The 57,671-nt window shown below is 71.3% G+C and carries 46 protein-coding genes and 2 pseudogenes (1 of these 48 running past the window's edge); 25 read left to right on the top strand and 23 right to left on the bottom strand.

Annotated elements, in window-relative coordinates:
* Together B082_RS0116265 and B082_RS38890 are read left to right on the top strand one after the other, a co-directional pair.
* Window positions 1-451: the 3' portion of a YrhB domain-containing protein gene (locus B082_RS0116265; protein WP_026249859.1), read on the top strand. It extends 131 nt beyond the left edge of the window; only the last 451 of its 582 coding nucleotides appear in the window; its start codon lies beyond the left edge, outside the window; it ends in the stop codon at window positions 449-451.
* A gap of 255 nt (window positions 452-706) precedes the next feature.
* Window positions 707-922 (top strand): VOC family protein, encoded by a 216-nt coding sequence (locus tag B082_RS38890; RefSeq protein ID WP_234018168.1) that lies wholly within the window; start codon window positions 707-709, stop codon window positions 920-922.
* 16 nt (window positions 923-938) lie between these two features.
* Here B082_RS38890 and B082_RS0116255 read toward each other — a convergent pair whose 3' ends face one another.
* On the bottom strand, window positions 939-1,691 hold the full coding sequence (locus B082_RS0116255) for a DUF3626 domain-containing protein (protein WP_018552871.1): 753 nt from the start codon (window positions 1,689-1,691) through the stop codon (window positions 939-941).
* A 222-nt stretch (window positions 1,692-1,913) separates the two neighbouring features.
* Between B082_RS0116255 and B082_RS0116250 the strand changes: the two genes are divergently transcribed.
* The 3 genes from B082_RS0116250 to B082_RS0116240 all read left to right on the top strand — a co-directional run bounded on the left by B082_RS0116250 (window position 1,914) and on the right by B082_RS0116240 (window position 3,465).
* Entirely contained in the window at window positions 1,914-2,474 is a 561-nt protein-coding gene (locus B082_RS0116250) for a hypothetical protein (RefSeq protein ID WP_018552870.1), read from the top strand.
* A gap of 173 nt (window positions 2,475-2,647) precedes the next feature.
* Complete coding sequence (locus B082_RS0116245) at window positions 2,648-2,992, top strand: hypothetical protein (RefSeq protein ID WP_018552869.1); 345 nt, start codon at window positions 2,648-2,650, stop codon at window positions 2,990-2,992.
* An 11-nt stretch (window positions 2,993-3,003) separates the two neighbouring features.
* Window positions 3,004-3,465: a glutaredoxin domain-containing protein gene (locus tag B082_RS0116240; protein ID WP_018552868.1), complete on the top strand. Its 462-nt coding sequence runs from the start codon at window positions 3,004-3,006 to the stop codon at window positions 3,463-3,465.
* A gap of 29 nt (window positions 3,466-3,494) precedes the next feature.
* Here B082_RS0116240 and B082_RS36200 read toward each other — a convergent pair whose 3' ends face one another.
* From B082_RS36200 to B082_RS0116215, 5 genes are all read right to left on the bottom strand, one after another.
* Window positions 3,495-4,430: an NAD-dependent protein deacetylase gene (locus tag B082_RS36200; protein ID WP_051094629.1), complete on the bottom strand. Its 936-nt coding sequence runs from the start codon at window positions 4,428-4,430 to the stop codon at window positions 3,495-3,497.
* 37 nt (window positions 4,431-4,467) lie between these two features.
* Window positions 4,468-7,074 (bottom strand): rifamycin-inactivating phosphotransferase, encoded by a 2,607-nt coding sequence (rph, locus tag B082_RS0116230; protein ID WP_018552866.1) that lies wholly within the window; start codon window positions 7,072-7,074, stop codon window positions 4,468-4,470.
* A 289-nt stretch (window positions 7,075-7,363) separates the two neighbouring features.
* A complete protein-coding gene (locus B082_RS0116225; protein WP_037710288.1) occupies window positions 7,364-8,392 on the bottom strand; it encodes an adenylate/guanylate cyclase domain-containing protein in 1,029 nt (342 codons plus the stop codon).
* Complete coding sequence (locus B082_RS0116220; protein WP_026249858.1) at window positions 8,389-8,838, bottom strand: universal stress protein; 450 nt, start codon at window positions 8,836-8,838, stop codon at window positions 8,389-8,391. Before B082_RS0116220 ends, B082_RS0116225 begins: the two co-directional genes overlap by 4 nt.
* Before the next feature lie 189 nt (window positions 8,839-9,027).
* Entirely contained in the window at window positions 9,028-9,708 is a 681-nt protein-coding gene (locus B082_RS0116215; RefSeq protein ID WP_234018167.1) for an ATP-binding protein, read from the bottom strand.
* Window positions 9,709-10,158: 450 nt separating this feature from the next.
* Here B082_RS0116215 and B082_RS0116205 point away from each other — a divergent pair, with 450 nt between their 5' ends.
* The gene (locus tag B082_RS0116205; RefSeq protein ID WP_018552861.1) at window positions 10,159-10,383 is read left to right on the top strand and encodes a hypothetical protein; all 225 of its coding nucleotides are present in this window, start codon (window positions 10,159-10,161) and stop codon (window positions 10,381-10,383) included.
* Window positions 10,384-10,550: 167 nt separating this feature from the next.
* On the opposite strand, the gene B082_RS39190 is transcribed toward B082_RS0116205, so the two are convergent.
* Window positions 10,551-11,285, bottom strand: coding sequence for a hypothetical protein (locus B082_RS39190; RefSeq protein ID WP_158688879.1), 735 nt, complete (start codon window positions 11,283-11,285; stop codon window positions 10,551-10,553).
* 281 nt (window positions 11,286-11,566) lie between these two features.
* Here B082_RS39190 and B082_RS0116195 point away from each other — a divergent pair, with 281 nt between their 5' ends.
* Both B082_RS0116195 and B082_RS0116190 read left to right on the top strand, forming a co-directional pair.
* Window positions 11,567-11,908, top strand: a complete 342-nt coding sequence (locus tag B082_RS0116195) for a DUF5713 family protein (protein ID WP_018552859.1) — start codon at window positions 11,567-11,569, stop codon at window positions 11,906-11,908.
* A gap of 175 nt (window positions 11,909-12,083) precedes the next feature.
* A complete protein-coding gene (locus B082_RS0116190) occupies window positions 12,084-13,169 on the top strand; it encodes a membrane protein (protein WP_018552858.1) in 1,086 nt (361 codons plus the stop codon).
* Window positions 13,170-13,194: 25 nt separating this feature from the next.
* Here B082_RS0116190 and B082_RS0116185 read toward each other — a convergent pair whose 3' ends face one another.
* The 5 genes from B082_RS0116185 to B082_RS36195 all read right to left on the bottom strand — a co-directional run bounded on the left by B082_RS0116185 (window position 13,195) and on the right by B082_RS36195 (window position 29,484).
* Entirely contained in the window at window positions 13,195-13,815 is a 621-nt protein-coding gene (locus B082_RS0116185) for a DUF7691 family protein (RefSeq protein WP_018552857.1), read from the bottom strand.
* Between the two features lie 66 nt (window positions 13,816-13,881).
* Window positions 13,882-20,538: a type I polyketide synthase gene (locus tag B082_RS0116180; RefSeq protein ID WP_018552856.1), complete on the bottom strand. Its 6,657-nt coding sequence runs from the start codon at window positions 20,536-20,538 to the stop codon at window positions 13,882-13,884.
* Window positions 20,539-20,598: 60 nt separating this feature from the next.
* Window positions 20,599-26,613, bottom strand: a complete 6,015-nt coding sequence (locus B082_RS0116175) for a type I polyketide synthase (protein WP_051094628.1) — start codon at window positions 26,611-26,613, stop codon at window positions 20,599-20,601.
* Between the two features lie 35 nt (window positions 26,614-26,648).
* Window positions 26,649-28,235 carry a PfaD family polyunsaturated fatty acid/polyketide biosynthesis protein gene (locus B082_RS0116170; RefSeq protein ID WP_018552854.1) on the bottom strand — a complete coding sequence of 529 codons (1,587 nt, stop codon included), beginning with the start codon at window positions 28,233-28,235 and terminating at the stop codon, window positions 26,649-26,651.
* Window positions 28,236-28,308: 73 nt separating this feature from the next.
* The gene (locus B082_RS36195; RefSeq protein WP_018552853.1) at window positions 28,309-29,484 is read right to left on the bottom strand and encodes an SDR family oxidoreductase; all 1,176 of its coding nucleotides are present in this window, start codon (window positions 29,482-29,484) and stop codon (window positions 28,309-28,311) included.
* Between the two features lie 741 nt (window positions 29,485-30,225).
* On the opposite strand from B082_RS36195, the gene B082_RS36190 reads away from it, so the two are divergent.
* The 8 genes from B082_RS36190 to B082_RS0116125 all read left to right on the top strand — a co-directional run bounded on the left by B082_RS36190 (window position 30,226) and on the right by B082_RS0116125 (window position 39,214).
* Window positions 30,226-31,644 carry a wax ester/triacylglycerol synthase domain-containing protein gene (locus B082_RS36190; protein WP_018552852.1) on the top strand — a complete coding sequence of 473 codons (1,419 nt, stop codon included), beginning with the start codon at window positions 30,226-30,228 and terminating at the stop codon, window positions 31,642-31,644.
* Between the two features lie 188 nt (window positions 31,645-31,832).
* A complete protein-coding gene (locus B082_RS0116155; protein ID WP_018552851.1) occupies window positions 31,833-32,447 on the top strand; it encodes an ABC transporter ATP-binding protein in 615 nt (204 codons plus the stop codon).
* The gene (locus B082_RS0116150) at window positions 32,444-33,301 is read left to right on the top strand and encodes a hypothetical protein (RefSeq protein WP_018552850.1); all 858 of its coding nucleotides are present in this window, start codon (window positions 32,444-32,446) and stop codon (window positions 33,299-33,301) included. Before B082_RS0116155 ends, B082_RS0116150 begins: the two co-directional genes overlap by 4 nt.
* A gap of 87 nt (window positions 33,302-33,388) precedes the next feature.
* On the top strand, window positions 33,389-33,910 hold the full coding sequence (locus B082_RS0116145) for a hypothetical protein (protein ID WP_018552849.1): 522 nt from the start codon (window positions 33,389-33,391) through the stop codon (window positions 33,908-33,910).
* A 290-nt stretch (window positions 33,911-34,200) separates the two neighbouring features.
* Complete coding sequence (gene lanL, locus B082_RS0116140) at window positions 34,201-36,873, top strand: class IV lanthionine synthetase LanL (RefSeq protein WP_026249856.1); 2,673 nt, start codon at window positions 34,201-34,203, stop codon at window positions 36,871-36,873.
* Between the two features lie 45 nt (window positions 36,874-36,918).
* Complete coding sequence (locus B082_RS39490) at window positions 36,919-37,074, top strand: VenA family class IV lanthipeptide (protein WP_018552847.1); 156 nt, start codon at window positions 36,919-36,921, stop codon at window positions 37,072-37,074.
* Window positions 37,075-37,250: 176 nt separating this feature from the next.
* A complete protein-coding gene (locus tag B082_RS0116130) occupies window positions 37,251-38,363 on the top strand; it encodes an ABC transporter ATP-binding protein (protein ID WP_018552846.1) in 1,113 nt (370 codons plus the stop codon).
* Window positions 38,360-39,214 carry an ABC transporter permease gene (locus tag B082_RS0116125; protein WP_018552845.1) on the top strand — a complete coding sequence of 285 codons (855 nt, stop codon included), beginning with the start codon at window positions 38,360-38,362 and terminating at the stop codon, window positions 39,212-39,214. Before B082_RS0116130 ends, B082_RS0116125 begins: the two co-directional genes overlap by 4 nt.
* A gap of 262 nt (window positions 39,215-39,476) precedes the next feature.
* Here B082_RS0116125 and B082_RS0116120 read toward each other — a convergent pair whose 3' ends face one another.
* On the bottom strand, window positions 39,477-40,052 hold the full coding sequence (locus B082_RS0116120; protein ID WP_018552844.1) for a TetR/AcrR family transcriptional regulator: 576 nt from the start codon (window positions 40,050-40,052) through the stop codon (window positions 39,477-39,479).
* A 102-nt stretch (window positions 40,053-40,154) separates the two neighbouring features.
* On the opposite strand from B082_RS0116120, the gene B082_RS0116115 reads away from it, so the two are divergent.
* From B082_RS0116115 to B082_RS0116105, 3 genes are all read left to right on the top strand, one after another.
* A complete protein-coding gene (locus B082_RS0116115; RefSeq protein WP_018552843.1) occupies window positions 40,155-41,066 on the top strand; it encodes an alpha/beta hydrolase family protein in 912 nt (303 codons plus the stop codon).
* 346 nt (window positions 41,067-41,412) lie between these two features.
* Window positions 41,413-41,874, top strand: coding sequence for a GNAT family N-acetyltransferase (locus tag B082_RS0116110; protein ID WP_018552842.1), 462 nt, complete (start codon window positions 41,413-41,415; stop codon window positions 41,872-41,874).
* Window positions 41,875-42,122: 248 nt separating this feature from the next.
* A complete protein-coding gene (locus tag B082_RS0116105; RefSeq protein ID WP_018552841.1) occupies window positions 42,123-43,184 on the top strand; it encodes an amidohydrolase family protein in 1,062 nt (353 codons plus the stop codon).
* Between the two features lie 121 nt (window positions 43,185-43,305).
* On the opposite strand, the gene B082_RS0116100 is transcribed toward B082_RS0116105, so the two are convergent.
* On the bottom strand, window positions 43,306-43,875 hold the full coding sequence (locus tag B082_RS0116100) for a GNAT family N-acetyltransferase (RefSeq protein ID WP_018552840.1): 570 nt from the start codon (window positions 43,873-43,875) through the stop codon (window positions 43,306-43,308).
* Between the two features lie 299 nt (window positions 43,876-44,174).
* Here B082_RS0116100 and B082_RS0116095 point away from each other — a divergent pair, with 299 nt between their 5' ends.
* Together B082_RS0116095 and B082_RS0116090 are read left to right on the top strand one after the other, a co-directional pair.
* Window positions 44,175-44,585 (top strand): RidA family protein, encoded by a 411-nt coding sequence (locus B082_RS0116095; RefSeq protein WP_018552839.1) that lies wholly within the window; start codon window positions 44,175-44,177, stop codon window positions 44,583-44,585.
* Between the two features lie 313 nt (window positions 44,586-44,898).
* On the top strand, window positions 44,899-45,297 hold the full coding sequence (locus B082_RS0116090; protein ID WP_234018166.1) for a hypothetical protein: 399 nt from the start codon (window positions 44,899-44,901) through the stop codon (window positions 45,295-45,297).
* Window positions 45,298-45,436: 139 nt separating this feature from the next.
* On the opposite strand, the gene B082_RS0116085 is transcribed toward B082_RS0116090, so the two are convergent.
* From B082_RS0116085 to B082_RS39880, 4 genes and pseudogenes are all read right to left on the bottom strand, one after another.
* Complete coding sequence (locus tag B082_RS0116085; protein WP_018552837.1) at window positions 45,437-46,570, bottom strand: pyridoxal-phosphate dependent enzyme; 1,134 nt, start codon at window positions 46,568-46,570, stop codon at window positions 45,437-45,439.
* 731 nt (window positions 46,571-47,301) lie between these two features.
* Window positions 47,302-47,808 carry a hypothetical protein gene (locus B082_RS0116080; protein ID WP_018552836.1) on the bottom strand — a complete coding sequence of 169 codons (507 nt, stop codon included), beginning with the start codon at window positions 47,806-47,808 and terminating at the stop codon, window positions 47,302-47,304.
* A 214-nt stretch (window positions 47,809-48,022) separates the two neighbouring features.
* On the bottom strand, window positions 48,023-48,664 hold the full coding sequence (locus B082_RS0116075) for a hypothetical protein (RefSeq protein ID WP_037710304.1): 642 nt from the start codon (window positions 48,662-48,664) through the stop codon (window positions 48,023-48,025).
* Between the two features lie 90 nt (window positions 48,665-48,754).
* Window positions 48,755-48,910, bottom strand: a pseudogene (locus B082_RS39880) (nucleotidyltransferase domain-containing protein); the annotation flags it as partial.
* A 309-nt stretch (window positions 48,911-49,219) separates the two neighbouring features.
* Between B082_RS39880 and B082_RS0116065 the strand changes: the two are divergent.
* Window positions 49,220-50,494 (top strand): DUF1266 domain-containing protein, encoded by a 1,275-nt coding sequence (locus B082_RS0116065; RefSeq protein WP_018552833.1) that lies wholly within the window; start codon window positions 49,220-49,222, stop codon window positions 50,492-50,494.
* Between the two features lie 354 nt (window positions 50,495-50,848).
* Here B082_RS0116065 and B082_RS36180 read toward each other — a convergent pair whose 3' ends face one another.
* Complete coding sequence (locus B082_RS36180) at window positions 50,849-51,424, bottom strand: antibiotic biosynthesis monooxygenase (protein WP_158688878.1); 576 nt, start codon at window positions 51,422-51,424, stop codon at window positions 50,849-50,851.
* Window positions 51,425-52,151: 727 nt separating this feature from the next.
* Between B082_RS36180 and B082_RS0116045 the strand changes: the two genes are divergently transcribed.
* Complete coding sequence (locus B082_RS0116045) at window positions 52,152-53,147, top strand: phosphotransferase family protein (RefSeq protein ID WP_018552829.1); 996 nt, start codon at window positions 52,152-52,154, stop codon at window positions 53,145-53,147.
* Between the two features lie 117 nt (window positions 53,148-53,264).
* Here the strand turns inward: B082_RS0116045 and B082_RS37470 are convergent, their stop codons facing one another.
* Genes B082_RS37470 through B082_RS37460 form a run of 3 tightly spaced genes read right to left on the bottom strand, consistent with a single transcriptional unit; the run spans window position 53,265 to window position 54,226 of the window.
* Window positions 53,265-53,486, bottom strand: a complete 222-nt coding sequence (locus tag B082_RS37470) for a hypothetical protein (protein ID WP_018552828.1) — start codon at window positions 53,484-53,486, stop codon at window positions 53,265-53,267.
* Between the two features lie 42 nt (window positions 53,487-53,528).
* Window positions 53,529-53,876 carry a transposase gene (locus B082_RS37465; RefSeq protein ID WP_026249852.1) on the bottom strand — a complete coding sequence of 116 codons (348 nt, stop codon included), beginning with the start codon at window positions 53,874-53,876 and terminating at the stop codon, window positions 53,529-53,531.
* Entirely contained in the window at window positions 53,873-54,226 is a 354-nt protein-coding gene (locus tag B082_RS37460; protein ID WP_158688877.1) for a transposase family protein, read from the bottom strand. Before B082_RS37460 ends, B082_RS37465 begins: the two co-directional genes overlap by 4 nt.
* A 490-nt stretch (window positions 54,227-54,716) precedes the next feature.
* Here B082_RS37460 and B082_RS0116025 point away from each other — a divergent pair, with 490 nt between their 5' ends.
* Both B082_RS0116025 and B082_RS37995 read left to right on the top strand, forming a co-directional pair.
* Window positions 54,717-55,094 (top strand): DUF5655 domain-containing protein, encoded by a 378-nt coding sequence (locus B082_RS0116025; RefSeq protein ID WP_037710280.1) that lies wholly within the window; start codon window positions 54,717-54,719, stop codon window positions 55,092-55,094.
* A 646-nt stretch (window positions 55,095-55,740) separates the two neighbouring features.
* Window positions 55,741-56,016, top strand: a pseudogene (locus B082_RS37995) (transposase); the annotation flags it as partial.
* A 136-nt stretch (window positions 56,017-56,152) separates the two neighbouring features.
* Here the strand turns inward: B082_RS37995 and B082_RS0116015 are convergent.
* Window positions 56,153-57,385, bottom strand: coding sequence for an IS256 family transposase (locus B082_RS0116015; RefSeq protein WP_018552825.1), 1,233 nt, complete (start codon window positions 57,383-57,385; stop codon window positions 56,153-56,155).
* Window positions 57,386-57,671: the final 286 nt, after the last annotated feature.

Below are 57,671 nucleotides of genomic sequence, written 5' to 3'. Positions count from 1 at the left end.
GATCGTCTCCTGGCAGTCCGAGGAATTCGTACGCACCCGGAACCCGCGGTCCATGCTCATCGGCAGCGGCCCGTACCTGGTCGACCGCGCCGACGGAGGTCTGCACCGCATCGGCGCCGTCTCCATGGCGACCGGCGCGTGGGAGGACGACTACCGGGCCCGGATACGCGGACTGCCCGTACGCACGGCCCTGGACGACCTGCACGACGAACTGCGCGCGGTCGCCGCGGCGCGCGGACGCCTGCACGCGGTGCGCACGCTGCGCGGGAAGGTCCCGGAACTGCTGCCCGCGGCGGCCCTCGCATACGTCAACGGCCTGGCGGACGGCGATGTGCCCGTGCACCTCGTGGCCATCGCCGCCGCCGGACTCGTGACGCCTCTCGATCCCGTGCTCGCCGTGGTCACCGTTCGCGCCGGAACCGCCGGCCACGAGCCGCGGGACAGCCCATAGGCCGTGTCCGCGAAGTTCCGTCGCACGTCAGAAGGGCGCGGCCCGCGGCGCACGGTGCGCGCACCCGGTGCAGTCGCCGGGGCAAGGTGGGGGACATGACGACGATCCTCGGAGCCGTAGTCCTCGGCACGCCCGACCCGCCCGCTCCGGCCGACTTCTAACGTGCCCTCCCGGGCTGGGAGGAGGTCGACCGGGAGCCGGAATGGGTCAGACTGAGGGCCCCGGAACAGGGAGCGCCCCGGCCTCAGCTTCCAGCTGGAGGCCGACCACACACCCCCGGTCTGGCCCCAGCTCCCGGGAACCCAGCAGATGCAGGCGCACCTGGACATCCAGGTCGACGACTTGGAGGCGGAGACCCGGCGGGCCCGCGCCCTGGGCGCGACGCCGGAGGAGCTCCAGCCCCAGAAGAACGTACGCGTCCTGCGCGACCCCCACGGCCACCCGTTCTGCCTCTTCCTCCCCGGCGCCTGAGTCGGACGGGCGGAGACTACGCGCACCACACCCGGCCGAACCGTGCCACGTAGTGCCACACCTTCTTGACCGCCCGAGCGTCGAAACGCCCCGTGCGGGCCGCCGCTCCGACGACGCGGGGGTCGAGCACACCATCGACGGCGATCGCCGTGCCCAGGTCGACGTACTCCTGACCGCGGTACCCCGGGTGACGGCGCAGTTCCCCGACCGTGAGCCGGAAACCCGGATGCCACTCCACGGGGCAGCCGAGGCGCAGCGCGGCGGCCTCGACGGCCGTGTCCCGGTAGCAGGGGTCCAGCACCAGCGCCTCCACATGGCAGTCCGGGCGGACCGGCCCGTGCACCTGCGCCTCGATGTAGTCGTCCAGGGCGTCCTGACGGCCGGCCAGGGCGAGGCCGACGAGCCCCATGCGGGAGACGACCCCGAAATCCACTGGCTCAAGGAAGCTGTCGGGGTAGCAGAACGTGGTGCGCTCCAGCGTCTCGACGCCCAGCCGGAAGTGCGCCGAACCGAACCGCGGCGCCCCACCGGCCGGCTGCCGGCGGAAGTTCAACGCTCCGTAGACAGGCCGCTCGTGGGCGGGTGCCGTGTCGTACGCCCCGGCGAATATCCGGCTCTCCCAGCGCCACCGGTCACCGCCCGGGTACGCGGTCAGGCCGCCGTTGCTGGTTCCGGTGACGAACTGCGAGCAGTAGGAGCCGGTTCGGGCCATCGACTCCAGGATCGGCACGCCACGCACCGGACGGTCCGGGTGGAAGTTGAGGGTCACCCTGAGCGCGGGGTCCGCCGGAGGGCCCGACGCCAGCGAGGGCGACGTGATCCAGGGCCCGCCGCTGCGGCGTCCGGATGGGGGAGGGGAGACTCATCGGCACAGTGTTCCCCGAACCGGTCGGCCGCTGCACAGAATTGTGCGCGGGCCCGCCCGCCCCGGGAAGACGACGCGGTGGAGAGAATGGCCTGTGTTCCGTGTTACCCGACGGGGAGGTCCCTTGTGAGTCCGGCCGAACAGATACTTCCGCTCGCGGGCGTCGCCCTGGGAGCCGTCATGTCGTTCCTGGTGAGCAGCACGACCGAGCGTACGAGGTGGCGCAGGCAGCAGGCCGTCCGCTGGGACGAGCGCCGCCTCGCCGCGTACGCCGAGTACGCCCATGCCGTCAAGGAGTTGGCGGCGCGCTATCAGATGATCGCCGCCGCCCGCGGCCTGACGTCGGGCCCCGTCCCGCTGGAGCCGACCCCTGAAGTGCTTTCCGAGGTAGGCCAGTTGGAGTCCCGGCGCTCCGCGCTGTCGGAGACGCTGGGACTGCTCGGCGACACCGAGGCGAATACCGCGTCCAAGTCGCTGGACCACTGCCTGTGGCGGCTGGAGTCCCTGGCCCGGGGCGTCGAGATGGAGGCCGGACAGGACTGGAACCAGGCCTATCTGGAATTCCGCAACGCGCGAGACCGCTACGTCGAGCGCGCACGGGCCAGCCTCGGCGTGACCGGGGCCGTCGCCCGTGACGTGGCCTGGCCCGCCGCCTGGCGTCCCGCCGGGTCGTCATCCGCACCGTGAAACCGCGCTCCTCACCCGGCGCGGCGGCGACCGCGGCTCCTTCCCGGGCTCAGGCGAGGAGCCGTACGACCAGTGCCAGGAGCACGAGGGGCAGACCACGACCCCCGTGAGCTGCCGGCTCGGCCCGCCCGCCGTGAGCCCTGCCACGCTCCTGCGCTACCTTCGTGAAGACCATGGACGACGAGGCCGAGGCACCTTTCATCGACCCGGATTCGGACTACCCGTGCTGCTGGTTCTGCCCGGCGCTGCGGTTTCCGCGCACCGGTTTCCTCGTCGCGGACCGGCCCAGCAGGGACTGGCCGTTCGACGCGGCGGACGGCTACCGGTACACCGTGGACACCCGGACCCCGGTCTGCGTACACCCCGGCCGGGTCGGCGTGGAACCGGAGCGCACAGCCCGGATCTACGTGGACCCTCCGCCGCCGGACCCCGGGCAGGCCGGTCCCGGGCAGTCCGCGCGGCGCCGCCGGTGGTGGCGGCTTCGACCCGGTCCGCGGAGCGCACCGGGTCAGGGGTAGCCTGCTTCCCCATGACGCGTGCCTGGTTGCTGTCACTGGTGTTCTTCGTCTGCGGCTGCGCCGTCGCGACCGGGTCGTTCCGCAGAGGACACATCGCCGAGGGCGCCACCATCGCGGCGGCCTTCACACTGCTCGCGTACCTGAACTCGCCCCTCATCTTCCCCAGGTCGCTCGCCGCGTCGGAGGCACAACGCCGCAGCGCGCTCGACGGCCGCCCGGTCGTCTTCTGGCGTCCGGGCTGCGCGTACTGCCTGCGCCTGCGCTTCAGGCTCGGCCACCGCGCCCGCCAACTGCACTGGGTCGACATCTGGCGCGACCCGGAGGGCGCGGCGGTGGTGAGGGCGGCCAACGACGGCAACGAAACGGTCCCGACCGTCGTCGTGGCCGGCACACCTCACACCAACCCGGACCCGGCATGGGTACGCGACCAACTGGCCCCCTCCGCACGACGGGACCGCGACATCGGAAGCTGAACGCGACGAGGCCGCGCAACAGCCTCACCTCACGCGCTCACACACCCCTCGCCGCCACCCGGGCGGGCCGCCGCCTCCGCGTCCTGGACGGCGATGCCCAGCAGGCCGGCGACCGTGCCGAGGGCCTGCCCGAGCGGCAGCGAGATCCGCGTGACGGCCCGGTCGTCGCCCCGGGTCGGCTCCCGGTTCACGATGAACACCGGCTTTCCGGCCCCAGCGGCCTGCCGGACGAACCTGAGCCCTGACATCACCGTCAGCGAGGAGCCGAGGACCAGGAGCGACGTCGCCCCGTCGATCAGTTCCCGGCAGTGCTCGACCCGCGCCGCAGGTACGGTTTCGCCGAAGAACACCACATCCGGCTTGAGGACACCGCCACAGACCGCGCACGGCACCACCCGGAAGTCACCGACCTGCTCATCGGTGAGGTCCGCGTCACCGTCCGGATTGACCGCCGCGGCCACCGGTTCGAACCCCGGATTGGCCTCCTCCAGCCGCCGGGCGACCTCCCCGCGCGAGACGAACGTTTCGCAGGAAAGACAGACGACCCGGTCCAGGCCCCCGTGCAGCTCCACGACATCCTCGCTGCCCGCCGCCTGATGCAGACCGTCGACGTTCTGCGTGATCACCCCCGAGAGCAGCCCACCGCGCCCGAACGCGGCCACCGCCCGGTGACCGGTGTTCGGGCGCGCCCTCCGGAAGGTCTTCCAGCCGAGGTGACTGCGTGCCCAGTAACGGCGCCGGGCCTGAGCACCGGCGGTGAAGTCCTGGTACGTCATCGGAGTGTGCCGGCTCAGGCTCCCGCCCTCGCCCCGGTAGTCCGGGATGCCGGACTCCGTCGAGATGCCCGCCCCGCTCAGCACCAGCACACCGCCGGCCCGGAGCGCTTCGACGACGGGGGCCGGATCGGTGGTGGCGGGTGGCAGGCTGCCGGAGGGAGTCCAGCTCAGAGTGGGGCGCATGCGCATGCCTCCAGGGTACGGAACGGGCCCCGCCACCCCGAGGTCACGACAGGAGTTCGACGTACCCGTCCGTTCCGTGTACACGAATACGCTGCCCGTCCCGGATCAGCCGGGTCGCCCTCTCCACACCCACGACGGCCGGCAGACCGTACTCCCGGGCGATCACCGCACCATGTGTCATCAGGCCGCCCACCTCCGTCACCAGCCCCGCGATGCCGACGAACAACGGCGACCAGCTGGGGTCCGTGAACGTCGTGACCAGGATGTCGCCCGCCTCCAGATCCGCCTGGGCCACATCGAGGACGACGCGCGCCCTTCCCTCGACGGTCCCGGCGGAAACCGGCAGACCCGTCAGCGCACCGTGCGGCACATCGTCCCGCTGCCGGTACGCCCCGTTGACGGCGTCACCCTCCGACGTCAGCACCCGCGGCGGCGTGAGCGAGCAGTACGCCCGGAACGCCTCCTTGCGCCCCCGGACGAGCCGCGCGTCCACCTCGTTCGCGCGCACGGCATCCCGGAACTCCTCGAAAGTGAGCGCGAAGACATCCTCCTTCTCGGCGAGCACCCCGTCCCGCACCAGCCGTTCGGCCTCCCGCATCAGGGCCTGCTTGTAGACGAAGTAGCGGCTGACGATGCCGTACTTCGGATACTCCCGGTATCCGATGAAGGTGCGGACCCGGTCGATCATCCGCTCGGTCTCATCGGCCTTCCGCCCCCCGTCCGGAAGGGCCCGCAACCGGGACAGCACATCCCGCTCCTTCGCCAGAGCCCGCTGCCGCCCCTCCTCGAAGCGCCGCCCCGCGGCACCCGGCTCGAACATCCGCACGTTGTCGAGGATCACGGGCACCAGCGCGGAAGGGCGCTCACGCCACCGCGGCCTCGTGATGTCGATCTCGCCGACACACCGCATGCCGTACCGGTCCAGGTACGCCTCGATGGCGTCGCGCGCCTCGGCCCCGCCCGCGACCTTCGCCAGGCCGTCCAGAAAACCGTCGTCGTCCCCGACGCCCCGCAGATACGCGACCACCTGCGGACACGGTCGCACCACGTCCGCCACATCCAGCAGCGCGAGCCCCATCTCGGACGTCACATTGCCGGGCGCGGACAGCGTGAGCGTGTCGGCCGCGTTCTTCTCGCCCAGCCACTCCCACAGCTTGTCGTTGAGCCACCACGTGGCCTCCATCCCCGCCATGATCGCCTGAATGCTCAGCGGATCGCTCAGGACGCGTTTGTGCTCGTCGAAGGCCTCCAGCAGGAAATCGAACAACTCCGGACCGGACCGCGCCCGGATATCCCGCTCCAGGGCGGCGACGGACTCCTCGCTGCGCCGGATCAGCTCCCGAACGACCGCCGGGTCCGTCTCGACCGGCACCGGGGCGGCCCCGCCGGCGGGCGGCCCACCGGGAGCGGCGTCCGGGAGCGACGGCAGGAAACCCGCGCGCTCGATGACGGTCTCCAGAGCGTCCCTGACCAGTGGATCGCCCTTCCCCATGAGGTCCAGGAGCCCGGCACGGCTCGCCGGCGAGGCCAGTCGCGGCGTGACATCGACGAACAGCCTCCCGCCCGCCGCGTGCATCGGCACCATGGCGGTCAGCTGCCACAGGGAGAGCCCCAGGGGCATCATGGCATCGGTCATCATCTGCTGATGCCCGACGGACACGTAGACGTGGTTCTCCTCGTCGTCCGCCTCGGGAACGGGGAAGAGCGTGGTGACCGGCCGGCTCTGAACGATCCGGAATTCGCCGTCGGCCAGGCACCATTCGATGTCCTGCGGGCTGCCGAAGTGCGCCTCGATCCGCCGCCCGAGCCTCACGAGCCGCACCGCCTGCTCATCCGTCAGCGCCGGCTGCTCCTGCTGCTCCGAGCCGATCGGCACCTCCCGCGTACCGCCCTCCGGCAGGGCCCGCACGGCCCGCCGCTTGGCCACGACCGACTTGTCGATGATCTCGTCGCCGCGCACCTTGAAGACATCCGGGTTCACCAGACCGGACACCAGGGCCTCGCCCAGCCCGAAACCGGCGTCCACCGTGGAGACCTTCCGGTTTCCCGTGACGGGGTCGGCCGTGAACAGAATGCCGGACGCCTCCGGGAACACCATGTGCTGCACGACCACGGCCATCTGGACCGTGCGGTGGTCGATACCGTTGCGCTGCCGGTAGGTCACGGCCCGCTCGGTGAACAGCGAGGCCCAGCACCGGCTGATGTGCCGGAGGACCTGCTCCGCCCCGATGACGTTCAGATACGTGTCCTGCTGGCCGGCGAAGGACGCCGTCGGCAGATCCTCCGCCGTCGCGCTGGACCGCACGGCGTAGGCGGCCCGTTCTCCGTGCCGGGCCAGCGCGTCCGTGACGGCCGCCGCGAGATCGCCCGGCAGGGCGAGGCCCTCGATGGTCCGGCGGATCTCCGCGCTGAGCCCGCGGATCGCCTCCCGGTCGTCCGCGTCCAACCGCGCCAGCCGACCGAGCCGCGCGGCAACGGACGGCGCCGCGGCGACGACCCGCCGGAAGCCCTCCGTCGTCACGCAGAACCCGTCCGGCACACGGACCGCCTCGATCCGCGACAGCGCCCCCAGATGCGCGCCCTTGCCACCGACGACCGCGATCCGCTCCTCGTCGACCTCATGAAGATCCAGCACGTACGGCTCACTCATCGCGAGACCTCCGAACCGGCCGCGCCCCGTCGCGGTGCCTCGGGCGCCCGGTCGGCGACCGCCCTGCGCACCCGCACTGCCGGTCCCACCATTGCTCGCACGTAGTGCCTCATTTCCGCAGGTTGTGGCCTTGGCCGACGATTGTGCGCCACCCTCCGGGCCTTGCCGCAAGCCCCCCAGTCCGCTATAAATTGGGCACGGCAGGGAGAGTGTTCTCCCTGCCTTCGCTGTTGTACGCCGTGTCGGCCGGGCCGTACGCCACCGCCGCGCGACCAGCCACCTCCCCGGGCTACGAAGCCGGCTTGCCCGCCCGGAGGAGCACCGGACGCAACCGGCTGTATCCCCGCACGGACACGGGACGGAGCGGCCGCAGCGCATAGCCCGCCGTCCCCGCCAGCTCGCCGGCGAGCGCGGTGTTCACCAGTACGGAGGCGGGCCGGGCCACCGCGGTGAGACGAGCCGCGATGTTCACCGCCGCCCCGTACACGTCACCGAAGCGCCCGATGACCGCACCGTGGGCCAGCCCGGTGCGCACCTGCGGCAGCACAGGGTCGGCGTCGGCGCGGGCGGTGAGTTCCAGAGCGATGTCGGCGGCGGCCGCCGCCGAGTCGCACACGAACAGCACCTCGTCGCCGATGGTCTTCACCACCTGCCCGAGGCCCTCGGCCACCACGTCACCCGTCATGGTCTCGAACCGGTCGAGAACCCGTACGAGCGCGGCCCCGTCCAGTCCACGGCTCAACCGCGTGTAGCCCACCATGTCGGTGAAACCCACCGCCCTGTCACGTACATGCGCACCATCACCGGGTGTGCCCGGCGCCGAGCCGTCCTCCCGGACCTCGGAAAGCACATGACCGGCGTGCGCCACGAGGTGGCGCCGCCACACGTAGCGCTGGACCAGTTCGATCTCCGGCAGCAGCGCCGCCATGTGGTCCAGCAGGACGTCCCTGCCGGGCGCCGGGCCTGCGTCCCCGTCCGTCCAGTCGCGCAGGGTGCGCATCTGCCAGTCCGCGAGCCGGGAGAGATGATGCCCGAGCGCACGGGCCATCATCGTCTCGCTCTCCTCGGTGATGAGTCCTGCCGCGACCAGACGCTCCCCGGCGCGCAGGGCCTCGACATCGGCATCCGTGAACACCCTCGCGTCCTCGTCGACCGCGGGGAAACCGAGCGCCCGCCAGACCCGCACGGCATGCTCGAACCCCACCCCGGCCCGCTCGGCGACCTCCCGCCGCGTCCACACACGCCCCCCGCCGAGCAGCACATCCTCGACGGACCGCGGCTCCCGGTCCTCGGATCTCCCGGGAGTCGTGGCGCTCACGTGGTGTGCACGATCAGCACATCGAGGCCGGCCCTTCTGGCGACATCCGCCGGCACGGAACCGAGAAGCCGCCCGGCCAGTGAGCGCAGCCCGCGGTTGCCGACGACCAGCAGATCGGCCGAGCACTCCCGCGCGGTGCGCACGAGCGCCGGAACCGGATCGCCTTCCACGGCGACCGACCGCACCTCGGCCGCACCCTGGAGACGGGCCCGGTCCCGGGCGGTCCTCAAGGTCTCCTCAGCGGGCGCCGACCCCACGACCTGATAGGCCTCCGCTCCTAACTGGTCCTTCGCGAGGGCGAGTTCAGGTCCGCGCATGGGTGCGTAGGCGCAGGTGACCACAAGCTCGGCCCCGCACACCGCGGCGAGCCGCGCAGCGGCCTCGACCGCCGCGAACGACGACTCCGATCCATCCGTGCCGACCAACAGGGTCCGGTAGGCAGTCAAGGCAAACTCCTTACTCTGAAGTAAACTTACTTCAGAGTAAGGTATGTCGCCGCCGAAGGTGAACTCCTTGAGCAGGTGCGGGAAGAGGGCGGTCACCTGGACGAGGGAGGAGACGTCCGTATGACGTTCCTCGGCCCCGCCACGGACCGGGGCACCCGGCGCCCGCTCCGAGGCGGCACGCCGGATCCGTCACGCGAAGGAGAAGAGGGCGGCGGCTTCGGCGGGCGTGACCGCCTGACGACGCCCGGGGACACCGTGAACGGCGGACGCACCCTCGGAACGCAGCTGGTCGGCACCGGCGTCCCGAGCCGTGAGGGCGGCGTAGGCGCGGATGTCCGCGGCGGTGAGGTCGGTGCGGCCGCGTTCGGTGTACTGCTGGACGAGGTGGGCGACGCCCGGATCGAACCGAAGCATGGTCACCGGGGCGTCGAAACGCCTGGCGACGGCGATGAGCCGCGCGCGTGCCTGTGGCGTGACGTTCGTCGACTCGGCGACCGCGCTGCGTCCGGCCGCGAGCCTGGCGACGATCCTGCGGTCGCGTTCCTCGAAGATCCGTGCGTCCGCCGCGTCGGATTCGGCGCCGGATTCCACTTCGGATTCCGTTTCGGTGGCTGGGGCCCCGAAGAGCTCCGCGCGGATCTCGTCGCTGGACACCACGGCTTCCGCACGGATCTGCCCGCCCGCGATCAGCGCCTGAACGAAGCTGGTCTTGCCCGAAGCCGGGGGGCCCACGAGGACGATGAGCCCTGCCGGAACCCGGACGGCCGGGGCGGGAGCGCCGAGGCGGACCTCGCCCGCGCGGGCGAGGGCACGGCGGTTCAGGCGCCGGCGCAGTCGCCGCCGCATCCATTCCAGAGGATTCGTCGACACGCGCCCATCTTGCCTGCCGAGGGCCTGCCCCCGGTGATGCCGAGCCCGATCGGAGAGGTCGAGGTCGCTCAGGCGGGCCGCGGATTCCAAGGGTTCGCCGGCCCAGGGCCGGCCGCCCCACCTCGAGGTCGTGGCCGGTGAGGCCGCTCTCGTCCTCGACGATGCCGGCGATGCGATGGGCGAGTTTCATCACCTCCAGGGCCGCCGGCTCCCAGTGGCGGAAGGCGATCTCGATGGGGGCGGTGTCCCCGTAGCAGTCGAGCTGTACGCGCCCCGGCGGACCGGCCGTCCCAAGCGCGAGCCTGTAAGGAACTCCTCGGACTTCGCTCCGTACGGGACCACGGCCGTACGCCGCGTCATCCGGGCGCACCCGGCCCGTTCTCCCTGCGCCCGTCGCGGCGGCCCGTCCCCACTGATCCCTACCGGCCCGCGAGTTCCTACACTCGCGGGATGAACAGCCTCAGGTGTACCCACTGCGGAACGGTCGGCCTGGCCGACGGCTTTGTCGAGGACGCGGGCGACCACTCGCGCGGATACGCGCGATGGATCGAAGGCGCGTTGGAGCGGGGAATCTTCGGGGGAGCCAAGCGCATGGGCCGGCTCCGGCGGCAGATAGAGGCGTTCCGCTGCCCCAAGTGCGGCCACCTCGAACTGTTCGCCACGGGCGAGGTGTAGCTGCCCTCTGTCGGCGCGGATCCGCTTCGAAAGGGTCCGAGTGTTCATGGACCGGCTCTCCGGCCGCCGCCTGCCCCTTCATGAGACGCCGTACCCGGCCGAGTGCGGCGCCGTACCCGAACTCGTGACACGCCCCTCCCTGCCGCCCCCGGCGCCCGGAGCGGAGGTCATGCGGGACTCGGCTTCTTCCGGTCCCACTGCCACGTCCACAGCGCCCCGGCGCGGTGGTCATGTTCGTAACCCTCGCCCAGGTGCCCGACACGTTCGATCGCCTCCGCGGCGCGGGGATCGTCGCGCGGGGCGAGACCGTAGGCCGCTTCCAGCCGTGTCCACTGGTTTTCCTCGCCGGTAAGGGCCGCCAGGGCATCCGCGACGGCGGCCGAGCGGTCCGGCGAGGACGCGAGCTGTTCGGCTGCCGCGTGGCGTGCAAGGGGGTCGGAGTCCTCGGCCGGCCCCAGCAGAGCACGGATGAGGTCCAGTTGCAGACCGGTGTACGGCACCCTACGGCGTACGCGCGGGTCCGGGTGGGTGCGGAGCCGGAGGCCGACGGACTCCAGAAGGGGGTGCTCGTGCTCGGTGTACGTGTCGAGGACTGTCGCGAGGACGCCCCCGCCGGTTTCCTCCAGGCGCCCAGGCGGCCGGCGGATCGCCGGATTCCGCCGTGCCCCGCTCGTACGGTGCGGCCGCCCAGCGACACCTCGTCGACGTAGTGGTACTCGTCGTCCAGCAGCCGTACGGACCGGGCCGCAGGCACCCGTCCTGCGCCGCAGCTCATCGGCGGCTCCGTTCGCGTACCAGGTCCTGGCGGAAGACAGCAGCCGGTCACGGGACGCTCCGGAGAGCCGCGGCACCACGTCGCCGGCCGCCATCGCCGCGACGATGTCCGGGGAACCCCCGTCCACGTCACGCCCAAGCGGTGTGCTTCCGTCCGGCTGGACCAGACCGGGGTCCGCGCCGCGTCGCCGCACCCCACCGCTGTCGACAACCGCTGCCCAAGACCGTCGCGGTTCATGTCCCGCCCTCCTCGCCCACGCCCCCGCCGGCCCCTTGACCCCGGACGTCCGCGCCTGACGGGCAGGCCAGTCGCCTCCTCACGGGCCGGGCGCGGGCGGATGCCTGGACCGGCCTGTCAGTGGTCCGGTGCATGATCGGCGCATCGGTTCAACCTACGGATGGGAACGCTATGCCGATCACGAACCAGCAGGTGGCGGAACGGAAGTTTCTGCGGCCGCTGTACGCGGACACCTACTACCCCGGCCACGTCCTCGACAAGGGCCGAGCCATCCTGATCCGCTTGTGCGAGCGGATCGAGGCGGAGCAGCCCAGGGACCTGACGGGGCTGTACGCGCTGACCCACGCGGCGACGGAGGAATTCAACCGGCTGGAAGCGGAGTTCGAGGCGGCCGGGAGCGAGATGGAAACGGTGGCGCGCGAGGAGATCGCCGAGGACTTCTGGTTTGTCGCCTCGTCCTACGGATTCACGGACGCGGACGCGGAGGAACTGATCGCTCCCCGGGACTGGTGAGACCGCCCCGCCGCACGAGGGGAAGCCGTTGAACTCGACGCTCACCGCGGCGTTCCGCCAAACGGGGTGGGCGTGGAGTGGCACATGCGTGTTCCCTCGGCGGGGTGTTGGGCGAGCCCGAGGATGTGAACGGTATGGGCCACCGGCCAATCACAGCTGAGAGCGGGAACTTCACGTGGCGGACGCAACAGGCTCCTCGACGAAGACCGACGCGTGGACGGAGGTGCGCGACGCGATCACGACCAGGGCCGTACTGGTCATGGTGGGAGTGCTGCTGCTCCAATTGGGCTTCGCACTCTCGTACATGGGGGCATTCCACGCTCCCAAGCCCCACCGGATCCCGATCACACTGGTTGCCCCGCAGGCAGTGCGGGCAGACCTGGTGGCCCGGCTCGACGCACTGCCCGGCGACCCGTTGCACGTCACCCCGGTCCTGGACCGGGAAAAGGCTCGGGCGCGGCTCCTGGAACGCAAGACCGACGCGGCCCTGATCGTATCGGTGACCGGGCGAACCGACACCTTGCTGGTCGCCTCGGCGGGCGGGCCGTCCGCGGCCGACGCCGCCACGAAGATCGTGCAGGCCGTGGAGCGCACGCAGGACCGTGCCCTGGTGGTCCGCGACATCCGCTCGCCCGCCGCAGGTGATTCGCGCGGGCTCTCATCCTTCTACCTGGTGCTCAGCTGGACGATCGGCGGCTACCTCGCCGCGTCGGCGCTGAACATGGCGGCCGGATCCAAGCGGCCCACCCTCCTGCGCTCCCTCGTGCGGCTGGCGGCGATGCTGCCCTACGCCCTCGTCTCCGGCATCGGTGGCGCGATCATCGTCGGGCCCGTGCTCCACTGTCTGCCCGGCGCCTTCTGGGAACTCGTCGGCATCGGCACGCTGGTCGTCTTCGCATCCGGCGCCGTGGGCGTGGCCCTGCAGTCGCTGGCCGGGACGATCGGGCTGGGGCTCACCATCCTCATCTTCACCATTCTCGGCAACCCCAGCTCGGGCGGGGTCTATCCGGCGTCACTGCTGCCGCCGTTCTGGGCCGCGATCGGCCAGGCCCTGCCGCCCGGAGCCGGGACCACGGTGGTGCGCAACACCGTCTACTTCGACGGCAACAACACCACCGGGGCCCTGTGGATCCTCGGCGCCTGGGCCTTCGGTGGAATCGCGGTGGCGATCCTGTCCGCCGCCCTGCGCGACCGGCGGCAGCGCCCGCGGACCGGGGCGGCCGCCCCCACCGGACAGGAGCCCCGGCCCGACGCGGGCTGAGGCCGTACCGGCCCGGTCCTCGGGCTCAGTACCGGAAGCCGACTATGCCGAAGCCGGGCAGCGCCTTCGCGCGCCGCATCCAGTCGAGGCACTGCTCGACAGCTCGCACGACCTCCGGCTCCTGCGGTGAGGCCGGACCCGACCCGGCGTCCGCGCCCCTGGCAGCCCCGTACTGCTCCAGAGCCTGGGCGACGCGGTCGGGCGTCCACTCCCCGCAGCCCGGCGTGAAGCTGTACGGCACCGGATCGGGTGGGCCGCCGTGGCTGAAGGACTCCACCGACACGGCGGTGATCCCCAGGGCGCCGAGCCCCTGATCGACCACGGACAGCCAGTCGCCCCGGTGCGGTGTGAAGCAGTCGTTGGGAAGGAACGCGCCGGAGAACGAGCACAGCCGCTCATAGGCGTACCCGTACTGGAAGGCATGGTTCCGGTCTTCGCTGAACGGCCCGCCATGAATGACCGCGCGCAGAGCCGCTTCCGCCGTGGGGGCGCCCTTCTCGATCTCGTCGCCGTGATAGTCGTCGTCGCGCGCCAGACTGTCCGCGAACCGGTCGCGCAGCACTTCGAACAACTGGTCGTCGCGGGAACCGACCAGGGCGCGTGCTGCCGCGACATCGAGCAGGTAGACGCTCAGCGAAGAACTCATGGAACGAACCTACGCGACGCCACTGACACCGCCGGGCGGCAGCCGGCGCCTGCTCCCCGGCTCCCCTCATCCCCGGTCCGGCTCCGACACCACACGCATGCCCACCCCACGCACCCGGTAGATGCAGGTGTCGTCACCCCACAGCGACGCGTCCGCCACCGCGTAGGGGCCCCGCTCGTCCGTGCCGCTCTCCACGATGTCCATGTCCACCCGGATCAGCCGGTGAGCGGGGGTGATCTGGCCGCGGTACGTCCAGGCCGTCTCCCGGTCGGGGAGCACCGGCTCGAACCGGGGGCGCGGCACACCGGCGGCCGCACCGCCGTCGAGCAGGTGGAACTGGAGCAGCTGGCACATGGCCTCGATGCCCAAGGAACCCGGCTGCACGGGGTCCTGGAAGAAGTGAGCCCGGAAGAACCAGGCGTCCGGGCGCACGTCCTTCTCCGACCGCAACCGGCCCAGCCCCGCACTGCCACCCTGCGGCCAGTAACCCGTGATCCGGTCCAGCATCAGCAGCATGGGTCCCGGCAGACGCAGTTCACCACCGCAGTAGCGATCGGGCCGCGAGGCCAGGTCGACGGTACGGTCGCAGGGCTCGGCCAGACGGTTCCGGTCGTCCGCCGACGAGGCCAGGCCCTGCTGGTCCTCGAAGGCCGACCTCGGGAAGTAGCCGAAGACGGTTTCGGTATCGAACACGGGAACGCCGTCGGCCGAGCACGACACCCGGAACGACTCGATGATCAGGTCGCCGCTGCGCGAGACGCGCGTCAGTTCGGCGCGGGTACGGACCGTGCGGGCCGCCGGGGTCACCTCGCCGGTCACCGTCCCCGTGCCGTCGAGGTTGCGGAACAGCAGGTCAACGTCGGTGGTCAGGGCACTGCCCACGTACGAGGCGAGCCAGCCGCAGGGTTGCAGCGCGGTCTCCATGAGAACGGCGAACGGCATGGTGCGGCCACCGCTCTGCTCGAAGAACCAGGCCCGGTCGGGCACGTCGTACTCCGCGACGACACAACTGCCCTCCCGCATCCCTCCCTGGGGCCCGTCCACCGACACGATCCGGCTCATGAAGTGGTACGGGGGTCCGGGGAGCCGCGCCACTCCCCGGGGGCCGTCGAAGCGCTCGTACATCGTGCCGAACGCCTCGCTCGGCCTGCCCCAGGCGCACGCCAGCAGCGACGGGTAGTCGAAGGGGAACCCGTCGTCGGCCGTGGCCACCGGCCCGTCCTCACGATGGCCCACCAGCCCGCCCAGCCGCGGCAGCGGTACCGGGGCGCCATCGGTCTGTACCGCACCGGGGCCCGTCAGCCGCCACTGCGAGAGCGGCCAGTCGGGCACCAGCCGCAGGGCCATCCCGCGGCCCAGAAACGCCTTCGCCCCGTCCACCGAGCCCAGCACGTCGGCGTGGAGTGTCGGCACCGGGCCCGCCGAGACACCGCGTACGAACACCTCGTAGACGACGCGTCGGTTCCCGGGCGTCGCCTGGCCCCGGCACATCGTCCGGTAGGGCCGGCCGTCGACCGGTTCGAAGCGCCAGCCGTCCCGGTCGACGGTGTACCCCATGGCCGTCAGGTAGAAGGCCATCGCCTGGAGGCCGCCTTGGAACATCAGGGTGCCGGGCATGCAGGGGTCGTTCTTGAAGTGCCCGGCGAAGAACCAGTCCTCCGGTGCCAACGCCGTCTCGGCGCGCAGATAGCCCCGGCCCCACGGGCCTCCGGCCGGGTCGAAGGCGCTCACCTCGTCCAACAGCCGCAGTCTGCCGCCGTCGAGGTGCGGCGAGCGGATGTGGGCCGCCGTGGCCTCCCAGCCGGGACCGAAGCAGTCCGCCGGCCGCCCCTCGGTCAGGGCCCGGAGGCGCTCCGTGCCGAACCGGGCCCGTTCGCAGGGCACGGCAGGCGGGTCGAGCGGCAGGGAGTCATCCGGCGGACACTCGGCCGGGTCCCAGCGGATCCCGCCGCTTCCGGAGAGTTCCGCGGGGGTGAAGAAGCCGGCCTGGCCCTCGCGGACACTGAGCCGTAGCTCGCCGTCCACGTAACAGTCGTAGTGGAAGAAGGCCAGCCGCACGCCCTCGGCCTCCGCGTGGCCGTCGATGTGGATCTCGAAGGACAGGGTGTCACCGGCTCCCGGCGGGGGACCGTGAAAGGTCACTTCGCAGCCGAGCAGCCGGTAGGCGCGTTCACCCCGGTTGAGGAGATCGGCGCCCAGCCAGCTCAGCAGGAGCAGGTCGGCCTGGCCCGCCTCGATCAGCAGGCCGGACGGCATGCGCCCCGTGGAGTCCAGGTACCAGCTGTCGGACCGGATGTCGGTCTCCGTCCAGATCCTGCCGTCGGTGCGCACCGGCCCCGGCATGGCGAGTGCCGCGGGCACCGCGTCGATCCCGGTGACCCGGTCGGCGAACAGCATGGGAGGGCCCGGCATCCGGGTCTGCACCGGGTATCCGTCCTGCTCGGCGAACCGGGGCCCGAACAGGGCGGAGATCTCGTGCGCCGCGAGGTACTCCAGTTGCGCGCGGTCGAACTTCGGTCCCGGCTTCGGCTCGGGCGACGGCGGTTCGGGCGACGGCGGTGAAGCGGGCACACCCGGCACGGGGGCGGGCTTCGGCCGCACGGGGGCGGGCGACGGGAGCGGGCCGGCCGGACGGGGCGCGGCGAACCCGGGTGACTGTACGGCGCCGGGTGCGGAGGCAGCCCGGGTTCCGGCAGACGCCAACGCGGTCACGGCCAGCGCCGACGTCCGCAGGAATCGCTGGTGGGTCTCGGTGTGGCAGGCCATCACCTCCAGGTGCAGCTCGGCGGCCCGCAGGCCGAGCCGGACGACCGCGTCCCGCGCGCTCTTCGGCTCCGGCTCCGGCACCGGCACAGCGGCGGGGGAGGCGGCCGGGAGCGTGGCGGGGCTCTCGGGGACCGGGGGTGCCGGGGCGGCCGGACGGCCGGTGCCGTGGTCGGGGACCGGGGCCAGTTCCGGGGCTCGGGGCAGGGTCGTCACAGCGGGCTCCAGGTAGGGCAGGGACGGGGACGGGACTACGGGAACGGTGACGGTGGGCCCGGGATCCGGGAGTCCGGTCGCGGCACCGCCGAGCCGGGCGAGCAACTCTTCGTAGCGCACCGGCACTCCGGCGACGACGAGTTCGGCCACCGACAGACACAGCTGCCGCAGACCCGTGTCCTGCGGAGCGTCCAGCGCCACGGCAACGTGCTCCCGGTCGCCGAGTACCCGCTTGATCCAGCCGGTGCACAGCCTCCGCGGCCCGTGCTCCACGAAGACCCGGACCCCGTCGGCCCAGGCCTGCTCGACCATGGCCGCGAAGTCGATCGTGCCCATCCCCTGCGCGGTGATCGCATCGGCCGCCCGTTCGGTCGTCGGCCGGTACGACTGTCCGGTCGCTCCGCTGTAGAACCGCACACCGGGCACGTCCACCGTGGGACGGTGATGGACCGCGTGCCACACCTCCCTGACCTCCGCCAGCTCCGGTGCGTGAGCCGCGATGTCGTAGTCCAGCTCGATGGCGAGGTCGGCGCCCAGCCGGGCCACGACTCCCGCACACGCCCGGGACTCGCCGCCGATGACGCAGATCCCGGGCGCGTTCACCGCCATCAGATGAACGGCGGCCTCCTCGGCGAGCGCCGCACGGACCACGTCCAGCGGGGCACCGACCAGGTAACTCGCCCACTTGGAACCCCGAATGCCCCGCCGCTGCCAGTGCCGTCGCACCGCCCGGAGCTCGCCGCTGAGCTCGGTGGTGAACAGGCCGCTCTCCCGCGTGGCCTCGTACAGCCCCTTCGCATCCGGCCACGCCCCCAGCGCGACCAGCGCCGCCGACTCACCCGAGGAGTAGCCGAGCGCGGCATCCGGCCGCAGCCCGAGCACCTCGCGGCTGAACACCGTGTGGCACACCGCCAGTTCCGCGGCGGTCCAGATCTGCTGGAGAACCCCCTGTCGCCCCCCGGACCGCAACCGCGTACCCCGCACCCCATGTCGGTCGCGGACGGTCGCCGCCAGCGACGGCAGGGCGAGCATCAGCTCATGGCCCATGCCCTCGTAGGCGGCCGAGCCGTTGGTGTACACGAACGCGGTCCGCCCCTCGACCGGAGCGTCCCGGTACAGCACGTCGGCCGGCCGGGCCCCGCCCTCCGCCAGCCAGCGGCGGGCGGCCTCCCTGCGGTGCGCGGGCACGGTGTCCCCGTCGGCCAAGAGGGCCAGCCGGGCCGGGCCCGCGCCGGACTCCGCCCCGGCATCCAGCGCGGCCAGCACCTCCCGGCGGTCCGCACCGGAGAAGACGTGCAGGCTCGGAGCAGGACCGCGCAGCCACGGCCGGGCGTCCCCGGCGCGCAGCCGTACGCTCACGGCCGGCCCCTCCAACGGCGCCACGGCGACCCGCGCGGTCCGGGGGACCGCCCCGGTGTCGGCCGGCTCATCCGGGCGGGGGACCGCGCGGTGCTGGAGCGAGAGCGCGGCGACCGCCACGGAGACCAGCCCGGACGCCGCATGGGCACGACCGAAGGCCGCCGCCGGGTCGAACGCCGCGTCGGGGCCGTCGCCGATGACCACGTCCGGCGCGTCGGCGGCTTCCTCGTCCAGCAGGGCGACGACGGTGTCACCGTCCCTGCGCGCGGTATCCAGCAGCTTCAACACGAGGACGACCGCCGCGTCCCCCGGCACGTCCTCGTGCCCCAGCTCCCGCAGGGCGGCCCGGTGAACCGCCTGGCAGCACTGGTCGGCGGCACCGACGAGCGCGGCGTCGGCCTCGCCCGCACGCAGGGCCCTGGCCGCGAGCTCCAGCGCCACCGTCCCGGAGGCCTCCTCGGCGGACACCGTGAACCCCGGTCCGCCGAGGTCGAGTTGGGTGCTGATGCGGTTGGCCGCGAGATTCGGCATGCTGCCCACCACGCCCTCCGCCGTCATCGGCGGAGCAAACGCGTCCCGGGCGGCGTCCGCCGGTGCGCGGGCGCTCAGTCCCGCCTCCTCCAGCCAGTGCGGCACCCGCCAGCGGGCACCGGCCCGAGCCACCTCCGGGTCCACCCCCGTCCCGATGACGACCATGGTCCGCTCGCGGGGCAGCCGCACCGACCGCACCGCCTCCCGGGCGGCCTCCAGCACCAGGAGCTGATGGCGCACGGTCCGCTCCAGACCCAGCGGAGGGAAGCACAGATCCGTCAGCCCCACGGCGAACTCCGCGGCGGGACCACACCGTTCACCGCCCAGCACCGCCCGCCGAAGATCCTCCGCGGACCTCCCCTCGCCCACCCGGGCACCGATCGCGACGATCGCCACCGGGGCACGGCCGTCCGCCCTCCCGGCCGCCGCTCCAGAAGTCGCGGCCGAATCCGGGTGTGCGTCCTGGCGGGACTCCCGAGCACGGCCGGTCCGCCCCGGGCCCCGCGCCGGCCGGGGCACAGCCGGCCGTGACACGTCGTCGGGAAGGTCCACGATCAGATGGGCGTTCGTGCCGCCGAACCCGAAGGCACTCACCGCCGCCCGTCGCCGCCCCGTCCACTCCTCCGGCTCCGAGAGCACCCGCAAAGGCGTACCCGCCAGCGTGTCCAGCGGCCGTCGCACCCCGAGCGTCGCCGGACGCACCCCGGCCCCCAGCGCCCCGAGCACCTTGAGCAGTCCGGCCGCACCGGCCGACGCCAGCAGATGCCCGACATTGGACTTCACCGAGCCGATGGGCACGTCACCGGCCGCACCGAAGACCCGGGCCATGCCACGCGCCTCCACCGTGTCCCCGACCGGCGTCCCCGTCGCATGGCACTCGACCAGCGAAACCGACTCGGGGGCGACGCCCGCCATGTCGTACGCCAGGCGCATGGCCCGGATCTGGCCCTCCTCGGACGGGCTGATCAGCCCGGATCCGCGTCCGTCGTTGGAGAGCCCCACGCCCCGGATCACACCGAGCACGGGGACACCCGAAACCCTGGCGTCGGACAGCCGCATCAGGGCGACAAACCCGGCGCCCTCGCCGTGCACCAGCCCGTCCGCGTCCTGGTGGAACGGGCGACTGCGCCCGGTACGGCTGGACGCGGACAGCCCGCAGAACCCCACATGCAGGTAGAGCGGATCGGGCCGGCTGACCGCACCCGCCACCATCAGATCTGCCGTGCCGTCATGCAGCCGGTCGCACGCCAGCTTGACCGCGTACAACGAGGACGCGCAGGCGGCGTCGAGGGACCACGCCCCCGCGCCGAGCCCGAGCGCGCGGGCCGCGAACACGGCGGGCAGCCCGGAGGAGAAGCGGTTGCGGGCGTCGGGACGTGGACGGCGCCGACCCGCCAGCAGGGCGTCGCGCAGCGGCGGTCGCTGCGCGGAGAGCCAGACGTGTTCGGCGAAGGCGGCGCCGGTCTGCGTCGGGTACGACAGATTGCCCAGCACCAGCCCGCCGCGCGGCAGCGGACCCACCCGGTCCGCCTCGGCGAGCGCCTGCCGCACCCCGTACAGGACCCAGTGGAACAGCGGATCCAGTGAGGAGATCCGCTCCGGGGCGACCCGGAAACCGCCCGGATCGAAGACGGAACCGAACCCCTCGACATAGCCGCCGACCTCGCTCCAGGTGCGGTCGAGGTGGTCCTCCACCGAGCCCATCACCCAGCGGCGCGGGACCCGCCACCGCCCCGCCGGGGCGACCGACAGGCTGCTGCGGCCCGCGGCGATGTTCTCCCAGAACGTGTCCGGGTCGAGCGCACCGGGCAGCACACAGCCCCGGCCGACGACGGCGATCGGTTCGAAATCCATACGGGCGCTCACTTCGAGGACAGGGCGGGAAACCGGCAGGGCGTGGGTCCGGCTGCGGTGTCAGGAAGGGCGGCGGACGAGTTCGACACCGATCAGTTCCAGCAGGACGGATCCGTCGGCATCGATCAGTGCCGCGTCGCAGCGCGCCCCCGTGGTGTGCGCCTTGCGTCCCCGGACCACACACCGCACGGTGCCGTCCACCGGACCGCGCCGGTGCACCCTGCACTCGGCGACGGCCATGGGCAGCGTCCCCGCCCCGAGCACCGCCTCGGCCCAGAGCAGGGCGAGTTGCAGGGCGCCGTCCGCGGCAGCGGCGTCGAGCGGCCAGTGCGCGCCCGCCCACTCCAGGGCGCGCACGCCCACCACGGTCGCCTCGGCCCCGTCGTCCGACACACCGCTCACCGTCCGCAGCGCGTGGAACCGGGGCCCGTGGAACAGGGCCGTCCCCGCGTACGGGGAAGACGCGTCGAGCGGCTTCAGACCCTCGGGGGTCTCCCACGGAGCCGGAACCGGCCTGTCGGCCCAGGTGTCCAGCACCGCCCGGTAGAACGCCAGACCGTCCTCGCCCCGCAGCTCCGCCTCCAGCCCCGAGGGCGCACCGGGCGCGCCCGTGCTGCCGAGCAGGGAGAGCAGGTGGCCCGTACCCGCGAGATCCGGCAGGGGGCACGTCCTGTACACCCGCAGATCCCGCAGGACGAACGGTCCGGGGGCCGGCAGCCATGAAGCGGCCGCACCGGCGAACCAGTTCAGGGCCATCGCCACGGGCAGCACAGGGACATCGGCGGGCGCGTGGTCGGCCAGTTGCGGCAGCGAGTCGGAGCGGACCAGCAGTTGCGCCCCGGAAGGACCGGCGGCCGGCGCCATGGCGGCCGGGTCGTCCCCGGCCACCAGGACGACGCGGGCCTCCCCGGGAGCGGTGCCCAACTCGGCGGTGAAGGCGGCGGCGCCCTGCTCCAGCGGAATGAGCGGAACCCCGGACCGGCCGAAGTGCCCCGCCAGGGACGGCGTCACCATGCCGCCCTGCCAGGGCCCCCAGGCCACGCACCGCACCAGGCAGCCGGGGCGGCGGGCCTGCTCGGCCGACGCGACCTGATGAAGGACCTCGTTGGCCATGGCGTAGTCGCTCTGCCCCGGGTTGCCGAACACGGCGGCCACCGAGGAGAACAGGCAGATCGTCTCCAGCGGATCGTCCGCCGTCGCCGCCAGCAGAGCCCGCAGACCGTCCACCTTGGTGGAGATCACCAGATCGGCCTGATCGTCGCTCTTGTCGGCGATCCGTTTGTCCGCCAGCACACCCGCACCGTGCACGATGCCGGTGACCGGACCCCAGGTGTCGCGTACCTCGCGAAGGGCGGCCGCAAGGGCGACACCGTCGCGGGCATCCACCTGGACGTACCTGACCGGTGAGCCGGCCGCCTCCAGCGCCGCCAGCGTCGCGCGCACCTCGCGCGCCGCCAGGATCTCCCTGGCCCGCGCCGCGATCCGCGCGGGCGAGGAGGCCGCCGCGCCCGTGCCGGCGCGTTCCGCGAGCAGGCGGGTCAGCGACGGCTCGTCGGACGCCGATCCGAGGCCCTCGGGTTCGGCGCCCGGGTCGGTTCGGCCCACCAGGACGATCCGCGGACGGTGGGTCCTGGCCAGGTCCAGCAGGGCGGCGGCGGTCACACCGCGCGCGCCGCCGGTGGCCACGATCACGGACGAGGAGGTGATCCGCCGGGCACCGTCGCCGGCGGACGTCACCGCGGAGGACACCATCCGCAACAGGGCCCGGGTGCCGTCCGCGCGGAGGCCGACCTCCCTGTCGGCGCCGCCTTCGAGCAGTTCCCGTACGACCGCGTCGGCGACGGTCTCGTCGTCCCGGCCGCCCCGCTCGCAGTCGACGATCCTGACCGAGCCGTCCGGCCACTCCTTCGCCGCGGTCCTGGCCAGACCGGCGACCCCACCGAGCCAGGCACGGCCGGCGGCGTGGCCGCCGAGCCCGAAGTCGCCCCCGGTGTCCTGCACGGTCACGAACAGGCTGCCGCCCTCGGGCGCCCGCGCCGCCACCGTACGCGCCGCACGGAGCGCCGACCGGTGGACCTCTCCGGCCGCCTCCTGCGTGGCGGCAGCGGTCAGCCCGCCGAGATGGACGACGGCCCGTGCGTCCGGGGGCACCGTCGCCGCGAAGACGGCGTTCACGCCGTGCTCGGCGAGCTTGCGGGCCACCAGGCCGGTCAGCCCGCACCCGTCCGGACCCTCACCGGTCACGACGACCGGACCGCCCAGCAGCCCCGCTGTCGCCAGGCCGGCGGCCGGTGACTCCACCATGCGCGGGACGAGTCTCGTCAGTGCGGCCTGCTCGCCGGACGCGGCGTGGGGACCGGGAAACCCGGCACCCTCCGGAGCGGCGGTGCCTGTGGAAGGCGCGGGCCCGGGGCCCGTGGCGAGCGCGTCGACGATCTCGCGCAGGGTGTGGAGCCGGCCGAGGTGCCCGAAGTCTCCGGCCGCGAGGTCACCCAGCTCACGGCGAACGGCCGACAGGATCTCGACCCGCTTGATGGAGTCGACTCCGAGATCCGCCTCCAGCTCCATGTCCATGTCGAGCATGTCGGCCGGATAACCGGTGAGCCGGGCCACCGCAGACAGGAGGAGCGCTTCCAGCTCCGACGGCGACAGGGACACGACACCATCACCATCTCCGTCACCATCGACCGGAACCGGAGACGGAGACGGTACGGGGACGGGGACGGGATCGGCGGGTGCCGGAGGTACGGGGCCGGCGGGTGCGGCCGGAGCGGGCACGGCCGCCGTGGTGCCGATCGCCCCCATGACCGGCGCCTGCGGCGGTGACGACGGGAGAGCGAGTGGCAGCGGTCCCGGGGGAACGGGTGCGGTGAGTGTGTCCGTGTCCCCGGCGGAAGGCATTCCCAGCATCGCGGCCAGGCTCGCCTCGGTCATCCGGAGAAAGGCCATGTGACTGTCCGCCAGCATCCGTTGGCAGGCCGCGTGGGCCTCGGCCGTCTGCCGGTGGACCTGGTCGACCGCCGCGTACAGGTCGGTACTGTGCGGGATGGCCTCGGGCGTGGGCACGGGCGCCGCCGGCTGGGCGTGAACGGGAGCGGACGCGGGGACATGGGCGGGCGTAGGGGCCGTCTCGGTGTCGGACACGGGTACGTGCGCGGGCATGGGGGCCGCCCGGGTGTCGGACTCGGGCACGTGCGCGGGCTCCGGCCGGTGTTCCGGTTCGCCCTCCGGCCCGGTGGCCGGCCCGGTGGCCGGGTGGCAGTTGGCTCCGCTGATTTTCACGGTCATTCGGGGCGCGCGCTCCTTCGCTGAGGTTTCGGGCGAGTCGTAAGGGGCCCAGAGAGTGCCGAAGTCGAGGGGGACACCGCGCACGGCGAGTTCACCGAGCGCGGTGTGCAGGCTGGTGACCCCGTTGCGGCCCGGCCGGTCCAGGGAGACGGCCGCATGCCGGCGGTCACCGAGAATCTGTCCCACCAGGACGGTCAGCGCGTTCCCCGCCCCGATCTCGACGAAGGTCCGCACGCCGCTCGCGTACATCGCCTCGATCTGGTCCTGGAACAGCACAGGCGAGGCGAGGTGACCGGTGATCCGGCGGCGCACTTCCTCGGGGGCCGAGGGATACGGTGCCGCGTCGGCGTTGCCGTAGACCTCGATCCCGGGCCCCGTGAGCGGCACAGCGCGCAGATACGCGGCGAGCGGCTCGGCGGCCGGCGCGACCAACGGGCTGTGGAAGGCGTTCGACGCGGCCAGCCGCCTGGTCACCACCCCCTCGTCGGCGAACGCCGTCTCGGCGCGCCCGACAGCCTCCGCGGACCCCGAAAGCACCACCTGGCGGGGGGCGTTGTGATTGGCCGGCCAGAGATCACCGAATCCGCCCCCGGCCAGCACCTTCGCCACCTGCTCCCGGTCAGCCGCCACGGCCAGCATCGCACCGGGCACACCCGCCGCGTCCCGCATCAGCTCACCACGGCGACGGGCGAGCCCCACCAACGACTCGGCGTCCAGCACACCCGCGCAGTGCAGCGCCACCAGCTCACCGAAGCTGTGCCCCGCCACGCAGTCCGGACGCAACCCCAGCTCACGCACCACCTCCAGCACCGACAGCGCGTGCACCGCGAGCGCGGGCTGCGCCCACTCGGTGGCGTCCAGCAGCGCCCGCCGGGCCGCCCGTTCCTCATCGGTGAAGGCCGGCGGCGGGAACACGGCCCGGTGCAGGGGCCGCCCCTCGAAGCGGGTGCCGCCCAGCCGGTCCCACACGGCCTGGGCGGCGGGCGCCAGCATCGCGAGGGCGGCGCCCATCCCGACGTACTGGGAACCCTGTCCGGGAAACAGGAAGCCGATGCGGCCGGGCTCGGGCTCCCCGTACGCGTACCGGATTCCGGACGGTGTGGAGAACGCCGTGCCGGGCCGCTGTCCGATCAGCGCGAGCGCCTGCCCGTACTTCTCCCTCAGATCCTCACCGTCGTCGGCGACGATCGCCAGGCGCACCCGGTCGGTGGGGGAGAAGGCGGCGTGGCTCTCCCGCGCCCGCGCGGCGAGCGGACGGCCGTCGTCCGGAGCCGGGAGCGCGAGGTCCGCCGGGGACGCGCCGCTGAACAGGACCAGTTCGCTCGGCGCCGTCCGGTGGCGCAGGGCCAGGCGGCCCGGGGCGCCCGAGGGCGCGTACTCCTCCAGCGTGACGTGGAAGTTGCTGCCGCCGAACCCGAAACTCGACACCGAGGCCCGGCGCGGATGCCCGGCGGGCCGCACCCAGGGGCGCGTCTCGGTGTTCACGTAGAACGGGCCGTCCGGACCGGCCGCCGCCGGGTTGGGCCGCTCGACCTTCACGGTCGGCGGCAACACCTTGTGGTGCAGGGCCATGACGGCCTTGAGCAGCCCCGCCGCACCCGCCGCACACTTGGTGTGGCCGATCTGCGACTTCACCGAGCCGATCGCACACCAGGGACCGTCCGAACGGCCCGACGCACCGAACACCTCGCCCAGAGCGGCCAGTTCGGCGGTGTCCCCGGCCTTGGTGCCCGTCCCGTGCGCCTCGACCAGTTCCACGGTCTCCGGCCCGTACCCCGCGTCCTCGTAGGCGCGTCGCAGGGCCTTCGCCTGCCCGTCCGGCAGCGGGGCGTAGATCGCCGTGCTCCTGCCGTCGGACGAGGTGCCGATGCCCCGGATCACCGCGTGGATCCGGTCGCCGTCCCGCTCCGCGTCCGCCAACCGCTTCAGCGCGTACATGACGACCGCTTCGCCGAGCATGGTGCCGTCCGCCGCGGCCGAGAACGGCCGGCAGTCACCACTGGGCGACAGCGCGGGCGTCTTGGAGAAGCAGAGGAACATGCCGACGTCGTTCCCCGTGTCCACACCCCCGCTGATCACCAGATCGGCCCGGCCGAGCGCCAGCTCACCGACCGCCGTGGACAGCGCCGCCAGGGAACTGGCGCACGCGGCGTCGGTGGTGTGGTTGATGCCGTGCAGATCGAACCGGTTGGAGATCCGGCCGGCGACGACATTGCCCAGCAGGCCGGGAAAGGTCGACTCCCGCCACGGAGCGAATCGCGCCGAGATGCGGTCGCACACGGCCTGCGCCTCCGCCTCCCCGAGACCGCTCTCCCGCAGCGCGGCGAGCCACACCGGGCGATGGGTGCGCCCGTACATGTGGGGGAGGAGTTCCAGGGCGGCCGCGCCGAGGACGACACCGGTCCGCTCCCGGTCCACCCGGTCCCGGCCACCGGCGTCCGCCAGCACCTGGTCGGCGACCATCAGAGCGAGGAGCTGCGACGTGTCCGTCGACGACAGACCGGTGGGGGGCACCCCGTACGCCATCGGGTCGAAGTCCACCTCCGGCAGGAACGCGCCCCGGCGGGCGTACGTCTTGTCGGGCGCGGCCGGGTCCGGATCGTAGTGGTCCTCCACCCGCCAGCGGGACGCCGGCACTTCGGTGATCAGGTCCCGCCCGCCGCACACGATCCGCCAGTATCCGGCCGCGTCCGTCGCGCCGGGCACCAGAGCGCCCACCCCGACCACGGCCACGGGGTTGCGGCCGGACGGGGCGGCGTCCACGGCATCTCCTGGAATCGGGGGCATCGGCAGGGTCGGCGCCTCCGGAACGCCGGGGCCGCTCACGCCAGCTCGCACGGCACGTAGGTGAAAGCCTGAGGAGGCAAAGGAACTCCATGGGTACGCAGTTGATGGGCGCGGGTGAGCACGGCCGCGCCTTCGAGCAGGTTGAGAGCGATCTGCACCACGGTCCGGTGCCCGGGTTCGGCCAGCCAGGTGCCCGCCACCCACTGGTTGAAGGCACCCATCGACGGCCCGCACCAGATCTGGTAGTCGGCCCGCCGCGCCCCGTGCCCGGTGATCGCCCAGCGGCTCGAACTGCCCAGGTACCAGCGGAAGACCAACGCCATCCGGTGTTTCGGATCCGCCTGCGCGCGCGTGATCTCGGCGGGGTCGCGCTCCTCCCAGAACGCCCGCGTACGCTGCCAGACCTCCTCGAACGGGGCCCGCAGCACATCACGTTCGAGCAGGGCGCGCAGGGCGGGCGGGATCTCCTCCAAGGAGCCGTGCGTCCGGTACGCCGCGTGGAGCCGGCCGGCCCGCTGCGCGAACATCGTGCCGCGCGACAGCACCTGGAGCTTCACCCCCAGCTCGAACATGTCGGCCGCCGGGGCCATGGCCACATCGGCGATGTCCGCGTCGCACAGCATCGCCTTGGCCTCGTCGGACAGACCGGCCTCGGCGGAGGTCTGGTTCACCGACCCGACGACCACGTACGACGCGCCGAGAGCGAAGGCGCCGGCCACCGCCTCAGGAGTGCCGAGGCCGCCGGCCGCACCGATCCCGACCGGCCGGCGGTAGCCGAACCTCCGGCAGAGCGTGTCGCGCAGCGCGGCGATCCTCGGCAGCAGGACCGACAGCGGCCGGTTGTCGGTGTGCCCGCCGCTGTCCGCCTCCACCGTGATGTCCTCGGCCACCGGCACACGGGCCGCCAGATCCGCCTCCTCCCGGGTCAGCCTGCCCTCGGCCACCAGGGAGTCCAGGAGGGCGGCCGGGGCGGGGGAGAGGAACCTTTCGGCCACCTCGGGCCGGGAGACCTTCGCGAGCATCCGGGTCGGCCGGACGATGTCCCCGTGCGCGCCCCGGCGCAGTCCCCGGGCCGAGCACCACACGACGGCCGGGGTCAGCTCCATGTACGCCGACGCGGAGACCCGGGGCACACCGCAGCGCACGAGAAGCTCGGCGACGCGCGTCTCCAGGGCCGGTTCGGCCGGTGAGTGGATGAGGTTCACACCCCAGTTCCGGCGCCCGCCCAGCTCATCGACCAGCGTGCGTACGGCCCGCTCCACCTCCCCGTACGCCAGCCCGCCCGCGCCGAAGAAGCCGAGCATGTCCCCCCGGGCCATCGCCGACACCATGGCCGTGGTCGCGATGCCGTTGGCCATCTCGCCCGCGACATAGGGGAACCGGACACCGTGCGCCTCGCAGAAGGTACGGCCGCCGAGCCACTCGGGGTACAGCGGCGGCAGCGTTCCGACGACCCGCCCCGAGGGCGTGGGACCGTGCGCGAGCCCCAGCTCACGGCCGTCCGGCCCACTGACCACGTGGACCGGCTCACGGATGCGCCGGGCGCAGGCCGCGATCCCGTCGGGTGCGAAGGCCGGCGGGGACGCGGCAGGGGAGCCGGAAGCAGTGGCGAGGAGGGGCACGGGGAGGCTCCAACGGGGCAGGACGCGGATCGGTCGAGGGGGAAGGAGAGCGCTGGGGTGGACTGGCCCGAGGTCAGGCGCAGCGAGCGGGCGGGGAAGCCGTCGCGGGTGGTCCGGACACCGGCAGGGGGCCCGGAGCCACGCCGGACCAGAGGTAGTCGAGGCCCACCGCGGCGGATGCGGCCGACGGGCCGAGCAGCGCCCTGACGCGGGTGTCGTCGAACCGTCGCCGGTGGGCGAGGTAGGCCGTCATGCCCGGGTAGAAGTCCAGCAGGGCCTCAAGAGCCGAAGGCCTCCCCGAACGGCCGGCGACCAGGTCGATCGAGAAGGGCCCCAGCCGCTCCAGCAGGGCCACGAACGTCGGCACGGGCACATCGCGGTCATGGACGACGTGGTAGGTGTCGACCCCGCCCGAGGGCGTCCGCCCGGCCAGCCGCACCATGACCTCGGCCGCGTGCTCCACCTGCAGGAGGTTCAGCCGGCCGTGCCGGTGCCCCACCATCCGGACGCGCGGGGCGGACCCGGTGTGGCACCCGGGAGCGTGCGGTGACACACCTCTGTCGCCCTCCGGCCCCGCGGCGCGCAGCGCCTCCCGCAGGATCCGCTCGATGACGAGCAGCGGATGCGAGGGAAGTTCGGGGTGCGGCGGCAGGTCGGTGACCAGGATGCTCGGCCGCAGGACCAGCACGGGCCGGCCGTGCTCCCTGGACCAGGCGTGAACCAGCAGCTCCGCCTCGTACTTGGAGCGCTCGTAGGCGTTCTCGAAGCCGCAGGTGTCATCGAGTTCGTCCTCGTACGCCACCCCCTCGCGCCGCGACCCCGCCACGAATGCGGTGCTCACGTGGTGCACGCGGGGCCGCAGTCGGCTCGCCGCCGCCAGCTCCAGGACATGCCGTGTCCCTTCGACATTGGTCCGGCGCAGCTCGGGAAGGTCGCCCTCCAGGTTGATGCTGCCCGCGCTGTGCCAGATCGCGCCGGTGGTGTCGGCCAGGTCCCGGAACGCCCGCTCCGACAGCCCCAGCCTGGGCCGCGCGAGATCGGTCTCCACCACCCGCAGCCGGACCGGAAGCTCGGCGGTGAACGCCTCGGGTGCGCCCGTCAGTTCGAAGAACCGGGTGATCCGGCGCAGCGCGTCCCCCGATCCCGCGTGGGCCAGGACTGTCAGCGACCGGTGCGTGTCGAGCAGACGACGCAGCAGGCGCAGTCCGAGAAATCCGGTGGCGCCGGTGAGGGCGACTTGCACGGCCATGGCTCCAAGGGCTTCGGAAGGACGGGCCCGCGCGGAGGCGGGGGAGGAGGGGGCGTCGGTGGGGCGACCGGGACGGGACGCGACATGCCGTACCGGCGGCGGGGCACGCCACGAGCGGCTCGACCGGTCGGGCCGGCCCGGTGCTGCGAGCGTTCGCCGCTTCTCCGACGTCCCCGGCCTCGCCATCAGCTCCTCGGCCCTTTCCGGGCGCGATGATCTCCGGCGCACGGCACACGATGACAGACGGCGGCCGGAGCGAACGCCCCCGATTCGGCCTGCTCACTCGAACGGAGTACGGCGCACGACGGCAGGCGCACGCCTCCACCGAAGGCGGAAACCGTCCCCGCATCCATCCCCGCATCCGTCCCCGTCCAAGAGGCCCGTCCCCCCTTCGAGGGATCTTGCCGAGCGCGCCGCGACCGAGGAGTCTTCGACCGTGCCGCGCCGGACAGCCGTGGCCTCCGAGCCGAGGGAGAGCAGACACGGCACGGGCGACGGGCATCGCAAGCGGTCCGAAACGAGCTACGGAACCACCCGCCGCACCGCGCGGGAACCGGGCCGTTCGGGAAGGGCGGGCGCCGGTCGCCGGGGCCGGTACACCGTCGCGCGCGGTCATCCTGAGGAACACGGCGGGGCTGGATGGCCGGCCGCCGTCCACAACGTCCCGCCACGGAGGCGGTCCGCGGCCCGCACCCGTACCTCCGCCCCGCACGCACCGTCACGCATTGGAGCCGAAGCCCCATGTCCGATTCCGATCAATCCGGCTCCCCGGCGCAGTCGGCGCCCACGCCGACCGCCCCGTCGATCCCGCCCGCCCGGCCCGCCCCGTCAGGTCAGCCGGACCACTCCAGCGAGTCGGGCCGGACCGAGCGCCCCGTTTCCCCTCCCCACCGGCCCGCCCACTCCGTCGACCGCGCCTTCCTCAACCTGGAACGCCGCCGCCCCGACGTCCATTGGGACGCCGGCGGCGTCGCGTACTTCAGCGGCCCGCCCCCCGCCCTCGCCGACCTCCGCGCATACGTGGGCCACGGCCTGGGGAAGCTGCCTCTGCTCACGAGCCGGATCGAGGGCGGCAGGCGGCCCCGCTGGCAGCCGGACGCCGGCTTCGACGTGGACCTGCATGTGCACGAGGTCGTCGCCGACGGCCCGGCCGGGTGGGACCGCGCCCTGCACACCGCGCTCAACGCCCCGTTCGCGGCCGGTACCTACTGGGGGGTCTGGCTGATCCACGGCCACGCCCCCGACGCGTACGCCGTCTGCTACCGCTTCCGCCACGCCTGTCAGGACGGTTCGGCCGCGGCCATGACCTTCCGGGCCATGCTCGGCGAGGGGGAGCCCTCGGCCCGGCCGGTGCCGGAACGGAGCCGTCGGGCCGCGATGCCCCGGCGTGTGGCCTCGGCCGCCGGCCTGGCCGTGAAGTTCGTCGCCCGCACCCTCGTCGTACGCGGACACCGCCCCGCCGCCGTGTCCGCCCCCGCCGGGGAACGGCAACTGTGGCGTGGCCGCGTACCGGTGGACACCCTCCGCCGGATCGGCGAGGCCCGCGGCGGCTCGGTCCACGACGTGCACCTCGCCGCGCTCACAGGGGCGTTGCGGGCCTGGTCACAGCGCTCGGGTGTACCTCTCCCACGGGTGACGGCCGTACTGCCCGTCGACGCACGGCGCCCCGACGAGGAACAGACCTGGGGAAACCGCTGCTTCGCCCTGCCGCTGGAACTCCCGGTCCGGATCACCTCGTCCCATCCGGACGGGACCCCGGACCGTGACGCGGCCCTGCGGCGACTGGACCACGTCATGACGGCTACCCGGAAGCTCCGGGGCGACGTGTGGCGGCAGGCCATCGGGGACCTGGTCCGTTTCATGCCGGCCCGTCCCACCGAGTGGTACATGCGCAGGGTCCTCTCCCCACGCGTCACCAACGTCATGGCCACCTCCATGCCCCTCGCCGACAAGGGCAGCCTCGGGGAGAGCCAGGTGACCGGCACCGCACTCCTGCCCCTGCTCGTGCCCGGACACCTCTTCGCGGTCGGGCTCTCGTTCTTCGGCCAGTGGGCCGAGGTCTCCATGGTCGCCCACCGCGGCCTGCCGCTGGGCGAACTCCTGCCGGAGCTGTGGGAGCAGGCCGTGAAGGAACTGGAGGACGGCTCGACGCCGGAATGACGCGGGCGGCCGCCGCACGGCCTGCCGTGCGGGGCACCCGCACGCCACCGTTTCCCCTGTGCGGTCCGCTCGTTGGTGTCACGGGCAGGCCGCTCACGCGGCCGAACGGCCGGCCGGACCACCCGCCGGGCCACGGGGCCTCCCATGCCGGGGCCCCTCGGGAAGACCTGTCACGACGGAGCAGCGCGATGGACGTCACGGATGTGCACCACTCCTACCGGCAGCAAACCGTGCTCGCAGGAGTCGACCTCCATCTGCGGCCCGGCACGCTCGCCGGGATCGTCGGGGAGAACGGCGCGGGCAAGACCACACTGCTCAAGGTGCTCGCCGGTGAACTCAGGCCCGACCGGGGGACGGTGCGACACCGCGGCAGATTCGGCTACTGCCCGCAGGCCGTCGTCCTGGACGACTCGTTCACCGTCCGCCAGCACCTCGACTTCTTCCGGAGCGCGTTCGGCCTCCCCGACCTGCTACGGGCCCGCGAAGTGATGGAGATCCTCGCCTTCACCGAGTACCTCGACCACCGGGCGGGCCTGCTCAGCGGCGGCTCCAGGCAGAAGCTGAACCTCACCCTGGCGCTCATGCACGATCCGGACGTCCTGCTGCTGGACGAGCCCTACCAGGGGTTCGACTGGGAGACATATCTGCGCTTCTGGGAGCTGGCGACGAGCCTGCGCGACGCCGGACGCTCGGTGCTGGTCGTCTCGCACCTCGCGTACGACATCGACCGGCTCGACCTGCTGTGGCGTCTGGAGGGCGGGCGACTGCACCGCCAGGACACCCGTACGGAGGCGACGGCGTGAGGCGGCACTGGTCCCTGTTCACCACAGCCTCCCGGTACGCGCTGATCGGCCACGCCCGCAACCGGTTCGCGATGCTGCTGGTCGTCGTGTACATCCCCGTGTGGATCGGCCTGGCCTACGTGGCCATCCCCGACCGGCCGGCACCGTTCCGGCTACGGGCCACGGGCGAGGTCCTGTCCCCGCCCGGCAACCACCTCACCCAGATCACCGGCGCGCTGAACGCGGTCACCCTGATCGCCGGCTTCATGATGTTCGCCGCCACCTTCACCGGCGGCGCCTTCGACCGCCGCCTGGCCATGGCGGGTTACCCGCGCTACCACCTCGTCCTCGCCAAGCTCTCCGCGCTCACCCTGGTCTGCACGGCCGTCGCCGCCTACGCCACGGCCGCGGCCGGCTTCGCCTGGTCCCCCCGCCAGCCCCTCATGCTGGCCGCCGGACTGTTCCTCGCCGCCCTGACCTACGGGGCGCTCGGAGTGGTCTTCGGCTCGGTGCTCCGCCGCGAGGTGGAAGGCATGTTCGCCATCCTGATGATCAGCATCCTCGATGTCGCCCTGCAGAACCCCCTCTCCAGCTCCGGTTCGGACAGCCCCGTCGTGCACTTCCTGCCGACGTACGGAGCCGTGCAGGCCGGCATGGCCGCGGCCTTCTCCGACGCCCCGGTGGGCGAGGGCCTCGCGATCCAGGTCCTCTGGCTCACCGGGGCCGCGTGCGCGGGGCTGCTGGTCTTCCGCAGGCGCACCCGCGACGCGCTGCCGCCCCAGCGGACGGCGAGCGTCCCTGTGCCCGCCCGGCACCCGGAGGCCTCCGGCCGGTCGGAAACGCCCCGGCGTCCATCCCGCTCGCGGCAGCCGTGACCTACGAATGCCGGTGATCGTTCTGTCGTCGCGGGCGCCGAAGCGGCGCCCGCGACGACACCCCCTCGTGCAAGGAGCACCACCCCCATGACCCTTTCGCGTACCGCCCGCAGCACGGTCCTCGCCGTCGCCCTCCTGTCCGCGTCCGCGCTCGCCGTTCCCTCCCCGGCGCGGGCCGCCGGCCTTCCGCCCGCGTGTCAGGAAGCGCTGCTGGAAACCTTCGACAAGTTCCCCGTCGTCGACTTCACGGTCCCGGACAAGGCCAAGAACACCATGCTCGGCGAGGTCCTCGGCCTCAGCGAGACCGACCAGAAGGTCTTCACCGAGAAGGCATGCGCCGCCTGGAACACCTGGGCGACCGACAACGGCCAGGCCGTCGCAGCAGACCTGGACACCCGCTACCGCAACGCGGCCGGGCCCGTGTGCAACAAGTTCGCCAAGTCATCCCTGGCGACGATCAAGAAGTACGCTCCGAACGTGCCCGCCGAGACGCGCGAGCTGGAGAAGCTGGCCAAGCGGATCTGGAAGAGCTCCATGGAGAAGCTCACCGCCGGCGCCACCAACGCCGACTGCCGTGCCGCGTACGACGCGGCGAAGGCGGGCTGGTAACGGAACCCACCGGGCCGCGCCGCGCTCCGGACGGGTTCCCGTTCGGAGCGCGGCGCGGCGAACGGCCCGCCTGGGCCGGCCCGTCATCTCCTCGGATCCCGTGACCTTCGGCCGACCACCGTCCGATGCTCACCGCCCGTGCGCCTCACTGCGCGCCGGGCGGCGCCGCACACGGCAAGAGCAAGACCTGTGCGCTCGCTGAAGCAGGTGATTCCGGCCCGTGCGCGTTCCGCGTTCACGTGACATGGGCAATTTCCGATCAGCGGTCCTCACCGTTGAGAGGGACACACATGACGAGCCAAGCAACCCAAGTCGAGCTGGAAAGCCTTCTCCACCAAGCCCTGCGGAACACCCGGACGGCCGCGCGCTGGACAGCCGCCACCGACGAGATGTGGTGCCGGGTCGCCGCACGGTCCGGGACCGGTCGCGACCAGGGCTGGAAATTGCACCTGTCGGCAACGGCCGCCTCCGCGCCGACCGTCCTGGCGAAGGCCTTGGACGTCCTGCTGCGGGACGAATCCCCCTTCAAGTTCGCCCGCTCCCTCGACCAGGTGAACGCACTCAACTCCCGTGCCACGCCGCGCGGCAGCTCGGGCAAGTTCCTCACCGTCTACCCGCGCTCGGACGCCGACGCGGTCCGGCTCGCCCGCGAACTGCACGCGGTGACAGCCGGGTTGGCCGGCCCCCGGATCCTTTCCGACCAGCCCTACGCCCCGCACAGCCTGGTGCACTACCGCTACGGGGCCTTCACCGGCCGGCAACGGCTGTCCGACGACGGCCTGCTGATCTGGTACATCGAGGACCCCGACGGCAATCCCGTGGAGGACGAGCGCAGCGGCCGCTACTGCCCGCCCTCCTGGGCGGTCTGCCCCTTCCCCGCCGCGGTGCCCCTGCCTCCCGCCAAGGGGGACGCGGCCGGCGGCCAGGTCCTGCTCGGCGGCCGCTTCACGGTACGGGAGGCGATCCGGCACACCAACAAGGGCGGGGTCTACCGGGCCACCGACAGCCACACCGGGGCACCCGTCATCATCAAGGAAACCCGGCCGCACGTGGAGGGCGACGCCTCCGGCCACGACGTCCGCGACTGGCTCCGCGCCGAGGCCCGAGCGCTGGAGGCTCTCAGGGGCACGGGACTCGCCCCGGACGCGCTGGGGCTCTTCGAGCACGGCCACCACCTGTTCCTCGCCCAGAGCGAAGTCCCCGGCGTCAGCCTGCGGACCTGGGTCGCCGAGCACTTCCGCGACGCCGGCGCGAAACGCTACCGGGCCGACGCTCTGGCCCAGGTCGCGCGACTGGTCGACCTGGTCGCGGCAGCCCACGCCCACGGCTGCGTCCTGCGCGACTTCACACCCGGCAACGTCATGGTGCGCCCGGACGGCGAACTACGCCTCATCGACCTGGAGCTCGCCACCGTCGACGCCGCCTCCTGCCTGCCGACCCGGGTGGGAACCCCCGGCTTCAGCGCCCCCGAACGCCTGAACGACGTACCCGTATCCATGACCGCCGACTACTACAGTCTCGGCGCGACCGCCTGCCTCGTCCTGGTCGGCAAGGTGCCGAACCTGCTGCCCGAGGAACCGCCCACCAGATCCGACGAGGAGCGGCTCGCCGCCTGGCTGACCGCCTGCGCCGGACCCGCGGACCTCCCCGACGGCGTGGCGGACATGATCCTGGGGCTCATGAGGGACGATCCCGCCGAGCGCTGGGATCCCTCCCGGGCGCGCGAGGCCCTTCGCAGGACGGAAAAGGCGCGCCCCACGGCGCCCCGGCGCGGCAGCCAGGGTCCCGCGGTGCGGGACGAGGACCGGCACGACGCGGTCGCCGGACTCGTGAACCACCTCATCGACTCGATGACCCCGGCGGACGACCGACGCCTGTGGCCCGTGTCCACCACGGCCGGGCAGACCGACCCCTGCACCGTGCAGCAGGGAGCCGCCGGCCCCCTCGCCGTACTGACCCGGTACTTCGAACTCACCGCGGACCCCAGACTGCCCGAGCTGCTCTCCACCGCCGGCCACTGGGTCGCGGACCGGACCGACACCCGCGCCACCCGCCCCGGCCTGCACTTCGGGGGCCGCGGAACCGCCTGGGCGCTGTACGACGCCGGACGCGCCATCGATGACCCGGTGCTCGTCGAGCACGCGCTGACACTGGCCCTGGCCCCACAAGAACCCACGCTCCACCAGGACATCACCCATGGCACCGCCGGCAGCGGCATGGCCGCCCTCCACCTGTGGCACCGCACCGGCGACCCGCGCTTCGCCGAACTGGCCGCCGACGCGGCCGACCGGCTGACGGCCGCCGCCCAGCGCGGCCCGTCCGCAGTCAGCTGGGCGGTACCCGCGGAAGCGGTCACCGGGGAGACCGGCAAGCGGTACCTGGGCTTCGCCCACGGATCCGCCGGCATCGGCTGCTTCCTCCTTTCCACCGCGGTGGTGACGCAACGCCGGGAACACCTGGAGCTTGCGGTCGAGGTCGGCGAGCACCTGCTGCACAGCGCCGTACTCATCGGTGAAGCAGCCCAGTGGCCCGCCCAGGCCGCTGACGAGCCCACCGCCCCGTACTGGTGCCACGGCGCGGCAGGCATCGGCACCTTCCTCGTGCGGCTGTGGCAGGTCACCGGCGACGACAGATACGGCGACCTCGCCCGGCGCAGCACACGGGCCGTCATGGAACGCGCTTCCCGCGCCCCCCTCTCCCAGTGCCACGGACTGGCGGGCAACGGCGACTTCCTGCTCGACATGAGCGCCGCCACAGGAGAACCCGCCTACCGCGCGATGGCCGATGAGATGGGCCGCCTTCTCCTCACCGAAGGAGCGCGCCGCCACGGGCACGTGGTCTTCCCCAACGAGTACGCGGACGTCTCGACCAGCTGGAGCGACGGGGCCGCCGGAATCCTGGCGTTCCTCCTACGGCTCCGCCACACAGACCCCCGGCACTGGCTCGTCCAGGTGCCGGGCTGAGCGGCAGAAAATCTGCCGCCCACCACCCAGGAGAAGGAGAATCCCATGGAAGCCCAGGACCTCGAACTGCTCGCCCACCTGCACGCCCTTCCCGAGACCGACCCCGTCGGCGCCGACGGAGCCCAGTTCTCGGCCACCTGCGAGTGCGTCGGCCTGCTGACCGTGCTCAACACGGTCTGTATCGGCATCAGCTGCGCCTAGGACCGGCACCACGTCCGGCCGGTGGCTGCCCCGGGGCAGCCACCGGCCGGACCGCCGGCCCCGACACCCGACACGACCGTTTCCCACGACGCGCGGCACGCGGACCGGACAGCGCACGGCCTCGCGTCACAGGCCGGGCGGAACCGAGTGGTGACCACCAGACGAGGACCGGATCCATGCAGCTTCACACCGGTGATGACCATCTCGCCCACGCGGCCCCCGCAACGGCCGCCATCGCAAGCCCGCACACCGCACCCCACCTCCCGGACCCCGAGTACGCCATCAGCACCCGCGGCCTCGTCAAGAGCTACCCCGGCCCGGAAGGCACGACCACCCATGCCGTCCGCGAGCTGGACCTGGACGTACGACAAGGCGAGACCTTCGCCTTCCTCGGCCCCAACGGTGCCGGGAAGTCCACCACGATCGCCATGCTGTGCGCCCTGGCCCGCCCCACCGCCGGACACGCCACGGTGGCGGGCGCGGACGTGCGCACACAGCCCCACCAGGTACGGCAACGGGTCGGCATGCTCTTCCAGCAGAGCGCCCTGGACCCGGACCTGACCGCCGAACAGAACCTTCGCATTCACGCACGCCTCTACGGGATCCGACGCGTCCACGTCCGACAGCGCGCCGCCGAGGTACTGGAGGTCGCCGGACTGACCGACCGTCGGCGCTCTCCCGTACGCACCCTGTCCGGCGGAATGCGGCGCCGCCTCGAAATCGCCCGGCAACTGCTGCACGCACCCAGCCTGCTGTTCCTGGACGAGCCGACCACCGGCCTCGACCCCCACGCCCGCGCGCAGATCTGGGCACACCTCCACGCCCTGCGCGAGCGGCAGGGCACCACGCTCTTCGTCACCACCCACCACCTGGAAGAGGCGGCGAACTGCGATCGCGTCGCCATCATCGACCGCGGCCGGCTGGTGGCACAGGACACCCCCCGCGCACTGAGAGCAGCGATCGGAGACGACCGCGTCATGCTGCACACCAGCGACGACACCACAGCACACCGGATCGTCCGCCGGATCGCGCCGCCGGAACACTCCGTCACCGTGGACCCCCACGGCGTATGCCTGCGCGTACCCGACGGCAGCTCCTGGATCCCCCGCCTGTGCGCGGCGCTGGAAGGCCACAGCATCGCCGTCCGCGCCGCTTCCGCGACCCCGCCGACGCTCGACGACGTCTTCTTCCACCACACGGGCCGCAGCATCCACGGCGCACGCCCCGACGCGGCACCGGGCACTTCGACCTCCGCCGACCCCGTACGGGCAACCGGCGGCGACCGATGACCACACTTCCTCTCGACGCCCAGGTCGCCCCGTCCGGTGAACGCCCGACCCGCCTGCAACATGAACTGCGCGCGATCCACGCCCTGATCTACCGCGATCTGCTGCGGCTGGCCGGCCAACGCGCCCACACCGCGCTGATGCTGCTCCACCCCGTGCTGTACCTGCTGATCCTGGGAGGGGGACTGGCAGCCCTCATCCCCAGCTCATCGCTGGGGGTCGGCTACCAGACCTACCTCTACCCCGGCATGCTCATGATGACGGTGCAGACACCGGCCATCCTGGTCGGCATCCGCCTGATCACCGACCGACAGAGCGGCTACCTGCGCGAACTCCTGATGGCTCCGGTCAACCGCTCGACGCTGCTCCTGGGCAGCTGTGCCGGTGGCACCCTCGTCGCCACGGCCCAGGGCGCCGTACTGCTCAGCCTGGCCGGCGTGGTCGGTCTGCCCTACGACCCGCTCCTTCTGGCGCTGCTGCTCGTCGGCATGGTCCTCATCTCGTTCACCATCACCGCGCTGGCCCTCACCCTGGCGGTAAGTCTTCGCAGGCCGGAGGCGTTCCACACGTTGCTCGGCGTGGTGATGATGCCCCTGCTGTTCCTCTCCGGCGGCTTCTTCCCACTCCAGTCCCTCCCCGGCTGGACCCACGTCCTGGCCGCCGCGAACCCGCTCGCCCACGGCGTCGACATGCTCCGCCGCAGCATCGCCCTGCGGGTACCCAACAGCTCGGCGGTCGGTGGCATCGAATGGGCCGGCCGGCAGCTGCCCCTTCCCGTGGAAGCGGCCCTGCTCCTGATCGGCGGCGCGGGGGCCCTGATGTGGGCGGGCCACCGGTTCAAGAAACTGGAATGAGGTACGGGAAGGCCGCCATCCCGACGGCATCACGCACGCAGGGACCGGTCCTTCACCCACCCCGGCCGGATGCGGGTGCTGACAAGGCGCGGGCGGGCAGCAGCGTCCGTGGGCCATCGCGCGGTGGACGCCACGACTTCACCCCCGCGACGTCACTTTCCACCCGGCAGCCGAGGCGGTGTCGGGCCCAGCGGCGGTGAAGGCGGGCCGACAGGGCCTGTCCGGCGGATCTTCTCGGGCCCGCGAAGATCCCCTGGGGGCCCTACACCCTCCCGTGGTGGCGGCACCCGGCGAGGAGCGTGGCGACCATGCGCCCGGCGTCGGCCCGGTCGTAGTCGGGGCCCGTGATACAGAGGTTCCCGATGGCGCGCATGAGCGTATAGGCGGTCACGTCGGGACTGACCTCGTCGGCGGCGGCACAGGCGTCGAGCAGCGTCGCGCAGGCCGGGACCAGGGTGTCGAGCATGAGCTTGTGGAGGTTCTCCAGCCCCGCGTCGCCGGATCCCAGCGCGGCACCGAGCCCGTGCTTGGTCACCAGGAACTCCACGAAGGCGTCCACCCAGTGCGACAGCGCGGTGAACGGGGAGGCCGATTCCTCCAGGAGTTGGGGCGCGAGTGCGGCACAGGTGTCGATCTGGTGCCGGTAGACGGCGGTGACGAGATCCGCCCGGGTCGGGAAGTGCCGATAGAGCGTGCCGATGCCCACGCCGGCACGCTCGGCGATGTCACGGATGGGGGCTTGGACGCCCTGGTCCACGAAGACCGCCGCCGCGGCCGCCAGCACGCCGTTGCGGGTGCGCTGCGCCTGTGCCTGGCGTACCCCGACCGGTTCCGGCACGACGCCCTCCTTTGCTCGCGGAACAATGTTCCGCTAAGTTGGCGGAACGGTGCTCCGCCAAAGTATGGCAGAGCGATCTCACCGGGAAAGCGCAGGACTCCCATGTCTTCCAGCCACCTCGACCAGCGGATCGTCGCGGTCAAGCCCATCACCGTCCCCGCGCCCGGCCGCGGCACCGACCTGCTGGTGAAGGTCACCGCCCCGCTCTCGGGCCAGAACCTACCCGTCATTGTCTTCTCCCACGGCAACGCCTGGTCCATGGACGGATACGAGCCCCTCGTCGACCGATGGGCCGCCGCCGGATTCGTCGTCGTGCAGCCCACCCACCTGGACTCCCGCCGCAACGGCCTCGGGTGGGACGACCCGCGCTTCGCCACCATCTGGCGCGTCCGGATCGCCGACCTCCACGCGGTCCTCGACGGCCTCGGCGACATCCTCGCCCAAGCCGGCGGCCTGGAGCCCCGCGTCGACCGCGCGCGCATCGCCATCGTCGGCCACTCCTGGGGAGCCCAGACCGCCGGAGCGCTCCTCGGCGCACGCGTACTCGACGCCGACGGCACACCCGGAGAGGACTTCTCCCACGCCGCACCCACCGCCGGCGCACTCATCGCCGCGACCGGAACCGGCGACACCCTCACCCCGTTCGCCGCCGAGCACCTCCCGTTCATGAGGCCGGACTACTCCACCATGACCACCCCGGCCCTCGTCATCGCCGGCGGCAAGGACCAGTCACAACTCTCCACCCGCGGACCGGACTGGTTCACCGACGCCTACCACCTCAGCCCCTCCCCGAAGAGCCTGCTCACCATCGCCGAGGGCGAGCACACCTTGGGCGGCATAGCCGGCGAGGCCGCCGCCGAGACCACCGACGAGGACCCCGCCCGCGTCGCCCTCGTCGCCGACGCGATCTCCGCGTACCTCCTCAACACCTTCGCCCTCGACGCCGCCGCGTGGACCGCCCTCGACAACGCCGCTACGACCGAAGACGGCACGTGGAGCATCACCAGCAAGTGACCCCGGCCGGACCGCACGACCGGCGGCGCGGGGCTGACGGGCCCTGCGCCGCCGGAAGGCCGCTGATGCCCGGCTGCCCGCGCGACGCGTCAGCAGTGGGCCCATGGCTCGCCCGGCACGGCTAAGGAACCCTCGACCGCCCGGTCGCCGCGATCGCGTCGGGCGAACTCCGGCCCGACGGCAGTCTGCGCCCCGGGACGGCAGCCCGTACGGAGCATTTCGGAATGCGCTCCGGCCCTGCGCTGATGCGGCGCTCAAGGGCGCAACGGAACCGGCAGCCCTGGTCGCGCGTTGGCTCGGCAGGAAGTACCGGGAGGAACCTCCCACACCGAAGTGGAGGTGCTGCATGACCATCGCGATTCGGGCTGCCCGGGATGAGGAAGCGAGCTTCCTGTCCGACCTGGCCCTCCGTTCGAAGGCCCACTGGGGGTATGACGCCGAGTTCCTTGCCTCGTGTCGCGAGGAACTCACGCTCAGAGGCCCGGAGCTCGCAGGCCGTCGGACAGCCGTTGCGGAGCGCGACGGCACCGTCGTGGGCTTCACGACCTTCGAGGGGGAGCCGCCGCACGGCGTCCTGGGCATGATGTTCGTCGATCCTGACGCGATCGGACAGGGCATCGGCCGTCTGCTGTTCACTCGCGCGGTCGAGACCGCTCGGGCCCTGGGGTTCACCCGGTTCACCATCGACGCGGACCCGAACGCCGAGCCGTTCTACGAGGCCATGGGAGGCGTCCCTGTCGGCCGAGTTCCCTCCGGGTCGATTCCGGGCCGGGCCCTCACCCAGTACGTGTGCAAGATTCGGAGCTGAAGCCCGGTTTCCGCCGGCCGGGGAGGCGAGCAGGCGGGACGGATCAGCGGCCCCCACCGGCCGCTCGCGCAAGATCGCCCGGTTCGAGGACAGCTATCGGCTCTGCCACCTCTGCGGTCCGGCGGGCATCATTGTCGGGCCGGCCGAGCAACTGCGCTGAGTTTCCGCCCGGAAGCCCAGAGCGTGAGCCGTTCAATGACTGCCCAAGAGCTGGGGACGCTCCGGCCGAGGCGCGTAGGTTCGTAGCCATGATCATGCGTATACGCGGTGTCGTACTGCCCGAGCGCGAGGAGCGCACCTTCTGGATCGACGGGGAGCGCCTGCGGACCGAACCACCGGCTGAAGCAGCCGCGAAGCAGGTGGAGACGGTGGTGGACGGCGGCTGGCTGCTGCCGGGTCTTGTCGATGTCCATACGCATCCGGGAGCGGAGAGCCCGGATGACAGATTCGACGAGGAGCTGTTGCGGCGGCACTTGTCGGAGCACCGGGACGCGGGCGTGCTGCTGGTGCGGACACCGGGGACTGTGGAGCGGATGCCTGGCTGGGTCGACAAGGAAGCCGAGTTGCCGCGCGTCCGATCGGCGGGGCAGTGGCTGGCGACTCCCGGGCGCTTCTTCCCCGGGGCAGGACGAGACGTCGGCGAGCACGAGTTGGCGGGGGCCGCGGTCGAGGAGGCCACGGCTTCGTCGGGATGGTGCAAGGTCATCGGTGACTGGCGGTGGGACGATCCGGCAGTGCCCCTGGACGTGCTGAAGGCGACCGTGGACGCGGTGCACGCAACCGGTGGGAGGGTCGCCGTGCACTGCCAGACCGGTGAGGGCTCACGAAACGCGGTCCTGGCCGGAGCCGACAGCCTCGAACACGGCATGCACCTCGATCCGGATCTCCTGGACCTGATGGCCGGGCAGGGCACCGCGTACGTACCGACCCTCTCGGCATTCGCCGAGAGCGCCGAGGTCTGGCGCGGCCGCGAATCCAGCGCCAAGCGCTCGGACTGGCTCCTCGGCTGGCAGGGCATGATCGACAATGTGCGTCTGGCACACGAAGCGGGTGTCACAGTCCTGGCCGGCACGGACACCTTCCCCTGCGGCACCGTCGCCAACGAGTCCCGATGGCTGCTCCGGGCAGGGATGCCGGCGGAGGAGGCGCTCGGTGCTGCCTCATGGACGGCGCGGGACTGGCTCGGGCTGCCGGGCCTGGTCGACGGAGCGCCCGCCGACCTCGTCGCGTACGACCGGGACCCTGCTGCGGAGCCCCAGGTTCTCGGACAACCGAAACGAGTGATTCTGCGGGGCCGGATCATGCGCTGACCCGGCGCCCTGCTCCGCAGGCCTTCCGCGACGAGGCCCACGGGGCGCCGGTCGGTTGCCTGAGAACGCCGGGACCCGTGGCCGGAGCGACCGGCCACGGGCCGGGGTGCGTGAGCCCGGCTCAGAGTTCCAGGGCGAAGCGGCGGCAGACGTGTACCCGGGCAAACTGCTCCCGCAGCAGCGCCTCGTCACGCAGGCCGGCGTGCAGGAAGGCGAGCATCGGCCGTAGCCCCGGGCGCCGTTGGGCGATGGCCCGGTCCGGCTCCGCGGCGTCGGTGTAGTAGTTCGCGTAGACGTGCAGGTAGTGCTCGCTCTCGGCGAAACCCATGGCCCGGTACCAGCGCAGCGTGTCCGGGTCGTCCCGCGTCCAGGCGTCCAGCGTCCGCACACCGAGGGCGCCGGACCGGGCACGGGCCTCGGCGAGCAGGGAGCGGCCGATGCCGCGGCGCTGGTGATCGGGGTGGACGGCGACGGTGTCGACGGTTGCCAGCGCCCCCTCGACGCCGACATCCAGAATCCCGACGACGGCACCCGGTTCCTCGGACGCCACCAACTGGAAGCCTGGCGCGGCGACCACGGGCTTGGCCCTGAGAACATCGTCGAAATAGGCGGTGCTCAGGAAGGAGAGCACCCGGCAGCGCAGCCAGGCGGTCTCGTCGGCGGGGGTGTACTCACGTATGACGTAGCTCAAGACAGTGATCCTCAACATGTGCGGCGGTTTCCGGACGGCGGCGGTCACGACGTTGAGGGATCACGGCGGAGATTCTGCGCACCGGCCCACGGCTGGGCAACCGGTTTAATGCGCTCGTTGTCTCCAGGAACAGCGTCCCTTCATGGGTTCCGCAATCAGCCGGTGACCATCAGGCGTGGCAATCTCGTGCAGAAAGGACAGCGTGGCCGGGGGAGCGCGAGGAAAATGGGAAGGCGGAGCCAACTGGCCGTTGGCAGGATGTTCCCGCTCACCATTCGATGGGAAAGGACCCGCCAACCGTGGCTCGTGCCGTTACTCTGATCCGCTCCACCGCCCTGTCCGACATCGCCGAGTACGCCTACGCGGCCACCGCGCCCGCCGAGTCACGCCTGATCTTCCTCGCCGGGGCGTGTCCGCTGAACGACGACGGTTCCACGGCGGCGATCGGGGATTATGCGGGTCAGGCAGCGAAGGCCATGGAGAACATGCAGGCCGCTCTCGCTGCCGCGGGGGCGTCACTGCGGGACGTCATCAGTACCCGGGTCCTCGTCGCATCGGCCCGCCGGGAGGACCTGGTGGCTGCCTGGCAGGTGGTCCGGGACTTGTTCGCCGACCATGACGTCCCCAGCACCTTGATGGGCGTCACCGTGCTCGGCTACAAGGACCAACTCGTCGAGATCGAAGGCGTCGCAGCCGTGCTCGATTCTTGAGACCTTATTTATCCAAGGACATCACGAATGCGGGGACGGCCGGCCGTCCCACCGCAGAGCCTGGGGTGCGTCCTCGGGGGCCCTGATCAGGTCCTGCCGAAGACGGGAGCGACCTGACGCATCGTGCCGTACCCGCCCGCGTCAGCGACAGAGATCTCCTCCGGACCGCAACCCCAGGCCTCTGCGGAGAATCTCGCAGGGATGTTCACATGGCGCATCTGCACGCCACGAGGCCAGGAGATCGTGACGTGCAGCCGCCCAGGATGCCGAACTGCCTGGCGCATGACTGTGTTGCGGGCTTCGAGAGGGCCACATGTCACGCGAAACCGCGGAAGCAGAAGCGGCGGAGATGAAGGGAATCACGTTCCCCGCCTGGTGTGGAAGCCACTACGTGTCCCTGGCTGAACTACTCGTTCGCCTCGGCAGCTTCGGCCTGGGCGTGACATGGCGTGTCGAATTCGACGAGCTAGTCGATCCTCGCTGTGCCGAGATGGAGAGATGGTCCGCCGACGGCGGCATGGACACGTTGACGCTGTTGTCTCTGACGACCCAGTCCCTTCAGCTGATCGACGCCGAAGCACGCGGGTTCGTCGGGGACAAGATGGCGGTGGTTCTGACGGAGGTGGACAGTTCGTTGTGGGACGTCCGAGTTCATGACGAGCGCATACTCACCGAGCTACGTCGCCACTACCCGGAAGCAACAGACCTCTGAGCGGGGCGTCTCACTTCCGGCGGGCCGCCGGCGGATCGAGGACACGACCCACCTGCGATGCAGGGCACAGGCCTGCCCGTAACGGGTAGCGGCCCCCGAAAGGTATCGAGGACGCGATACCCGCCCCATCGGACACGGTCTAGCCGATGACGATCTGACTGAGAGCCTGGGCGGCCTTCAGCCCGGAGCCGGTAAGGACCAGGACGGCGGTGTCGTCCGCGCCGACGTGTCCGGCGGCGCGGAACTGGCGCAGGGCCGGCAGAACTTGGGCGCTGGTGGGCTCGACGAACACGCCGCTGCCGGCGAGCTCTCGGACGGCGGGTAGGAGTGCGTCCTCGGCCACTGCGGTGGCGGCGCCGTTGCTGTCCCGGATCGCCTGGAGGACTTCCCGATCGCGTACCGGCTGGGCGATGGCCGTCCCCTCGGCGAGCGTCTTGGACCAGGTACGGGCGTCGACCTCGGCGGCCCCGTCGTCCAAGGCACGGACGAGTGGGCAGCACCGCTCGGGCTGGCTGATCAGGATGCGGGGGACCCGGTCGATCTCGCCGGACCGTTTGAGCTCGGCGAAGCCCATGGCACAGCCCAGCACGAGGCTGCCGGCCCCCGCGGGGACGATGACGGCCGACGGAGCGGTGAACCCAAGGTCCTCCCAGATTTCGTAGGCGATCAGTTTGACGCCCTGAAGGAACTGGGGGTGCCAGTTGTGGCTTGCGTAGAAACGGGTGCCCGCCCGCCGGACTGCTTCGTCGGCGACGTCCTGGCGGCTGCCGGGGACAAGGTCGACGCCGGCTCCGTGCAGCCGACTCTGCACGATCTTCGCGGGCGAGGTGGACGCGGGAGCGATGATCCGGGCGTCGATGCCGGCGGCGGCGCTGTATGCGGCGACGGAGGAGCCGCCGTTGCCGCTGGAGTCTTCCAGGAGTTGCTGGACGCCTTGGTGGCGCAGCGCGCTGATCATGACGGAGCTGCCGCGGTCCTTGAAACTTCCAGTGGGGTTCATGGACTCGGGCTTGATGGAGACCTGGAGCCCGGCGAGAGTGCGTCGCAGCAAGGGCGTGCGGCCTTCGCCCAACGTGACGGGTTCAGTCTGAGGCAGGGGGAGCGCGGCGCGGTAGCGCCACTGGGAGTTGACGCTCGTGTCGATCTGTCGGCGGGTGATGCCGGGCAGGGGTTCCATCATCAGCGGCGTGCCGTCGTTACCGCGCCAACGGGGCTGGTCGGGTGCGTAGCGGCGGCCGCTGCGGTCGACGAGCTGCGGAGTGCTCTCAGGCATGGTGCGGTTCGTTCCTCTCCGTTCGGGGCGCAGGTCCCGGCTGCGCGGGAGCAACTCGGCGTACGCGGTTTCCAAGCGGCAGGCCTCGACTGGCACGTCCGCTTCAGCCTGACCTCACCGAGCCATGCGTACACACGAGGCACCGGCACGCCTGACCCACGGCCCGACCGGGTGCGGCCCGCCGAACGATCACCTGTCAGCAACTGGGAGGTCCTGCACAACGATAAAGGTGAATCCGACCGCCGCTGTCCTCGAACTCGATGGTGAAAGGCAGGCCCATCTCACTCAGAGCCGCTATGAGTACGGCGATGCGGCCGGGGTCCACGAACCCACTGAAGGCCACAGGATCGAGCGGCGTCAGCTCCAGCTCCGCATAGGCACTTTCGACCTCGAAATCAGTCCGGCTCGAACGGCGGACCCTCCAGCCCCCTGAGTGGAACGCTTCGGCCGCGAGTCGAGCGCTGGCGGTTGCTGTGAAGGACCCACATATGTTGTTGCCGCGGTCAGCCTGTGCCAAGGCGGCAGCGTCGAGACGTGGCCCGCTCGTCCCGCCCGAAGTGAAGTTCACGCCGGAAGGTACCAGGCAGACGCAGGCACCCCACCCAAGCCACCCTGTCTGTCAGTACCCGCACCGGATTGCCCCGGCATCATCGGCACCCCGGGCACCGCACCGCCCCAGCCCACTCAGCTCGCCCACAAACGCGGCCGGGCCCGCCTCCGATCGAGATCGGCTACGGCGCTGTCTCTCGCGTCATCAGGTAGGTGTTGCCGATGTCGGGATCGCCGTAGAAGAAGAACAGCTTCAACGCGTCGTGCTGATCGCGGTCCACGTAGAAGGACCACGCGTACGTCGACGGGGGCTCGGGAGCCTCGGCGTCAGAGGCCCCGGCGGTGGAGCGCATCTCCACTCGTTTCCGGGTCGTCAGCGCGAGCCGGACGACCTGTCCGCCATCGCTGTCGGTCAGCCGCCAAGTTCCCGTCCCGGAGAGGCGCCAGCCGTCGTCGAAGTCGAAGCCCTGCCCGTCGAGCTTTTCGAGAAGTGCCGTTCCGTCCTTGCGAAGCGCCACGCGGGTCCCGTCGAAGCCGCCCCAGCCCCCGGCGACTTCGGCCGCCTTAGTGTCATGGAGCCCTGTTCCCTCGTAGTACTGATACGGGCCGGCGCACGCCGTCAGAACGGCCGGCACCACCATCAAGCCGCCGAGGGCCTCCCACGCACGTAGCCTGCTACTGCCCGCCACCAGGACCTCCCGCGCTCAGCCCGCCTTGGCCGACCGGTAGGTGCGGAGGGCCATGGAGAGGTACCCTGCCAGAGCCTTTGAACGCGTTCAACTCGGTGGGGGGCAGTGGCGCGCGAAGACAACGCACGTATCCGCCGGACCGCGCAGCACCGCTACGCCAGTTCGTCGCCGCGAATGCCGGCTGCCCCACCGTCACCGGCCTGAAACCCAAGCCCTACGCCCGGACCGGGCTGACCAGAGAGGGAACGTCCAGAACGCGGGCGAGAGCAGCTGTGACGGCAGCGCAGTGGTCGGGCAGGTACCTGGAGGACCAATCGGCGGCCAGCACGTGGAAGGCGGTCAAGTCGCGCTCGGCACCATCGAGCAGATCGCGGAATTCGGCGACGGACAGTTCGATCACCTGACTGTCGCTCTGCTCAGCGTTGACAGTGAGACGGGCGGTGTCGCCGAAACGCTCCGCAAGCGGTGACACGGGGTCGTGACCGAAGGCGAGCGTGCGGCCGTCGCCGACGAACTGGTACCAGTCCCGCCAGTCCTCCAGCCCATCACAACAACCGGGCAGAAAGGCTGCGCCCGTGGACTGGTCGGTGACCCGCAAGCCACCGGGTGCGAAGAGGCTGTCGAACGTCAACAGCCCATGAAGGAACGAGTCAAGCGGAGCGGCAGGCCGAGGAGGCCGAGAGCCGTCGGGCTCGATGTCATTGCAGCTGACGATGCACATCATGGCTGTCCCGACCTCGGCGGGCGAGAGCTCACCGCTGAGGGGCAGCCAGCTGAACGGCTCGATCTCGGTGACAGGCCAGAGGCCGAAGCCCTCAGGCCCGTACGTCTCCAGGACGGGGTGCACGGCGATCACCCGGCGAAGTCTGCCGCACTCCGCGCCCATACGGCTTCCCGATTACCCGAGGCACCTCGCCTCGGCCCGCGGGACAGGCGAGTGCAACGATCAGAAGTGCGTGGTGACCCCGAATGCTTCGCGGAGGCGGGCCATGTCGTGGAGATCCCGATCTCTGGGCTCGTAGCCCTGGTGAAAGTAGACCTGCTGCTCAGCGGACAGACAGGGAACGGTGCGGTATTGAATCATGCTGGTGACGAAGCAGGCGGACAACCGCGAACTGGCTGGGCGCACTGCCTGAAGCGCCCATCGGCCGCTCGGCCGGGATAGCCGGCTCGGCGGCTGTCCATACCGCTCGCCATCCACCCAAAGGCGATCACGCATTGCGAAGATCCGTAGACGTCGGCGCATTTGGCTGGTTGGGGCTGCCGGTCATGGTGTGGATCCGGGAGACCCGGCGCTTGGACGCCACCGAACTCTCCGAGGACCGCCTCGGCGCCCTCGCACAGGTGCCCTCCCCCCCGCCCGAAGGGTCCGGCACGCCGACCGTGCCGGACCACCCCTTAAGGTTTACCCATGGGTTTGACAGCAGGCCACGACGGAGGAACCCTGCCCGGCCCGACGGCCCCAGCGCAGGGCTGGCAGGCGCCGAGCACGGTCGAAAGGGGGCTGTACGAGGCGAAGGCGCGCGGCGACTGGCCCGCATACTACGACCTCGTCGCCCGGGCCGACCTGTACATGATGCAGTCGCGGGCGTACGTCGACGCGAACCCGGGCAACACCCGCTTCCACCCCTACTGGAGCGCGCAGACCCAAACCGAGTGCCTGGCCGTTTACACCGGCGGCATGCTGCCACCCCCCGTGGCCGACCCGGTCTACAACTGCTACGACCTGGGCTGGTTCGCGCAGGCCTGGCACCCGGACGACCCGCCCTACCTCGTTGTCAACCCCGGCAGCCCCTGCGAGGGCATCCTGCCGGCCGGGGCAGAGGGCCGCGCCCTGTGGCAGCAACACTCAGCCCCGGTCGAACGGCCGGGGCTGGCCCAGGACGCCGTCCACACCCTGGAGACGGGCGGGCCACGCAGCGGTCCCGTCGCCTTCGGTCTCGCGACCGGCGCGCACATCAACGTGCGCAACGGACACTACTGGAACTCGATGGCCTACCACGGCAGCGGCTACCGCATCGAGAAGAGCACGCTGGAACGCTGGTGGGGCGTCCGCACCCGCGAGGACTGGCAGGGAATGCAGGAGCAACTGCTGAGCGCCGGGATGGTCAGCGGCGTGTGGGAGTTCGTCCTGCAACTGCGCCGCTCCATGGCCCTGGACTTCGCGGGCCCCATCGACGTCGACCACTGGCGCCAGGCCGCGGCGAATGTGGTGCGCCGGCGCACCGAGGCCGCCGCCGAACCCCGCCTGACCGCGGACGGTGTCACCCAGGGGCGCACCGTCACCGCCGCGGAGCTGGAGGGTCAAGTGACCGGCGTGCAGCGGCTGATCGGCCGCATCGCCCGTTACGAGGCGCGGTTCCGCGCCGACGGCCTGCTACCCGAAGGGGGCTTCGTCCAAAGCGTCGAGGCCTGGGACTATGGCCGGGCTTCCGGCATGGCCCGCTGGGGCCTGGCCGCCCGACTGTGCTCCCTGCAGGAGGCGGAGGCGGCCGTGGTCCGCGCCGGCCGCCTCGTCCAGCTCAACTACCGCTCGTGGGAGAACTTCTCGGCTGCCTACATTCTCGGCCGCTGCCTCCACTTCGACGATGAGGAGTTCGGCGAGTGGTACGAGACCGCCCTGGCGACCCATCGCGCCCTGACCACGGACCCGGCCGGCCCGTGGCGCACGCTCCCCTGGAACTGAGGTGCACAGGCAGGTCGTGGCAGGGCAGGCCGAGAGCGTGCGGACGTCCCCGCCTGGGGCGGATCCTGGCTTGAGATATAGAAGTCCTCTCGTTTCCCTCCGATTGGCCGTATGAGGGGCAAGCGACCATGATTGACCTGGATCTGGATGTTTGCCGGACACGGCAGGATAGATCCGTCCTATTCGGCAGTGAACCGCACCCGTAGCTGCCCGATGAAGAAGCCGGGCTCGGCGACTCCGCTCTTCGGGATCGTCATGACGGGAGAGGAGACCGCGCTGCCCGTCGTGTCCCGGCCATGGTTATCGATGTGCCGGTAAGTGTATGCACGCCTGCCGGTCACGCGTGGACAGCTGTCAGCGGCGGTCATCGTCGAACGCGCGATAGAGCGTGTACCGCTTGAAGCCGACGCCACCAGTGGTGGCGGACGCATGGGAGGCAGCGTTGGTCCATTCGGCGACGACCATCGCTTGCGCACCATCGGATGTCATGTGGACGTGTGCCGCGAGCAGGCCCGGCACCGGCGCGACGGTGACTTCCACCTCGTCCACCGCCATCGTGCTCACTACGAAGACACCGGCTGGCTGCTCCGAGTCGTGAACCACGCTGTGGGTGAGACGGCTTCGGGCCAGCCCGGGACGGTCGATGCCGGGCACGAGCGTGTCGATGTGGCTGACGGCCCTGGTGCGGTTGGCGCGGGCCCATGCCAGGTGATCCTTATCGCTGGTCCACTGCGCATAGAAGAGGAGACCGGTGCCATCGGTGGACAGGAAGACGTGCTGTGCCAGGCGCCCGGAGGGCGTCTCGGCTGCCGCCCACTCGTCCATCACAGCGTCAGCGGCCGCGCGAGAACGCTCGGCAGTGCCAGTGAGCCACTCACTCATCAAAACTGTTCCAGCGGCAGGGCGAACGAGATCCAGAAAGCGTGTCATGGACATCGACTCTCAAGCATCAAGTGCACTTGAGGTCAAGGGGTGGACTGCTGACCCTGCCCGTCTCGTTCGGAGTCGCCCCTGGCCGCTGTCGGAACCACGGACCTGCCGGTCCTGATGCCTGTCGCTGACGCGGCTATGTACGAGGGCAAGCACACACAGCCAACACCGTCCAGGCCCGCGCGGGCCATGCCTTGTTGCGAGCATGCACGGCCGCAGTTCCGGCCGACAGGCCACATCCCCGCGTGGGAGGGCCGCATGAGCACGCAGACCCTACCGTCGGCAGGCGACTGGATCCGCGGCAACACCGTGCGCCGGCCGGGTCTGGGTCTGGCTCATCCCCACCGGCCGGAAAACCGTGGAGAACCCCGCTTCGGCCACGGGAGCCGGGGCGGGGTTCTCCCGCACACGATTCAGCAGACGGACCGGACCGCCCTCCGCCCCCTTCGCTCATCGCTGGCACGATCCCCGGCAGCTCGTCGATCGGCGTACAGAACAAGTACACCGGCTCCATGATGGGCCACGACCGCTACGCGGACGGTGAGTTCATCCGCCAGTACTCCAGCGGCAAACAGGACGGCACGGGAACGTACGACCTGACCGAAGTCTGACAGCCCCCAACCGTGAGCGGCCCCGCATACGAACCCCCGGCCTTTCGGGTGTGGTGCGGGGCCTTCCGCACCACACCCGAAAGGCCCCACGCCTTGCCGGATAGGGTCGAAGGGCCATGGACTATGAACCGATCGACCGAAGCCCCGGCGAATTCCAGCAGCCGCTGACCGAGGCCGAAATCGCGGCCGTTACGCGTACGGCTTTCGGCGCGGGCGTGACCGTGCGTTCAGCGGACGAACTCGCGGGCGGCTACTACAACAACACGTACAGGATCGACCTGGGCAGCGACCGGCCCGTGGTGCTGCGCGTCTCCCCGGAACCGGCCCGCCAGGCCAGGGCCGACCCGGAGATGATGCGCAACGAGCACGCCACCATCCCGTACCTGGCGCCGATCGCGGGCCTGCTGCCACGCACTCTCGCGATCGATTTCACCCACCAGGTGATCGGCCGCGACTACCTGTTCCAGACCTTCCTGGCCGGTGTGCCTGCCGGAGAGAAACTCACGACGTACCCGGAGCCCGTGCGCGGCACGTTCTTCCGTCAACTGGGCGACATCACACGCACCGTGCACAGCGTGCCCGGCCCGGCCTTCGGCCGAGTCGCCGGCCCGGCGCACGAACGGTGGAGCGACGCACTGTTCACCTGGTTCGACCACGCGGCCGCAGACCTCAGCGACGCCGGACTCGACGCAAGCGACATCATGAGGCTGGTCGAAGTGGCCGACCGAAACCGCACCGTGCTCGACGAGGTCACCGAACCCCGCCTGCTGCACGGAGACCTCTGGGTCGGCAACACGATGCTCGCCGAAGCCGCACCGGAACCCATGATCACAGGCGTGTTCGACTGCGACCGGACCTGGTGGGGCGACCCGGAAGCCGACTGGCCGATCTACCTGGCACTACGCAAGCCAGGCACCGAACGAGACGCCTTCTGGGAAAGCTACGGCCAAGCGGGCCGGACCGAAAGCGCCCGCTGGCGCGCACTGGTCTACGAGGCGAAACATGCCACAGCCCTGCTGCTCGAATACCACAGATTCGCCATGCACACCGAGCTGGCCCAAACCCACGGCGAGATCCGCGACCTCACCACCCGACTGGCCACCGGCTACTGAACTCGACCGGGTGACACGGGGCCTGGAGGCCGGCAAGCACCGCCGACGCGGCGGCGTTGGGGTGTCGGCTGGGGCCTCCGGGCGGTGAAGCCGGCCACCAGGGCAGTACGCAGCTACTCAGCCCCGATGGGAGCCCCGGACGATCCGGTCGATGATGGCCGCGACCCGTTGCGGGTTGCCCTGTAGCCACCCGCCGAGATGGTCCTGGATGGCCTGTCCGAGGCATGCGCGTACGCCGTCCTGTCGCTGGCCGGAGGCCCGTCCGATGGCTTGCGGCTGTGTGCCGGTGGGTATCGGGTTGTGTAGGTAGTCGTGGTGGGCGGTGACGTAGGTTTCCATGGTCCGGTTGAGGCCCTGCCTCAGATGGAACCGGTCGGCGACCTACAGGCTGTCGGGGGGTTCCGCGTCGGGCGTCTTCGGTGTAGGAGTCCGCCCGGTTTCGGTAGATGACCTCCCGCCGGGGTGGCGGTGGTTCAGCCAGGCGGCCAGCGGCCCGGCTTCGCGGGTCGGGAGCACATCGACGACTCGGTGGTCTTCGACGCTGGTCAGGTCGGTGGGATAGCTCTGGCCGCGGCGGATCGCGAAGTCGTCCATGCCGAGCACCTGCGGCGTACTGAGCCGCGGATCAGGCAGTGCCATGACCCTGCGCAGTGTGGTCATCCGTCCCGCGTCGAAGTTCAGCTGGGCCGCCGGGCGAGTGCCGGCCTGCCCCGCGAGGGCGAGCCTCACTTGCCCGAGTGCGTGGTTGAGCCGCGTGGTGAGCCGCGCGTGCGGGGCAGCGGCCGGGAGAACGGCTCGGTGAAGGTCCGGCGCGGGCAGTTCGCAAGTCCGCAGATGAAGCGTCGAACCGTCAGCCGGATCACATAACCCTGGTCAGCAAGTGGAAGGTCTCTCAGCCCGCGCTGGTATCGGTTGTGGGCTCGGGCCGAGAAGTGGCCGCAGTCCGGAGAGCCGGCGCTGCCGGCACGGCCTCTCGCTACCACTTCGGCCGTGCCGAACGCGACCGTAACCGCTTTGACCTCCACCTCGCTGATCTCCGCGAACACCAGTGAGTCCCAGAACAGCGCGTCGGTCTGCATAGCCAGCACCATCACCGTCCTCAGCCGACCACAGCAGGGAATGGAAGGGTCTTGAGGGGCGTCACTTCCGGTCGTCAGGCGTCAAGGCGCATGCCGTCTCGCACGAGCCAGTCACTCGCAATCGAACAACCGTGTCACGCTCCGTGATGGCTCCCCAAGATCTGTGCCAGAACCCGCTACTGCTCGATAAAGCCACCGTCTGGCCGAGGTGGGCCTGGACGGCCTGTCCGACATAGTCATTTGCGTCTGTGGAGGCGGGTGGGAGACCAGGATGAGGCAGTGGGACAGGGGCTCGTCCTGCGAGTCGGGGGATGTCGCGAAGGAGAGGGGTCCGAGGGGCGATCGACTGGTCGTCGCTGTTGCCAACTCCGGCGCGGTCGTGGTTCTCCCGGCCGTGCGCCTGTTCCTGCTGCCCGGGATCAATCGCGCGGAGGGAGCCCCGGCCACAGGAAGTGCTGTCACCACCTGCCCCCTCCTATAGGGTCACTGGATGACATCCGTGGAATGGACGGTCGAAGACCACCTCGTAAGCAAGCCGGATACCTCCGTTGCAATGTTCTGGAAGTTCGTCGAACTCGTTGAACGATGCGGCCCTTTCGTCTACTCCGTCTCCAAGAGCACCGTTACTTTCAAGGGTGTGCGTCGTGGCTTCGCCGGCTGTCACCCCGTCGCGACCGGCTTGCGTGTCTACCTCGATCTCCAGCGCACCGTCGAGGACCCTCGCGTCACCCGCGCCGTCGGTTACACCAAGCGCCTCTACGTCCACCATCTGACACTCTCTTCCGCTGATCAGCTCGATGAGACCTTCGCGGGCTGGGTAGAGGAGGCCTACCGTGTCGGAGAGGGCGCTCACCTCCTCAGGCAATAGCCTTCGAGGCCCCACATCCACTCGTGGGCACACCGACCGTTCCCGCCCTGGGCGGAGATGCCTTCGTGGTGGAAGGCATGTAGGGCTGACTGGCGTGGGCGCCCGTGCCGGCTGGAACGGGCGCTCCATGACGAGCGCATGGTGGTTGGCCTCAAGTTCGGCAGGTTGGTGCGTCAGCTAGCAGTAGATTTGGGTACCTCGTGCGAGTTCGAGCGGGATACCCAGGACTCCAGCGAGTACGGACGCGTCCACGTGCCTGCGGAGGCAACGGTCTACGGGATGCGGATCGTGGTCTGCGTGAGCAAGCTCGGCTCCCTCGCCCGAGGTCTGCGCAGACAATCCCGGGGCCTTCCTCGGCACGGACGAGGCCCACGAGGAGGGGGCGCTGGACATCGGCGACCTCGCCACCGTGGAGCGGGCGCTGGCCGACCTCGGTTACGTGAGAATTGTTGGAGAGCGACTACGAGGGTCCTAGCGCGCTGGAGTACTCCGCCGCACGGCCCTACTTGGTGGACACGGTTCTTCGGCCTCTGGTGACCCACCCGCCCGGTTTTCCTTTACGTGGAACGGCACGGCCGTCCTCCTGGTGCCCGGGAGGGGATCGACGCCGACGGAGAGCGCGTAATGATCGGCCCCNCATTCGGCACACCGCTCGAAGACCGTCCGGGCCTGGCTCGCCGACCACAAGGACCAGGTCGAGCTGCACTTCCTGCCCTCGTACTCACCCGAGCTGAACCCGGACGAGCTGGNCAACGCCGACCTCAAACGCAGCCTGCCCCACACCCACCGGGCCAGGAACCAGACCGAACTCGCCACCGAGACCCGCCGGTTCTTCCACCGCCGCCAACGCCAACCGCACATCGTGCGCGGATACTTCGGCGGCCGACACGTCCGACACGTCCGCTACATCATCGACGAGTGAACCCCATGAGTTTCTGATCAATAGGTCAGAGCGTGGGCCTCACTCTCTGCAAAGTAGAGCTACCCCATACTCACGATCCGTCACCACCGGATGTAAAACAGAACCAAAAAAGCGGTGTAACTGGGGTTGTTGAGGGTTACTGGCGTGCTGCGGAGAGGCGGCCGTCGAAGGTGATGTCGAAGGCGTTCAGGGCTGTCTTCCAGCGCATGGTCCAGCGGGCCTGGCCCTTGCCGGTCGGGTCCAGGGACATGATCGCCATGTAGACGCACTTCAGGGCGGCCTGCTCGTTCGGGAAGTGCCCGCGAGCCTTGACTGCCCGCCGGATCCGCGCGTTCACGGACTCGATGGCGTTCGTGGTGCAGACGATGCGGCGGATCTCGGTGTCGAAGCGGAGGAAGGGAATGAACTCCTCCCAGGCGTTCTCCCAGAGCCGGACGATCGCCGGATACTTCTTGCCCCACGCGTCGGCGAACTCCACGAACCGCTCGAGTGCGGCTTCCTCGGTCGCCGCGGTATAGACGGGCTTGAGGAGCTTGGCGATCTTGTCCCAGTCTTGGCGGGCGGCATAGCGGAAGGAGTTCCGCAGCAGGTGGACCACGCAGGTCTGGACAGTGGTGCGGGGCCAGACGGTCTCGACGGCGTCGGGCAGGCCCTTGAGCCCGTCGCAGACGAGCATGAGGATGTCGTTCACGCCGCGGTTCTTGATCTCGGTGAGGATGTGCATCCAGTGCTTGGCGCCCTCGCCGCCATCGCCGGCCCACAGCCCGAGAATGTCCCGCCGGCCCTCGGCGGTGACGGCCAGGGCCACGTAGATGGGCCGGTTCGCCACCGCGCCGTCGCGGATCTTCACGTGGATCGCGTCGATGAAGATCACTGGATAGACGGCGTCCAGAGGCCGGTTCTGCCACTCGGCCATGCCTTCGAGGACCTTGTCGGTGATCGTGGAGATCGTCTGGCGCGACACGTCGGCGCCATAGACCTCGGACAGGTGGGCCTGGACCTCACCGGTCGTCAACCCCTTCGCGGCGAGTGAGATGACCATCTCGTCGACGCCCGACAGACGCTTCTGCCGCTTCTTGACGATCTTCGGTTCGAAGGAGCCCTCGCGGTCACGGGGCACGGCTATCTCCACCGGGCCGACATCGGTCAGCACGGTCTTGCCACGGGTCCCGTTGCGGCTGTTGCCGCCGTTCTTCCCGGCGGGATCGTGCTTGTCATAGCCGAGGTGGTCAGTGATCTCGCCCTCCAGGGCGGACTCCAGGAGCCGCTTGGTCAGCTGCTGGAGCAGCCCACCCTCGCCGGTCAGCTGTAGGGCTGACTGGCGTGGGCGCCCGTGCCGGCTGGAACGGGCGCTCCATGACGAGCGCATGGTGGTTGGCCTCAAGTTCGGCGGGTTGGTGCGTCAGCTAGCAGTAGATTTGGGTACCTCGTGCGAGTTCGAGCGGGATACCTAGGACTCCAGCGAGTACGGACGCGTCCACGTGCCTGCGGAGGCAACGGTTTACGGGATGCGGATCGTGGTCTGCGTGAGCAAGCTCGGCTCCCTCGCCCGAGGTCTGTGCAGACAATCCCGGGGCCTTCCTCGGCACGGACGAGGCCCACGAGGAGGGGGCGCTGGACATCGGCGACCTCGCCACCGTGGAGCGGGCGCTGGC

The organism is Streptomyces sp. ATexAB-D23, assembly GCF_000373645.1.
GTDB classification, from domain to species: domain Bacteria; phylum Actinomycetota; class Actinomycetes; order Streptomycetales; family Streptomycetaceae; genus Streptomyces; species Streptomyces castrisilvae.
This window is presented reverse-complemented; position numbering and strand designations above follow the sequence as displayed.

What these genes read in the sequence shown, in the direction of transcription:
- B082_RS0116245 (WP_018552869.1), top strand. Translation starts at nt 2,648, where the DNA reads ATGGACGACGAGGCCGAGGCACCTTTCATCGACCCGGATTCGGACTAC.
- B082_RS0116240 (WP_018552868.1), top strand. Translation starts at nt 3,004, where the DNA reads ATGACGCGTGCCTGGTTGCTGTCACTGGTGTTCTTCGTCTGCGGCTGC.
- B082_RS36200 (WP_051094629.1), bottom strand. Translation starts at nt 4,430, where the DNA reads ATGCGCATGCGCCCCACTCTGAGCTGGACTCCCTCCGGCAGCCTGCCA.
- rph (WP_018552866.1), bottom strand. Translation starts at nt 7,074, where the DNA reads ATGAGTGAGCCGTACGTGCTGGATCTTCATGAGGTCGACGAGGAGCGG.
- B082_RS0116205 (WP_018552861.1), top strand. Translation starts at nt 10,159, where the DNA reads ATGAACAGCCTCAGGTGTACCCACTGCGGAACGGTCGGCCTGGCCGAC.
- B082_RS0116195 (WP_018552859.1), top strand. Translation starts at nt 11,567, where the DNA reads ATGCCGATCACGAACCAGCAGGTGGCGGAACGGAAGTTTCTGCGGCCG.
- B082_RS0116185 (WP_018552857.1), bottom strand. Translation starts at nt 13,815, where the DNA reads ATGAGTTCTTCGCTGAGCGTCTACCTGCTCGATGTCGCGGCAGCACGC.
- B082_RS0116180 (WP_018552856.1), bottom strand. Translation starts at nt 20,538, where the DNA reads ATGGATTTCGAACCGATCGCCGTCGTCGGCCGGGGCTGTGTGCTGCCC.
- B082_RS0116175 (WP_051094628.1), bottom strand. Translation starts at nt 26,613, where the DNA reads ATGCCCCCGATTCCAGGAGATGCCGTGGACGCCGCCCCGTCCGGCCGC.
- B082_RS36195 (WP_018552853.1), bottom strand. Translation starts at nt 29,484, where the DNA reads ATGGCCGTGCAAGTCGCCCTCACCGGCGCCACCGGATTTCTCGGACTG.
- B082_RS36190 (WP_018552852.1), top strand. Translation starts at nt 30,226, where the DNA reads ATGTCCGATTCCGATCAATCCGGCTCCCCGGCGCAGTCGGCGCCCACG.
- B082_RS0116155 (WP_018552851.1), top strand. Translation starts at nt 31,833, where the DNA reads ATGGACGTCACGGATGTGCACCACTCCTACCGGCAGCAAACCGTGCTC.
- B082_RS0116145 (WP_018552849.1), top strand. Translation starts at nt 33,389, where the DNA reads ATGACCCTTTCGCGTACCGCCCGCAGCACGGTCCTCGCCGTCGCCCTC.
- lanL (WP_026249856.1), top strand. Translation starts at nt 34,201, where the DNA reads ATGACGAGCCAAGCAACCCAAGTCGAGCTGGAAAGCCTTCTCCACCAA.
- B082_RS39490 (WP_018552847.1), top strand. Translation starts at nt 36,919, where the DNA reads ATGGAAGCCCAGGACCTCGAACTGCTCGCCCACCTGCACGCCCTTCCC.
- B082_RS0116130 (WP_018552846.1), top strand. Translation starts at nt 37,251, where the DNA reads ATGCAGCTTCACACCGGTGATGACCATCTCGCCCACGCGGCCCCCGCA.
- B082_RS0116125 (WP_018552845.1), top strand. Translation starts at nt 38,360, where the DNA reads ATGACCACACTTCCTCTCGACGCCCAGGTCGCCCCGTCCGGTGAACGC.
- B082_RS0116115 (WP_018552843.1), top strand. Translation starts at nt 40,155, where the DNA reads ATGTCTTCCAGCCACCTCGACCAGCGGATCGTCGCGGTCAAGCCCATC.
- B082_RS0116110 (WP_018552842.1), top strand. Translation starts at nt 41,413, where the DNA reads ATGACCATCGCGATTCGGGCTGCCCGGGATGAGGAAGCGAGCTTCCTG.
- B082_RS0116105 (WP_018552841.1), top strand. Translation starts at nt 42,123, where the DNA reads ATGATCATGCGTATACGCGGTGTCGTACTGCCCGAGCGCGAGGAGCGC.
- B082_RS0116090 (WP_234018166.1), top strand. Translation starts at nt 44,899, where the DNA reads ATGTCACGCGAAACCGCGGAAGCAGAAGCGGCGGAGATGAAGGGAATC.
- B082_RS0116085 (WP_018552837.1), bottom strand. Translation starts at nt 46,570, where the DNA reads ATGCCTGAGAGCACTCCGCAGCTCGTCGACCGCAGCGGCCGCCGCTAC.
- B082_RS0116065 (WP_018552833.1), top strand. Translation starts at nt 49,220, where the DNA reads ATGGGTTTGACAGCAGGCCACGACGGAGGAACCCTGCCCGGCCCGACG.
- B082_RS36180 (WP_158688878.1), bottom strand. Translation starts at nt 51,424, where the DNA reads ATGACACGCTTTCTGGATCTCGTTCGCCCTGCCGCTGGAACAGTTTTG.
- B082_RS0116045 (WP_018552829.1), top strand. Translation starts at nt 52,152, where the DNA reads ATGGACTATGAACCGATCGACCGAAGCCCCGGCGAATTCCAGCAGCCG.
- B082_RS37470 (WP_018552828.1), bottom strand. Translation starts at nt 53,486, where the DNA reads ATGGAAACCTACGTCACCGCCCACCACGACTACCTACACAACCCGATA.
- B082_RS37460 (WP_158688877.1), bottom strand. Translation starts at nt 54,226, where the DNA reads ATGCAGACCGACGCGCTGTTCTGGGACTCACTGGTGTTCGCGGAGATC.
- B082_RS0116025 (WP_037710280.1), top strand. Translation starts at nt 54,717, where the DNA reads ATGACATCCGTGGAATGGACGGTCGAAGACCACCTCGTAAGCAAGCCG.
- B082_RS0116015 (WP_018552825.1), bottom strand. Translation starts at nt 57,385, where the DNA reads ATGCGCTCGTCATGGAGCGCCCGTTCCAGCCGGCACGGGCGCCCACGC.